The organism is Cohaesibacter intestini (assembly GCF_003324485.1).
GTDB classification, from domain to species: Bacteria; Pseudomonadota; Alphaproteobacteria; order Rhizobiales; family Cohaesibacteraceae; genus Cohaesibacter; species Cohaesibacter intestini.
The window spans coordinates 115,343-172,680 of sequence record NZ_QODK01000003.1; the positions used below are offsets into that span (position 1 = coordinate 115,343).

Sequence of the window (57,338 nt, forward strand, 5' to 3'; positions counted from 1 at the left end):
GACTTCTGCAGTTCGATCATCACCACCAGTGCCATTTCGAAATGCTTCGCCCGGCACGAGTTGGCTGAGGAACTGGGCATCAGGCATCTGGTTGGCGTGTCGCTCAAGGATATGCAGAAGGAATGCGTTGGCTTTGCGCTTCTGGCTGATGATCACGAACCGGGCAATGTTCATGAGACCGTAACCTTGTTGCGCGAAGTGCGAGCTCTGTATGGCCCCTTCTTTCAGGCTGACAATGCCCAGTTGGAGGCGCGGGTTGCGGTCGCTGAAGCCAATACCGATGCCCTGACAGGCAAAGGCAACCGCCGGGCCTGTGAAGCCTATTTGCAGGAATGCCTTGATGACATGGCTTTCGAAACCAAGGATTCACCGGTTCTTGCGATGTTCGATCCCAATGCCATGCGCAATGCCATCGTGATGTTGGTCGATGTTGATGGCTTCAAACGGATCAATGATAGTCTGGGGCACGAAGAAGGCGACCGTGCCCTGCGCCTTGTGGCGCAGCATTTGTCCGAAATCGACCCTGATAGCCGGGTCTTCCGTTTGGGCGGCGATGAATTCGTGCAGATTTTCCCGCGTGCCGGGGCGCTCGAGGCCGAGGACCTGCGCACAAAGATCAACGAAGTCGAGCAATCGCTGGCCGAGAAGGGGTTCGAGTCCTTCGGCCTGAGCATGGGGGTGGTCCACTTCTTCGAAGGCGATGGCTCCATGTCTTCGCTGACGACCCTTGCCGATGCCCGCATGTATCATGACAAGCGCCTGCGTTCGGTTTCCTTCATCGAACTCGATATCTGATCCCACTCAACCGGTTTGACTGTTCCATGCTGCGGCTGGACCGTAGCTTTGATGCCTATGCGTCGGTCCGTGAGATCGGATGCGGGCGTTTTTTTTGAAACCGTCGCAAAAAAAGGGCTTCCCGAAGGAAGCCCAGTTTACAGATCCAATGTGGATCTCTCTCTCAACTTTTTTGACTTTATAAATGCTATTGAAGGGGCGGTTTTAAATGACCACCACTTTGGTGCCGACACCGACCCGTTCATAAAGGTCCTGAACATCCTGATTGCGCATCCGGATACAGCCGGAGCTGACCGCCTGGCCGATGGACCAGGGCTCGTTGGAGCCGTGAATTCGGTACAGGGTGGACCCCAGATAGAGGGCGCGGGCACCAAGTGGATTGCGTGGACCGCCTTCCATGAATTCAGGCAGACCCGGCTGACGGGCGCGCATTTCTGCCGGTGGCCGCCAGCTTGGCCATTCGGCCTTGCGGGTGATTTTGTGGGCGCCCGCCCATTCGAAGCCGGGACGTCCGACACCAACGCCATAGCGGCGGGCTGTGCCGTCCCGTTCAATCAGATAGAGATAGCGCTCATTGGTATTGACGATCACGGTCCCCGGCTTGTGCGGGCCTTGATAATCGACCACTGTGGGCAAGAAACGTGGATCAATGGTGGGAGCGCGGCGTTTGGTCTTTTTCGCCGACAGCGCCTGTGTCCGACCTTGACGCGGTACGGAGGCATAATGCTTGCGATTGACCTTTGGCCGCACCTCTGTTGGAACGGCGCGGACCTGACCGGGACGCAACTGCATGATCCATGGATCGATCCGGTCAGCGCTCAGCATCACCGGCGGTGGCGGTGCATAGCGCAGGGAAGTGGCATCAGCGGGCGTGGAAATCACACCGCCGCTGCTCAGTGCAACAGCACAAAGAGAATAAACAAGACGCTTCATCGACAGACTCACAACACATTATCGACGTCATCCGGCGACTGAGCGGCCGGGGCGAATAGCTGACTTATGGAGCAAAATTCAAAAAATGCTCCCGAATTATGGATCTCAGTGTAGGCTTGAAACCAAACAAAAAGGTAAACAAAAGCTTGCTTGGATGCCTGAATGGAGTCAGCGTAAAGAAAGTGTAAAAAAAGGAAAAATTTACCAATATTCTTTACCAATCCGGCGCGCGTGATCCAGACTGAGCGGAGCAAAACACTCTGTCAGGATGAGGCGACTTTGCAGGTCAGAGGGCTTAGCGCGCGCCAACGATCCGTTTGGCTTCTTTAAGCAGGCGAGGGGTCATTGGACGCACCTGCCTCAAGGTCATGCCCGGTTTAACATCCGGATTATATAGCATATTCATGATCAGCCGGTCGTAACGGGTAAAGTGATCAAACGTGCTGGTATCATTGAAAACGGAGTGGATGAGGCTTGCATCGTCGTTCAGGGGCCCCAGTCCTTGCAGGATTTCTTCCACCATGCAGCGGCGAAACAGGGAAAGGCCCTGATCCGATACGATCACCGCGTCCGAACGCAAGATGCCCGATCTGCGGGACAGAACCCGCACAATGCACTGCCCCGGCACCTCCATGTTGGCCTGGCCAAACACCTCATACCGCACCGTTTCCTCGTAATCTTTGGCATCGACTATATAAATACGGAAATTTGCATCCTTAGGAGTCCGGGCAAAGCGAACCTTCAGTCCGGGAATTTGTCTGGGCAGATTGCGCACAAACTGCCTGACTGTCTTCAGTCGATTGAGCCGGGCGCGATTGTCGATCCAGATCTTTACCGGTGTGACATATTTCTTGACCCGGTTCGTCTGGCTTCCCCAGCTAAGGGACCGGATTTCTGCCCCGAACACCGTCTTGTAAAATCCGTCGGCGATATCGGTGTCGGCAAAATTCGCAGCGTGCAAAACAGACCCTTGAACCGACAGGGTCAGGCAGGCAGCAGCCAGCATGATGCATGCCATCCGCTTGGCACCAATCACAAGCATGGCAAAAGGGAACGGCAATCTGTCGAACAATCGGAGCATCTGGGCATGTCTTACTGAATATCGGTCGCATTTGGACGGACTTTGCAACCCATCCAGGGAGGGCTGTCTGTCTGACTGGAAAAGACACTATCCAACAGACCGAAAAAAAGCCAGTCACCAGCCCAATCAAAAATCCGACAGGGGTCGGTCCGGTTTCTTCTCTTTGCTTGTTAGTCTTGCAGAAAGCAAACAGCACATATGGCACCACAGTGACAATCTTTGCGTCGATGGCAAGGAGTGAGAAAAGCAGCAAGATTTCTACAACGAATACAGGTAGATAAAAATTTCATTTTTCAGTTTCCAAAAACCCTATCTTAACGAAAGCCAAGATAGACTTCTGCAACGCAAGGATTACCCTTGATGAAAATAGTGCGGCCGCTCACTAAGTTTTTCTACTTATTAATAGGGCGGAGCGCATCCGAAGTATGATCTGTGGGAGTAAAGTGGAAATGGCGTTGGCTACGAAACCATTTCGAATCGAACAAATTCTGGGCGATGCCTTGCCACAAAAAACCTCAGCAGCCAATTCGGCGATGACGGGTGAGCAGCACAACCAGATCATGGCAGAGCTGGCAGCTCTTCGCTCCCTGATCGAGCCGGCTCAGGAACTCAACACCAATCTGGTGGAGACCTACCGCACCGAGATGAATGAAGCGCTGAAATTGAAAAAGGAGATGGACGAAATCTATGAAGCCATCGCCGAAACCAAGCGCGAAATTGCCACCCTGCATGTGAATGGCCTGCATTCCGCAGAGATGAACAGGGTCACCGACGAACTTGACGCCATTGTGCAGGGCACCGAGCAGGCGACCGAGCAGATTTTGGCCGCAGCCGAGACGATCGATGACAATGCCAACAAATTGTCCAAGGTTCTGACCGGTGAAGAAGACCAATGGACTCATGAAATTCAGGATAGCGTTGTCTTGATGTTCGAGGCCTGTAACTTTCAGGATCTCACCGGCCAGCGCATCACCAAGGTGGTCAACGTTCTGCGCTTCATCGAAGAGCGCATCGTCAGCATGATGGAAATCTGGGGCGGCATCGACCACTTCCAGGAAATCGAAGTGGACAATCCGTTGGCCAAGACCGGCGACGACGCACTGCTCAACGGCCCGGCTCTGGGGGGCGAAGAAGGTGTGGCCAGCCAGGACGACATCGACGCCCTGTTCGACTAAGTTCACAATCTGCAAAAAATGGTCTAAAAGCCCTAGGGACTATACCCTTGGGCTTTTTTTGTTGTTTGTTCCGTCTCGGAAGAAGCAGAAAGAAACAAGCTTCCTCTTGCCCAGACAAGACCATACTGGTCGTGCCCGGACGTGCTGTTTGACCACCGGAGACTGACATGCCGCCTTTTGCCAAGCGTTTGGTATCGCTTCTTCCCCGCTTTCTTTTGTCCCTCATCCTGATCATTTATATGGCCAACATTGCCTGGCCATATCTCTATCGGGAATCGGATCAGGACGCGTGCAGTTTTGGCCCGGTCACCAATGAACAATATCGAGCCTATCTGGCAGACGTGAAACAGCGAGCAAAAGACTATTGGCCTCCGCTTCCTGACGGGTCTCACCCATGGCCGGTCGATGATGTGATGCACAAGTCGCTGGCCTACCGCTTGAATGATGCGGTTGAGGGCCTTGATGGCTTCTATCACCGCCTTGCCATGTCGCATGCCGTTCTGCGGGCCGTGGGCATGCGTGTGCGGGAAAAGCAGAGCGACGCCAACAACAGGGCCACCCTCGACGATGCTGGCAATGCCAACAGCCTGCGCTATGTTTACGCCTTCACCTCTCCCAACTATACGCTCATTCCGATGCGCATGTTCCGTTTTGATGGCAAGGGAACCTTGTCCTTCATTGGCGGGCAGGAAACGGGGCAATCACTCAAGAAAGCGGTGACTGCCAAGACCGATGATGGTCGGATCGCCTTCACCTTCGAGGAGATGGGCTTCCTCAAAAGCGATCCAACCGATAGATCGGATCTGACCTTCTTGCCGCGCCTGGTCGACTATGACAAGACCTATCGTCCATGTCCCAAGATGCCGGATGAAGCATGGGTCGCTGCCTATGAGGCAATGCGATCCGTAGCCAATGAGGCGGCGCCCATCAACGTCCCGCAAGCCCCCTCGGAATAGCACCAAGTGCATCAACGGTCCGCCCTGCGTCGATCTCGTTCGGTCCGCGCGTGCGCCTGATTGACTCCATAGCGGAATCACAATAAGAACAAAGACGGAACGTGTGCGCTGATTGAGCGGGGGAAGCACAATGGCAGATCAACAGGCAGACAACGGACTGATCATCGGTGAAGATGGCAAGGCGCGATGCTGGTGGCACGGTGGTAAGCCCGATTATCAGGCCTATCATGACGACGAATGGGGCCACCCGGTTGCCGATGACCGGACTCTTTTCGAGAAGATCTGCCTTGAAGGCTTTCAGTCAGGGCTGAGCTGGTACACGATCCTCAAGAAGCGCGAGAATTTTCGCGCCGCCTTTGCCAATTTCGACATGGACAAGGTGGCAGCCTTCTCCGAGGCCGACATTGAGCGCTGTCTTGCCGATGCGGGCATCGTCCGTCACCGCAAAAAGATTGAAAGCACCATCAACAATGCCAAACGGGCGCAGGAATTGCGCCGCGAGTTCGGCTCGCTGGCAGCCTATTTCTGGGCCCATGAACCCGGTGCCTCAGATCGTCCAGACCGCCCGATCTATGAAGAACTGGTCAAGCTCAGCCAAACCGACATTTCGAAAGCCATTTCCAAAGATCTGAAAAAGCGTGGATGGTCCTTTGTCGGCCCGACCACCATTTATGCCTTCATGCAGGCCATGGGACTGGTCAATGATCATGTTGAAGGCTGCTATTGTCGTGACGTGATCGAGGGTGAACGCGACAGCTTCACACGGCCCAATGCGGCCTGATCACCCAAAGCCGGTTTTGAGGCCTGTGGCAATGCAACCATTTGCTTTGCTCTGTATTTGATATAAGACTGTAGGTAAATCTACTTTGCTGTTGCGATCGACAACTCCCTCTGTTCACTGATCGGATCAGCAAGGTAACACATCGTTCAAACCAGAAGCAGTTTTAGCATGAATGAGTTGATCAACGAACTGGGGGCCTATGCACCCCTTATTATCAATGTCGTCAAGGCCTTCACCTTCCTGATCATTGGCTATCTGGTGGCTGGAATGGCCGGACGGATTGTCCGCAATCGCCTTTCGCGCATACGCCGCTTTGATCAGACCCTTGTCAGTTTCGCCTCGTCTATGGTTCGTTGGCTCATTCTGGCCTTTGTCGGCATCGCGGTCCTTCAGCTTTTCGGGTTTCAGGCAACCAGCCTTGTCGCGGTCTTGGGTGCAGCGTCTCTGGCCATTGGTCTTGCCTTGCAGGGCACCTTGAGCGATGTGGCATCTGGCGTTATGCTGATCATCTTTCGCCATTACAAAATGGGCGACTATGTCGACATTGGCGGCACGGCCGGCACGATCAAGGATATCAATCTGTTCGTGACCGAGATGGCGACGCCGGACAATGTGCAGATCATCATGCCCAATTCCAAAGCATGGGGATCGATTGTCACCAATTATTCCGCTCATCCGGTCCGCCGCTGTGATTTAGTCTTCGGCATCGATTATGACGACGATATGGACAAGGCCATGCAAGTCCTTCTCGATCTGGCCAATGCGGATGAGCGCGTCCATCAGGAGCCTGCCCCATGGGTGCGGGTGACCAATCTGGGGGATTCCTCGGTCGATCTGACGGTCCGCCTCTGGTGCGCGGCGGCTGATTATTGGGAACTGAAATTCGCCTTCATCAAGGCCACCAAGGAAGCCTTTGATGCCAATAATATTTCCATTCCCTATCCCCATCAGGTTGAAGTCCTTAAAGAGGCCAAAGGCGAAGCACAGCAAGGCTGACCGGCCCGAGAGCCTTTCACCGACTTCTCGAATTGCGAAGGCAGCGCCTTGAGGCGCTGCCTTTGTCATGTCTGCGCAACCTTTTGCTGATACGGCAAAGTGATGATGCTTGTCGACAAGCGAGAGAAAAACGGGTCTTTGCGCCAATTGTTTCTGGCTAAAACCTTGTCGCGCCTTGAGTGATGGGCTAGGGAAGAGACCGAACAGGGTGCATTTGTGGATCTGGCAAGTTTTCGCCGCTCCAACAAAGGCAGCCTGAACCTCTTTCAACCCGAACGAAGTGACGTCCAATCATGGCCCAGAACAAGGCAAACAAGAAAAAGCCCAACAAGCTCAAGGCCCGCCTGCCGCGCGGATTTGTGGATCGGACTGCCGAAGACATTCGCGCAACCGAAGACATGCTCGCAAAGATCAAGGCCGTCTATGAGCATCATGGCTTTGACCCGATTGAGACGCCTACCTTCGAATATACCGATTGTCTGGGCAAATTCCTGCCCGACACCGATCGCCCCAATGCCGGTGTCTTCTCCGTGCAGGATGATGACGAGCAATGGATGAGCCTGCGTTATGATCTGACCGCGCCAATGGCCCGTCACGTCGCGGAAAATATCAACGAAATCCAGCTGCCATACCGCACATATCGCGTCGGTTATGTCTATCGCAACGAAAAGCCGGGGCCGGGCCGCTTCCGCCAATTCATGCAGTTCGATGCCGATACCGTCGGCGCGCCGGGCGTCCAGACCGATGCCGAAGCCTGCATGATGATGGCCGACACGATGGAAGCCTTGGGCATAGAACGCGGCAACTATGTCATCCGCGTCAACAACCGCAAGGTGCTTGATGGCGTGATGGACGAAATCGGCTTTGGTGGCGATGAGCATGTCGAAGCCCGCCTGATGGTGCTGCGGGCGGTTGACAAGCTCGACAAATTCGGCCCCGAAGGGGTTCGCCTTTTGCTTGGCGAAGGCCGCAAGGATGAGTCCGGCGACTTCACCAAGGGCGCAGGCCTTAGCGCCGAGAATGTCGAGAAAGTGATTGCTTTCACTGAAGGCACGCTGGAAATGGACAATGACGGCACCCGCGAACTCGAAGTCATGCAGCAAATTTTCGATGCCTGCGGCTATGGCAAGGACCGCATCCTGATTGATCCATCTGTCGTCCGTGGCCTCGAATATTATACCGGCCCGGTCTATGAGGCCGAATTGCTGTTTGATGTGACCAACGAAAAGGGCGAAGTGGTTCAGTTTGGCTCTGTCGGCGGCGGCGGTCGCTATGATGGCCTCGTCAAGCGCTTCGTTGGCCGCGATGTGCCAGCAACCGGCTTCTCCATCGGCGTTTCCCGCCTGATGACCGCGCTGAAAAATCTCGGCAAACTCGGCAATGACCCAATGGTTGCCCCGGTTCTGGTCACCGTCATGGATGGCGACGTGGAAAGCCTCGGCCATTACATGAAAATGGTGCAGGACCTGCGTGCCGCAGGCATCCGGGCAGAGCTTTATCAGGGCAACTGGAAGAAATTCGGCAATCAGCTGAAATATGCCGACAAGCGCGATTGTCCGCTGGCCATCATTCAAGGATCAGATGAGAAAGAAAAAGGCATCGTTCAGATCAAGGATCTTGAAGAGGGCAAGCGCCTGTCCGCCGAGATCGAGGACAATGCCACCTGGCGCGAAAGCCGCCCGGCACAGGTCGAAGTGGCCACTGCCGATCTGGTGGATACCGTCAGGAAGATGCTGGCCGACCAAGCCGCCGACCGCGCTGCAGCCAACGCTGCCGGGTGAATTCGGCTCAGCGGCTACAGGGGCCGCCAAGATCCCCGGGCAACCGGGTAAGGAGATGACATGACCTATATGACCGATGCCATGCGGGCCGAGCTGACCGAGCAATTTGCAGCCGTAGGTGCCACCGCAATCGATCTGCCGGTGCTGTTTCATGCCGATGTCTTTGTCGATCTGATCGGAGAAGACATCCGTCGCAGGCTCTATGTGGCCCCCGGTGCCAATGGCGAAGCCATGGCGCTGCGGCCCGAATTCACCATTCCGGCCTGCCTGCACCATCTCTCCTCGGCCCCGATTGATCAAGTTGCCAATTATGCCTGTGTTGGTCCGGTCTTCCGCCAGCGTGGTGACGATCTGCCCGGCGAAAGCTGGCAGGCGGGCCTTGAACAGTTCGACCCTGAAGGTGGTGTTAGCTTTGACGCCAACAGCCTCACCGGGGCCTTGAAGCTTGTCGAAAGCCTGTCGAACCGCACCCCGATTGTCACCATTGGCGACAATGCGCTCTTCTCGGCCTTGTTGACGGCGCTGGAAACGCCAACCGTCTGGCAGCGTCGCCTTGAAGGGGCGTTCGGCGACCGGGCATTGCTCGACAAGATGCTCAAGCGTCTGGCTCAGGGTGGGGCGGATGATCAGGAAGCCTCTGCCGGTCTTGCCCGTATTCTTGAAGGCAAGGATCCTGCCGCCGTGCGCGACGCGGTCGAGGAAATGCTCGACATTGCCGGTCTTGCCGCGGTTGGCGGACGCTCTGTCGGCGACATTGCAGAGCGTTACATGGAAAAGGCCGAGCTGGCAGCCAATGCAGGCTGGGACGCTGGGAAAATCGACACCATCTCTCGCTATCTCGCCATTTCCGGTTCGCTTGATGACAGCCTGTCTCAGTTGCAAGCCTTTGATGCGGCTGAAGGCAATCCGTTGGGAGACGCCTTGAGCCAGTTTGCAGAGCGCGTTGAAGCGATCAAGGCGTCTGTTGCTTCCGACGCACCCATCTGCTTCAAGGCCGATTTCGGCCGCCGCCTCGATTACTATTCCGGCTTCAATTACGAGCTGAATTTTGAAGACGAAGCCAGCCCGGTTGCCGGTGGCGGTCGCTATGATCGCCTGCTGGGCCTGTTGGCCCCGCGCGTTGATGCAAACCTTTCGCTCGAGGCCCTGCCTGCCATCGGGTTTGTGATCTGGCTGGATCGTTTGAACAAAGCTGAGGGCTAGGGAAGATTATCATGAGCAAGTCACCTCTCATCATCGCCGTGCCCTCCAAAGGCCGCCTGCAAGAAAACGCCAACGCCTTCTTCGCCCGTGCTGGGCTGAAAGTCGCCCGTCCCGGCGGAGCACGCAATTATCGCGGTCACCTCAAAGGCATCGACAATGTCGAAATCGCCTTCCTGTCAGCCTCTGAAATTGCCAAGGAACTGAAGGCCGGTTCCGTCCATCTTGGGGTGACGGGCGAGGATCTGATCCGCGAGCATCTGACCACGCCGGAGCGCTATGTCGATCTGTTGATCAAGCTCGGTTTTGGTCATGCCAATGTGGTGATAGCCCTGCCCAAGGCCTGGATTGATGTCCGCACCATGGAAGATTTGGGCGACGTCGCCATCGACATGCCCGCCCGCTATGGTCACCGCCTGCGGGTCGCGACCAAATATATCAACCTGACCCGCAGCTTCTTTGCCAGCCACGGGATCGTCGATTACAAGATCGTCGAGAGCCTTGGCGCGACCGAAGGGGCGCCGGCGGCAGGCTCCGCAGACGTGATTGTCGACATCACCTCGACCGGTTCTACCCTTGAAGCCAACAATCTCAAGATCTTGGATGATGGTGTCATCTTGCGCTCCGAGGCCAATCTGGTCGCCTCCCTCACAACGGACTGGTCGGAAGAGGCCCGCCTTGCCTTGAGCGAAATTCTTGATCGGATACAGGCCGAGGAAGCTGCCCGCACCCGGCGCGAAATCACCGCCGCCCATTTTGATGCCGCCTCTGTCAGTCAGCAGATTTGTGATGAATTTGCCGACGCCAATGCCTATGCGCCGCTCGGCCATGGGGAAGGGTTCGTCACATTGCATGCGCCCGAAGGTTCGGTCTATCCGATCGCCGCACGCCTCAGGGCTTTGGGGGCGACGGAAGTGTCGGTCAAAAGCCTCGATTATATTTTCGAAGCCTCCAATCCGCTGTTTGATCACCTGATCGCGCGCCTCGACGACTAGGCTTTTTGCCGAGGCCTTGATTTCGACTCAAAGCTCTGGCTTCAAGGGAAGCGAAATCGGCTCGTCAGAATCATGCAGGCACGCCTGTGCCTTGGTTTTGACGCGTCCAAGCGGATCCATCGGGCACAAACAGCGGACCTATCCATGCAGCAGCCTTTCTTGCTTTCTCGTCGTCGGGCCTTGCAACTGGCTGCCGGTTCTCTTGCTGCGCCTGCCTTGATCAAGGCCGACATCGTCAATGCCGCTGATCTGGATCGGGCGATTGGGCGTCTGATCATGATCGGCTTTTCCGGCAAGAGCGCCAAGGGTCGTTTTGCCCGCTCCATTGCCAATCATGTGGCAAAGGGCAGGGCCTCTTCAGTCGTCTATCTCTCGGGCAATATTGGCTCGGGTCGTGATGTGCAGGGGCTGAACAACCTGTTTCACAATGCCAAGGTCACCCATATTGCCGTTGATCATGAAGGTGGGGCTGTTCAGCGCCTGCGCGAGAAGCAGGGCTTCACGCGTCTACCGTCTGCCTTGCGTGTCGCCCAGACAAGAGATGTGGCGGGTGCAGAAAAACTTTATGGAGTGGCGGCCCGCGAACTGGCCAAAATGGGCTTCACGCTCAATCTGGGCCCCGTTGCAGATCTTCATCGCGCCTACAATCCTGTCATAGGCCGCAACCTGCGCGCCTATGGCGCTGATGCTGATACGGTTGTCGCCTATGCGGCTGCCTTCATCCGCGCCCATCGCCGCTATGGCATCAACACGTCCCTGAAGCACTTTCCCGGCCACGGTCTGTCCAACAAGGACAGCCATAACGGCTTTGTCGACATTCGCGACAGTTGGGATCCGGAGGAGTTGAAACCTTTCTCCTTGCTGGTCCGACAGGGGCTGGCCGACATGATCATGACCGGCCATCTCTATGTACGGATTTCCCAGCAGGACAATGGTGAATTGACCACCTTTTCAAGGACCCTGATCCGGGATGTGCTACAGCGGGGCCTGCAATTCAAGGGTTTGACCATGACTGACGACCTCGATATGGGAGCAGTGCGCAAGGTCGCCAAACCCCGTGAAGCGGTGCTCAGAGCAGTGGAAGCGGGTTATGACTTGCTGCTTTTATCCAACAGTCTCAAGCCCGACCCGGATCACCCGTCCGAAGCGGTCGATTGGATCCGCTCGGCCATCCGCGAGGGGCGCATTCAGGAAGGTCGGATTTTCCAGTCGGCAGACAAGATCCAGCGCTCCCGCTCAACCTGATGAAGGCTGACCAAGCCGAGGGTGCGTTGAGACCCGTGCGCACAGTTGGATCATCGGGGCTGACGGGCAATATCGCGCGCAAGCGGAGCATAATGAAAAACCAAAGCCGCAAACAGGGTTTCGTCAATCGCACAACCCAGACCGGCATCAATCAACCGGACGCATTGGCTGACGCGCTCCCGCAGCGCTTCGAGGGACAGATTGTTCTGTGCGCCCAGATCATAGGCAGATCGCCAGGACAAAACCCGTGCCTTGAACCCAGCCTCGAGAATGGTGCGTACCGCCCGTTCATAGGCAATCGCATCGACGGGTGCTTTCAGGGGAGATGAAATCCGTTTTCCATGTCCTTGTGCCAGAATGGAATCGGACTCTGCAGAATGGTGACGATCGAAATCGGCTGCTTCAAACATTTTTGTTCCTTCCTTGCATGTCAAAGCGCCTGGTGCACCTGACACGGTTTGGAAGACTGGCGACGATATGGGAATATCCGCGTGTTTGCGCCATCTTCGCGGTTTGCAAAGATGCCGCCACATCCCGTAATAGGTGCCACCTTGCCGCGGTTGGCAGGTTGGCGAGGGCGCCAGCCCTTCTCATGATGATGGCCAAACCATACGGCGACATTGCGGCCAGATCAAGGTGGTTTAATGAAGAAGCGGTTGTTCAGACTGTTGGCGTGGCGCAAGGGCAACAGTTAACAAAAAGAGGCCGTCGTTGCCGACGACCTCTCGTGACGGTTAGATGTGGGGACCGTCTTGGGAGAAACCGCGCTCCTATACGGCATCGATTTGGGGGACAAATGCCGGTCGGGCAGTCTTAGTTTCTCCGTGTTTCAGTATATTTTACAGGAGATCACTTTTCCATAGTAAAAGTGGTTATACGGGGAAATTCTTGAAAAAGGCCAGATTTTTTCCTTATAAAGTTAGGAGAAAAGTGTATTAAATAGTCAATAAAAAGAATATCTAGAAAAATTCAGGAAAATAATTTTATGATATTTATAAATTGACAGTATTGTGATTTGATAAAAACATATTTTAATTTTGTTCAGTGATGTATGGCTGTAATTATGACTTTAGTTATTGTTAAATGATTTTTTTTAAACTGAAAATTTAATTGATAGGCTGAAATTGGGCTGTGCATTGGAATGCTGAGAGTTAAGGTGGGGTTTAGTCCTGAATTTACTATTGTTTTTATTTACACGAACAATTGGGCGCGCGGAAAAATAACCTCATATATGAGAAGGCGAAGATTTGAGTATGACGTAAGTGGATTGGAATTTAAATACCAATTTCTCCACTCAAATCTCAGGACCCATGGTCGCATGCAGGTTTCCTGCCGAAATATTGAGACCATCCTGCATTTGGAATGGTCTGTCTTGTAAGCCCAATTTGTTGACCAGACCCGATCGCCTTGCCCAGTTGTCAAAAGGTGTTTTTAACAGTTCTGAACCCGCCGCTTCGGAAATAAGTCGATATCGCCTTGTACGCACGAAGAAAAATAGGTCTCGCGTTGAGGTCAACGAATCATTCCGGCCCGAAAACACATATTGCACAGGTTCGATCAAGAGCCTATTGATGCTGCGGAATAGAGGCGCCAACTGACCATCAGTATGAAACGGTTGATGTCTGGAGATGGGTCGAGTTGCGCTGGCATGGTGCCTGAACCGGCTGAAGAATGAAAAGGACTCGCCTTGCTCTGTGTTCTGGACTATGCGATGACCGATGGCATCAACAAGGCCGTTTTGCAGCTCGTGCGGCATCAGGTTCTCGGAGCGGTTGCCTGTCTGCCTGTGTCGGACCTTTGGCCCCAGAGTGCTCGGCTCTTGCGCGAGGAGGTGGTCGAAAATCCGGCTCTGTCAACTGTCATCGGAATGCATCTGAGCCTGACAGGCGCATTCTCTCCTTTGAGCAGTGGCTTTGCTCCGGCCAACCGTCTTTCTGAGGGATCTCTGCCGCGTCGGCAGGATCTGATTGCAGCGGCGCGGTTTGGTGGGTTGGATGCGCGCATTTTGGAAGGGGAGTTCCGTACCCAGATCAAGCGCTTCATTGCGCATATGGGCAGGTCGCCGGCTTTCATTCTGTTGGAAGAGGCCATCATAATGTTTGCACCGGCAGTGTTGGGAGCGACTGCCAGTCTCGGGCATTTCAATCTCGGATCCATTGCCATGGTTGTGCCCACCCTGTCACGGCCCGGTGGTTTGCGTGAAAGAATGGCACGCCGTTTCGTTTGGCATAGCGATCTGCATCAGGCCCAGAGCTGGAACCGCCGGATGCTGGTGGAAGTCAAACAGTTCAAACGACTGCCTCAGAAATCCAGCTGGCGACAAGACACCCAGATATGGTACGCAGTGCGCCCCTCTCTTGACGAGGAACGCGACAGGGCTCGGCTCGAGCGCTTTGACAATGACCCGGGAAGGCGTTTTGATCAAATGGATTGGTTCAACACCTAGAATACTGGCTTGCGGGAAAGAAAGTGATATGCAGCAGGAAGACGACAACGATCTCGGCATGGGCCCCCACACGGCTACCAGCGAAGAGTTGGTCGGGCGTCCTCTGGTGAGAAAGCAACGTACCGGCAAACCGCTCCACGCATCCATCACCGAGCAGCAGGTCTCGGATCTGGTCGACACATTTTACGGCAAGGTCCGCCAGCATCCCCGGCTGGCCATGTTGTTTGCCGGTGGCCTGAGCATGGAGTGGCCTGAGCATCTGGACCGGATGAAGGCATTCTGGCGCTCTATGTTGATGCAGACGCGGGAATATGGCGGCAAGCCTGTTCCTGCCCATCTCAAGCTCGAGGGGCTCGATCCGGAAGACTTCGCCGACTGGTTGACCCTGTTCCGCCAAACCGCGCGTGATCTGTGTCCCGAGGCGGCGGCGGATCTCTATATCAGCCGGGCGGAGACCATCGCCAAGACCTTGCAAATGGCAGTGTTTATGCAAGGTCGGATCGCGCCACCCGATGCCTTTGATCACGGTGTCATGTCGAAGGACTTCCTCGCTTTCGTCCGGCGCAAGGATCAACAGGACGAGTCCTGATCGGCAGTCAGGAACAGCTCATAACGCCCCAGTCCAAAGGCTAGATCCTGGCCGCAATGAAGCTGTGAGCCAATCTGCAGCAGCCGCAACAGAGCCGGATCCGGCGCCGGTCCCAACTGCAACTGCAACAGCCCTGTATGTCCCCGCATGGGAATACGGGCCGTACCGCTCTGGCTGATAGCCCGGTTCCATTCGCTTACATCAAGTGCGTCCATCGTCATCTGAACCGATGCAACGGCATCATCCAGCATCTGACGGTCCACTGCCAGCGAAAGGCCATGCCAGCGTGCAATATCCTCTGCCCGCGAAAGCAGGCTGCTCAGGAACTGCGACCCGACGGTCGCCCGATCAGAAGGGCTATCCATCAACTCTTCTGTCGATGCTGCCCCATGGAAGGGCGTGGTGAAGTGCACCAGTGCCCTGTTGGCCTTCGGGACCGGGTCTTGCAAGGGAGACCAGAGACGATCCACCGAACGGATCAGCACCCCTTGGCATGCCGATTTCACCCCCGCCAGATTGATGCCCCGCTCCAGTGCCCGATGGGCTGCTTCCCCCAAACTGTTGCACCAAAGCTGCCCCAGCCCGAACAATCGCAAGGTGACGCGCATGCTGTTCGCGCCAGTGCTGTCTGTCCGCACTAGCCAAGGGCAGGCCAGTCCGGCCATCTGCTTGTTGCTTTGACCATTGAAAAAGACATGCAGGCCGCAGGCCGGGCCCCAGGGGCAGGGCAGTCCCGCCAGTGCCTCACGCGAGGCTGTCGACATCAGTTCCGACCCGATCACCTGACGCACGGCTGCGGGAAAGGCGGGATGTTGAGCCAGCTGTCCGTCTCCTTCGCATTCAAAGGCCAGGTCCTGCATGCTGATTGCAGCCGCAAGGCCCTCCAGATCACACTGACCTTGCGGATGGGCCAGCAAATGCGTCAGTTCGACACCTGATGGTGCAATTGCAGGAGGCGTTAAATGGGTGACAGGGCCTTCCTTATGGCTTTGGTGATGGGCATGGGGTGCATCGAATGGCATTTCGCATCTCCTTTGCGCAGGCGCACATCGGTTCACCGGTGCGCGGCGTCTGATGCACCAGACATGGCAAGGAAAGGGGTCTGCCGTCGCTAAAAAAACGCTACGGGTTTTTAAGCTGGCGTGAACAATCATCTGGAGGGGAGGGCAACTATCGCCCGGCAATGAAAGTGCGCAAGGAGATCAGGCTGCGCTCTGCATCCTCGATTTCCTTGACGATGGAAGCCGTATCGCGATGGTCGATCCGGTGATCTCTAAGCGCAACATCAATTTCGCGCAACACATCGGATGCCTCCAGAACCACCCGATGAGCGGCCTGGTAAAGGGTGTCCTCGGGGTCGCCTTCCGTTTCTCCAATCCGCTCGGCGGCGACATAGGCCGTGCCGCGCAGCAAATAGCTGACGATGGAAGGGTCGGGAAAGACGGCAATCAGACGACGGATTTCGTCCGCAGCAAAAGGGGTGGACCCATTCAGTCGCTGATAGAAGGCCTGATAGCTCAGTCCCATGCGCTTGGCGATGGTTTTGATATCATACCTCTCGCTGCGCGAGATGGCTTGACGCACCAGAAAGGAAAACTGCGCCCCGCGATCCTTGACATGCACATCATCCAGCATTCGCCCCTCCCCAAAAAGACGAGTGCCAGAATAGACAGTGCAACTTTTAATATCAAGTCGGGTGTAGGGCTTCTAACACTTTCAGCTCGGATCAGTCCGCAGCGAGAGAAACAGGGGCCGATTGCGAAAGTTCATCGGCTTTTCCCGGCGTGCCGCGACCGGTTTCACAGCCACACATCACCAGATTGGGTGTGTTTTTGGAGCGTTCAAGGATGTCCGCTAGGCTGTTTTCATTGAGGCTGGCAACAAACTGCTTGACCGCCTTGGACATAAGACGGCTCATTTCGCAGCCGCCAAACATCGGACAGTCTGGTTGGGGGGCATCCTCACAACGAGGGCAAAGGCATTCGACAAAGCCGAAATCCGCCTCCATCACCTTGGCCACATCGCCCATACGGATTTCGGCAGGCTCCTTGCCCAGCTCCAATCCGCCACCGCGCCCGCGCATGGTTTTCAGAAAACCATTGTTCGACAGCTTCGCGATGATTTTCATGCAATGGGTGCGCGACAGATGCAAAGCGCTCGCAACGCTCTCAACCGTCAGATTGCGATCATCATTCATCGCCACCAACATCAGGATGCGGTAGGCATAATCAGTGCCTTTGGCCAGTCTCATCGTTGTTTCCTCAAGCTTGACGCCCCACATTTCTGCGGAAGTTGGCGCATTTTTCCTTGCGCTGCGTCAATTCATGAAAAAAAGGGGAACTTTTAGGGTGTTCCTTTGTCCTGTTGTCGCATCCATGGGACGAGGGGCGGGAGAACGTAACCCGGAGAAGGCTCTCGACAAAGCAACGCGCGCGCGATATCCCATGAACCAGCAAACAAGCCAGAACGAGGAAAGCGGAATGTCAAACCCATTGGAAGAGCGCGTCGTCGATCTCGAAATCCAGCTCGCCCATCAAACCAAGACGGTCGAGGACTTGTCCGATATGGTCTCTCGCCAGTGGGACATGATTGATCGCCTGACCCGCAAGATGAAGTTCCTCCAAGAGGCTGTCGTCGAACTGGAAGACAATGTCGGCCCACCTGCCAACCAGAAGCCACCGCATTACTGAGCTTTACTGAGGGCTGAGCCGCCTTGGGAAATGGACAAACAAAAAGGCCGCCTTCCAATGAGGCGGCCTTTTGTTGCAATTATGCGTGACGGTCAAGCCAGTTTTTTGGAAGCCGCTCGAACTTTGATGGTGGAATCCTGCATCTGTGCCGTCGCCTTGGAAATGGTCTCGATATTCTCGGAGATGGTCGCAACGCCCGTCGACGCCATTTGCATATTGTCGGAAATGTCGCGGGTGACAGCAGCCTGTTCCTCGACAGCTGCGGCGATGTTCTCCGAGATGGCGTTGACTTGTTGGATAACGGATTTGATTTGCTGAATGGCGGAGACGGCGTTGCCCGTTGAGGACTGAACCGAACTGATTTGCGCTGAAATCCGTTCCGTTGCCTTGGTGGTCTGAGATGCCAGTTCCTTGACTTCGGAGGCCACGACGGCAAAGCCTTTTCCAGCTTCACCCGCACGGGCAGCCTCGATGGTGGCGTTGAGGGCCAGCAGATTGGTCTGGGAGGCGATATTCTCGATCAGCTCGATGACCTCACCAATACTCTGAGCATCTTCGGACAGGCCTGCCATGATGCCTTCTGACTGGTTGGCCTCCTGCACGGCTTGACCCGAAACCGAACTGGCCTGCGCAACCTGACGGCTGATTTCCTCGATCGATGCGACCAGTTCCTCAGAGGCCGCTGCCACAGTCTGAACGCTCGAGGAAGCCTGTGTCGCGGCGCTGGCGGCGCTTGCTGCCTGTTGGTTGGTGCCAGTGACGGCATCTGCGACCAGATCAAGATCAGCATCAATGTCTTTCTGGATCGTCATTCGGCGCAGGCGGTTTTCAACGACATCCGTGATGTCTGTGGCAAACTTCACAACCCGTATTGGCTTGCCTGTGTCATCGAGGATTGGATTGTAGGTGGCCAGTATCCAGACCTCTTTGCCACCCTTGCCAATTCGTTTGAATTCCCCGGAATGGTATTGTCCGGAACGCAGGTGGTTCCAGAAGTTGCCATAGTCCGGGCTGTTGACCTGTGAGGGATCGATAAAGACCCTGTGGTTCTGGCCCTTAATTTCCGACAATGCATAGCCGAGTGCATTGCAGAAATTTTCGTTGGCATCAATGATCGTGCCATCCAACTCAAACTCGATCACCGCCTGTGACCGCTGGATGGCTGCAATCTGACCGGCAGAGCGTAGATTTTCCAGTTTCTTCTGTGTGATATCTGCTGCAATCTTGATCACGCGGTATGGGTTGCCGGAACCATCCTTGAGGACGCTGTAGCTGGCCTCAATCCAAATGGTCTCGCCATCCTTTCGAATGCGTGGAAACTCGCCCGTTTGCGCTTTGCCGCAGGCAAGGGCCTTCCAGAACTCAACGTAAGATGAGCTGCTGGCCAGATCATCCTTGACGAAGATACTGTGATGCTTCCCCAAGATCTCATTTAATGAATAGCCCAGCGCGTTGCAGAAATTGTCATTGGCCGTGAGAATGGTGCCGTCGAGATCGAACTCGATCACGGCCCAAGACTCACCAATTGCATTCAGACGTGCCTTATCGAGATTTCCTGAAAGTTTAAACATAGAGTGACCCCACAAGATCAAAGATTTTCCATGACTCTGACTGTATCCAGTAAAATTATCATTAAATCTGACAGTGTTTGATCTAAGGAGAAGAACTAATGTCGAAATACTGATGGTTATAGGTAGTAAAATTAGAAACTGGTTTAAAAACAAATGCGGAATAAATGGATATGGCGATTAGTTATTTACCGATAATTTAGCAAGATCGGCGCGATTTGATTTTACACGCTCCGGTTTAGGTGGGTACAAGTAAGCAATTATACGAACATTAGGTTGTGAACTGGCAATTTGTGTCGATAATCTGTAAGTGCAGTCAATATTTGCGAAGCAACCAATGGTTGATCTAAGAATTGGTTCCAGTTCCATATATGCAGATTTCAATAGCAGCACCTTCGTGACTGCCTACAATCTCAGTCAGATGTTGACCGGTTGTGCTGGCATCACGTCGCCTCCGTGTGCAGGCGGCGCATAAATGCAGGGTTGCATGGGTGCAAAAAAAGGGCAGCCCCGTCGGGACTGCCCTCAATTTCAGCTAGGTACTGAACGGTGATGCTTATTACATCATGCCGCCCATGCCACCCATGCCGCCCATGCCGCCCATATCAGGCATGCCGCCACCAGCGCCTTCTTTGGCAGGTGCGTCAGCAACCATGGCTTCGGTGGTGATCATCAGGCCAGCAACGGAAGCGGCGTCCTGCAGAGCAGTGCGAACCACTTTGGTTGGGTCGATGATGCCAGCTTCGATCATGTCGACATATTTTTCGTTCTGAGCGTCAAAGCCGAGGGTGTCGTTGCCTTCGAGGACTTTGTTGACCACGATGGACCCTTCAACACCAGCATTCTCGGCGATCTGACGGATCGGAGCCTGCAGGGCACGCAGAACGATTTTGATGCCAGCAGTGATGTCAGGATTTTCAGAAGACAACTCAGCAACTTTTTTGGAAGCACGCAGCAGTGCGGTACCACCACCGGTCACGATGCCAGCTTCAACGGCAGCGCGGGTTGCGTTCAGAGCATCGTCAACACGATCTTTGCGCTCTTTCACTTCCACTTCGGTCGAACCGCCAACGCGGATAACAGCAACACCGCCAGCCAGTTTAGCCAGACGCTCCTGCAGTTTCTCACGATCATAGTCAGAAGAGGTTTCTTCGATCTGAGCTTTGATCTGAGCAACGCGGCCTTCGATGCCGTCTTTGTCGCCAGCGCCATCAACGATGGTGGTGGTTTCTTTGGTGATGTTGACTTTCTTGGCGGTGCCGAGCATGTCGAGAGTGACAGACTCAAGCTTGATGCCAACATCTTCAGAAATCACGGTGCCACCGGTCAGGATCGCGATGTCTTCGAGCATTGCTTTACGACGATCGCCGAAGCCAGGCGCTTTAACAGCAGCAATTTTCAGGCCGCCGCGCAGCTTGTTGACAACCAGAGTTGCCAGTGCTTCGCCTTCAATGTCTTCTGCAATGATCAGCAGCGGACGGGAAGACTGAACAACGCTTTCCAGAATTGGAAGCATTGGCTGCAGGTTGGAGAGTTTTTTCTCGTGCAGCAGGATAAACGGATCTTCCAGATCAGCAATCATCTTTTCGGTGTTGGTCACGAAGTAAGGAGACAGGTAACCACGGTCGAACTGCATGCCTTCAACGACTTCCAGCTCGGTTTCTGCGGTTTTGGCTTCCTCGACGGTGATCACACCTTCGTTGCCGACTTTCTGCATGGCATCGGCGATCATTTTGCCGATTTCAGCTTCGCCGTTTGCAGAGATGGTGCCAACCTGAGCGACTTCGTCAGAATTGTTGATTGGCTGGGAAGCAGCTTCCAGAGCTTTATGCGCTTCAGCAACGGCCAGATCGATGCCGCGCTTCAGGTCCATTGGGTTCATGCCTGCAGCAACAGACTTGTGCCCTTCACGAACGATGGCCTGTGCCAGAACGGTTGCCGTGGTGGTGCCATCGCCAGCGATATCGTTGGTTTTGGAAGCCACTTCACGCACCATCTGTGCGCCCATATTCTCGAACTTATCTTCCAGCTCGATTTCCTTGGCAACGGTCACACCATCTTTGGTGATGCGTGGAGCGCCGAAGGATTTGTCGATAACCACGTTGCGGCCTTTAGGGCCCAGGGTGGTTTTTACAGCGTTGGCAAGAATGTCTACACCACGCAGCATTTTTTCGCGTGCATCAGCACCGAACTTGACTTCTTTAGCAGCCATTTGAGCTCTTCCTGAAATCTATAAACTTGGAATGTGAGGCGATACGACGTCGGATCCGGCCTTAGCCCATGATGCCGAGAATGTCGTTCTCTTTCATGATCAGCAGATCTTCACCGTCGATCTTGACTTCGGTGCCAGCCCATTTGCTAAACAGCACACGGTCACCAGCCTGCACGTCAAGTGCAACCAGTTTGCCAGCTTCGTCACGAACGCCGCTGCCTACAGCAACAACTTCGCCTTCAGACGGCTTTTCTTTGGCGGTATCAGGAATGATGATGCCACCGGCGGTTTTCTCTTCGGATTCCAAACGGCGTACAACGACGCGGTCATGCAGAGGACGGAATTTCATCTCTGAAACGTTCCCTAATCTGTTATGCAGTCCCCGGACCCTGGTTGGGCATGCTATGCCCCTACCATTTATAGCGGCATCCGAGCGATCTGCTCCTCGTTCAACAAGTGTATTAGCACTCCTAATAGGCGAGTGCTAACGACGGTCTCTCATTTAGGCAAGGCATAGGGAGAAGTCAACAATTGAGACAAATTTTTTTGCCATCTGGCGCCTCGCTGACAGACAAAAACCATAGGGCTTGGTCTCCAAACGGTTTCCAGAGGCTGTGTGCCAAAGGGGGGAGGGCTGGAAATCTCAAGGCGCGGTCCAAAGGACCTTATCTGTTTGCATGATGGCGTACCAGATGGGCAAGCACGCTGCTCAGCCGTTCATCCAGAGAGCCAGAGACGCAAATAAAATCATGGCCCATGGCTTCCAGCTCGGTTTTGAAGCGTTTGAGAAACAGCCCGCGTAGGTCCGGCGCATCACGCTGGCCATCGTCAACCCAAGGCCAGTCCACATCGCACAATATATAGAGACGGGGCGTATAGGGGGGCTTGGCGAGGCGCTTCTTGTGGCGCTCCGACCATTGCTCCCACAAGGCCCAGAGCGGGGTGTTGATCTCATCTTCGTAATAATGACAGCTATAGACGAGGGAAGAGACGAGATCGGTGTCACAAACCAGCAGCCGGTTCTGCTCGCTGGCCTGTTCGGCACCGCGTTCTTCATTCACCCACTGGCCCTGTGCAATCGGGATGGCATCTTCTAGTGTCAGGCTGCCTTCTACTTGGAAATAGTCTCGCAGATATTCCGGTACCAGAACACCATCCAGATGCTCGGCCAAGGCTTTGGCAAGGGTTGTCTTGCCAGTGCTTTCAGGCCCGGTCAGGACAAGGCGGGGCAAACGTGAAACAGCCATTGATACTCACCGTTCCGGCATGTGCCAGTCACTTTCGACAGATTTGCGGCGCGAGAGACGAATGGCAAGGCCAACCGAAACCCCGACACCGATCGCGACGGTTAAATCCACTAGGACTGTCAGAATAAGCGTAAGCAGCAGCAGCGCAAGCTCGGTTCTGTCTCCACGCAGATATTCTCCCCACTTGTGGACTTCGCACATATTCCATGCGGTCAACATCAACAGGGCGGCAAGCGCTGGCATCGCCAATCCAGCCGCCAGCGGGGCGGCAAACAGCATGGCCAGCAGGATCACGATCGAATGAACAATCCCCGCAACCGGGGTCTTGCCACCTGCTTTCACATTGGTTGCCGTGCGGGCAATGGCTCCGGTGGCTGGCATGCCGCCAAACAGGGACGAGGCCACATTGGCAGCCCCCTGAGCCAACAGCTCCGCATTCGGGCGATGATTGCCATCAATCATCCGGTCCGCCACCATGGCTGACAACAGGGATTCGACCCCAGCCAGAAAGCAGATGATCAGCGCGGAAGGAAACAGCTCAATGACCCGCCCAATCGACAGATCCGGGAATGCCGGGACCGGCAATTTACTTGGCAGCGCCCCAAAGCGTCCACCCAGCGTATCCACGGGCAATTGCAGCAGGGCCACCATCACCGATCCGACCGCAACCGCAATGATCAGGCCGGGAAAGCGTGGTAAGGCATGGCGCAAGCCGACAATCAACAACAGCGTGCCCAAAGCTATGATGAAGGCGGCCAGATTGAAGCTGTCGAGGCCATTCCACAGGACGGGCAGTTTTTCAAGGAAATCCGCTGGAACCGACGCAAGATCCAGCCCCATGAAATCCTTGATCTGGCTGGAGCCGATAATGATGCCGATGCCGATGGTAAAACCATTGACCACCGCATCGGGGATATAGGCGATCAAGCGTCCGACCCGGAAAAACCCCGCCACCAGCAAAATCAACCCGGCCATGAAACTCGCCAAAACCAGACCATCATAGCCATGGGTGGCAATCACGTCATAGACAACAACGATGAAGGCCCCGGTTGGACCGCCAATCTGGACCCGGCTGCCGCCCAGCAGCGAAATGAAGAAACCGGCAACAATCGCCGTGATCAATCCATTGCCCGGATCAGCCCCCGACGCAATGGCGATCGCCAGACTAAGCGGGATCGCCACCATCGCCACCGTGATCCCCGCCATGCAGTCGGCTGCAAAGGCGCGGCGATTATACGTGCGAAGGGTGGTCAGTAGCTTTGGTTGGCGCATGGATCAGCCTGTCCTGACAAAAGGCGTGCGACGGGCGCTCTGCCCCTGCACGCGGGGGGCAGGCCATCCTAGACACGAATAGGTGTTTTCGAGAGGGTACGGCAAAAGGCTGGCCTGATAGATTACGACCTGCTTAAGGCTTTTGCTCTCACGGCTCAAGCCCTGCCTTCGACTGAAAGAGGCGGGCATTGCTGCAATGCATGGATGGGATAGCTGGAAGGGCGAAACAGGCCCTGATGCCATGCAAAGTCAGCACAGCTGACGATCATGCTCAAACTCTGGATCGACCTGCAAGTCGCTATGGGCGATCTCTTTTTCGAAATGCACCCGCAGAATGTCATCGCGGCCATGGCTGGGCAGGGCGCGCTTGGTTTCCCTGAAACCGAGATGCTCATAGAAACCAAGAAGCTCGTCCATGACTTCCGGCGTGTGCAGCCGCAAATGTGGGCATCCACGAGACTCGGCAATCATTTCGGCATCCTGCAGCAGCATCGTGCCCAGTCCACGTCCCTGATGATCAGGATGGATCGCCACCGTATCGACATGAATATGGTCCTTGCCTTCTCTCAAGCAAAGGACACCGAGGATGGCATCACCGTCCTCGTCTTTCAGAATATAGAGATTGCGCTGATCGACATAGTCGCCAAGATCGGACCAGGCATCGTCCGGGATCGTCTTCTTCATGCGAGCGGCAACGGGGGAGAAGGCGGAGAAAATGAGTGGCCGGATATGAGCAATCTGCTCGGCCTTGGCGAGACGCAATTGTGCTGTCATCGGATTATCCTTATATCAACCGGCCTGACATGGGCCTCGCCCGAATGGCGATGGCGACCGACTTTGAACGGGTTCTTTGGTTCTTGCCGGTTATGCACTGAAACAGATGACAATAATGTGACGCCGTGCCCAACCTTCGCGCTTCTCGACACATCTGTCAGCGTGGCAGCTGAATGGTTGCTTTCAGCCCGCCGCCAGAACGATTGGTCAGTGTGATGTCACCCCCATGGCTGCGGATGATTGTGCGCGTGATCGACAATCCAAGCCCGACGCCTCCTGTTTCCAGATTGCGCGATCCCTCCACCCGGAAGAAAGGCGAGAAGACCTCTTCAAGCTTATCCTCGGGAATGCCCGGTCCACGGTCACAGACATCGATCCGTAGCCCGGTTGCTGTTTTGGCGAGTTGAACCGTCGCATCCCCAGCATAGCGCAAGGCATTTTCAGTGAGGTTGCGCATGGCCCGTTTCAGGCTCACCGCCCGGCACAGCTGGATCAGACTGTCGGGCCCTTCGAAGCGCACATCCTTGCCCATTTCCTGATAGTCATCCACCATCGACGACAGCATTGCGGCAATATCCACCTCGCGGGTTTCCTCACTTGTCGCATCCTCGCGGGCAAAGGCCAGCACAGCCTCGGTCATCGCTTGCATTTCTTCGAGCGTCTCAAGAACCTTGCCGCGCATTTCCTCATCATCAATAAACTCGGCCCTGAGGCGCAGGGTGGTGATGGGGGTGCGCAAGTCATGGCTGACCGCTGCCAACATCCGGGTTCGGTCCTGAACAAAGCGCATCAAGCGTTCCTGCATCGCATTGAAGGCGATGATGGTGCCGCGCACCTCCTTCGGCCCTTTCTCGGCCAATGGCTCGATGGTTTCACCCCGTCCCAGCTTGCGGGAGGCATTTTCCAGATCGCGCAACGGTGCCGTCAAACGGCGAACGGTGAAGATGACCACCAGAAAGATGAAACTCGCTGTTGTCACCAGCGAAATCAGAAAAGGCCGGCCCCACTTTTCGGGCGGTTTGGGCAAACCAGTGCGCACCTGCAGCCATTTTCCACTATTCAGGGGCACAGCAAGGGTCATGTCCAGAGCAGCAAGCTTGGGGCGTCGATCCCGCCAGTTGCGATCACGCATCCGGTCGTCATGACGCTGTTTCCAGGCCTCAAAGCCTCTTTTGCGGGCTTCGTCCCTCTCTTCTTTCCATTTCCGCCAGCGGTCATCCGTTTGCACAGCATCGTCATTGCGCGACTGGGGATCGGATTTGTTGAAGGTCAACTTGCGCGGAAGATCACTGATCCGCACAGTGCCCTCTTCGAGGCCTGCGCGGCGTTCCAGACGACGGACAAGAAAGGATTCCTTGGTTCCTGAACGCGGCACCAAAAGGCTGGTCTTGTCACGCAGGGTGAACAGGATGTCCGGCCCTTCTGCCGCTCGGATCACCCGTTGATGCAGGCTTTCGTCTGTTTCATTCAACAACCGGACAACAGAGGCCGTTCTGTCCAGCACCTGTCCGCGGGTCGTCGTTACCGCGATGTTCGAGCGTTCATAGGCAAACAGCAGGATGGTCACCGCCTGGGCCACCACCAATGCAATCATCAAGGCAGCCACCAGCTGTCCGGCCAATGAACTTGGCCAGAGCCGGAAGGAGCGCGCAGGGGAAGGGCGCTTCTTGTCGTCAGACTTGGTTGTGGGCTGCTTTTTATTGATCAAAGGCCGGTCTCCTCATCCATGTCAGGCAGGTCGGCATCAGAGACTTTGCCAGTCACCTTGCCGGTGAAGACATAGCCGCCTCCGCGGACGGTCTTGATCAGTTTGGGCACTTTGGGGTCTTCTTCGATCTTCTTGCGCAAGCGGGAGACCTGATTGTCGATGGAACGATCAAAGATCTGGGCTGTCCGACCAGAGGTCAGGTCAAGCAACTGATCGCGTGACAGCACCATGGTGGGGCGTTTGAGAAAGGTGACCAGCAGCCGATAGTCTGCCGCGCTCAGGGGAACCGTGACCCCTTTCGGGCTGACCAACTCGCGTTGATGCACATGCAGCACCCAGTCATCAAATCGAAGCCGCTCGGGCTCTTCGGAACGCTGGGCTTCAGGTGGCATCGACTGGCTGCGGCGCAAAACCGACTTGATGCGCGCCAGCAATTCGCGCGGGCTGAAGGGTTTGGACACATAATCATCCGCACCGATTTCCAGCCCGACGATCCTGTCGGTTTCCTCCCCCAGAGCCGTCAGCAGAATAACCGGGATATTCTCATTCCCGCGCACATGACGGCACAGCGTCAGCCCATCTTCGCCCGGCATCATCACATCGAGCACAATGAGGTCGATGGCGGCGGTCTTCAGCACCTGCCGCATTTTCACCCCCCCATCGGCATCCGAGACGCGAAAACCATTCTTGGAAAGATACTTTGACAACAGCTCACGAATGTCGCGGTGATCGTCAACCACCAGAATATGTGCTGATTGCTCCATGTGTCTCTCCTTGTGGTCTCGTCGTCTGTGTGATGCACGCGCCACTTCACAGAAGCTGTCTGTGCGGGTTGGCGTGGGTCATGCTTCTTCAAATAGCATGATTTCCTTATCAACAAAGCCAGAATAGCGGGTTTTTTCAACGCAAAGTCCGGTAATTTGTATCGCTCTGTAACGGTTTGGGATGCGGTTACAGAGCGCGACAATTCTGCCGCTTTGCGAGATAGTTCTGCGACAAATCCTTCCTAACTTCAGTGCATCGGCAGAACGGCCAAACCAAGACCAACTGGCCAGCATCCACGCCGACCATCACCCGGCCAGCCCAATCAACAAATGGGCGGGTCATCACGCGCAAACCGGCCTGTGAGACGGCCCCAAGGCCAATGAGGAATTGGCCCCTTGAACAAAGGAATAGATCAATGAAAAACTTTAGCAAAATCGCACTGGCAGTCGCTTTGATCGGCGGTGTATCAGCAACCGCACTGTCCCTTGATACGGCATCTGCACGCGGTTGGAACGACCGTGGCCCGCAACAGGGTCAGAATTTCATGGGCCCTCGTGGTGGCTTCAAGGGTGGACCGCGCGGAATGGGGCCAGAACAGCGCATCCAGCAGTTTGACATCAACAAGGACGGTGTGCTGACCAAGGAAGAACTGGCGACCGCGCTGGAGCAGAAAATCACCGACAATGACACCGACGGTGACAAGGCGATCACGCTTGAAGAATTCAAAACCGAATGGGCCAAGCAGACCGAACGGATGATGGTCCGTGCCTACCAGCGCCTTGATCCCAACGGGGATGGCAAGGTGACGCTGGAAGAATTGCAACAGCAGTCCAGTTTCATGTTTGACCGCATGGATCGCAATGATGACGGAAAAATCGACAAGGACGACCGCCCGCAACAGCGCATGGGCAAACGCGGTGGACGCTGGGGTGACGACGATGGCCGTCGCGGTGGACGCCATGGTGGCCGCTGGCAGCAAGGCAATATGCAGCAGGGCCCCAATGGTCCTCAGTTCGGCCAGCAGAATGGACGCTTCGGACCACAAAACGGCCAGTTTGGACAACAAAACAGCCAGTTCGGCCCCAAAGGCTTTGGTCCGGGTTTCGGTCCACAGGCCCCGCAGGGACCTCAGACACCACAGGCCCAGCAGGCCCCTCAGCCGCCTCTGCCCCCTTTGGCGCAGGTCAACTAAGCCTGTAGATCTCACTCTGATCTGACATCACGCCCCTGTCACCGTCATCGGTGGCGGGGCTTCTTTTTTGGGGTGCCTGCAGTCGGGCTTGATGCCGAGACATATGGGCCATGAAAGGCGTCTCCAGCCGATGGTTGGGAAATTTGTAACCGAATGTATCAAGCCGCAAGATGGTTACAGAGCGCGACAAAATGGCGCAATTTCAGCATTTTTTCGCGGCAATTGCCCCCTATCTGTTGGATGTGGCGCAAGGGAAGAGGTGCTGAAAGGCCCGCCCGAGCGCAATAAGTTTCTGACTTTGAATGCGACATTGAGCAACCAAATCGCCCTGAAAACGCCAACCGAACTGGCGCCATACATTGAGAGGAAATGATATGAAAAACGCATCGAAAATCGCTTTGGCTGTTGCCCTGATGACTGGCCTGTCTGCAACCACTCTGGTTTCCGCCGATCCGGCTTCCGCCCGGGGATGGGGCAATGACTATGGCCAAAAAGGCCATCACGGCTGGCACAAGAAAGGCATGCGCGGCGGCATGAAAGGTCCCATGCAGCTGTTCAAGGAGTTTGATACCGACAGCGACCGCGCCCTGACCAAGGAAGAGCTGGATGCCGGCCTGACCAAAAAGATCAAGGACAATGACGCCAACGGCGACGGTGCCGTTGATCTTGAGGAATTCAAGGCTGAATGGATGCGCATGACGCAGGATCGTATGGTGCGGGCTTTCCAGCGCATGGATCGCGACGGCAGCGGCAAGGTGACCCTTGAAGAAATCAGCGAACCGGCGGGCTTTATGTTCGAGCGCATGGACCGCAATGATGACGGCAAAATCGACAAATCCGACCGCCGCGGCGGCAAATGGGGCCGCTCCATGCAGAAGCAGCCAGCCCCGCAAGACGCGCCAAAATCCTGATCAGATGACCCGCTTATCCATCACCGACATTTGACACGATTGCCTGCTCCGCCATTCGCAAGGATGGCGGAGTTTTTGCGTTCTTCCTCGGGGGGCAGCAGTTCGGGCTGCTAATGCCCATTGCGAAAATGCTTCGGATAGACCCCGAAATGACGGTGAAACTGGTTTGAAAACTCATATTGCGAAGCATAGCCCAACTGGTCGGCAATCTGGGAGATCCGCAAGGAGCTTGAACGCAACTGGCGGCAGGCATGATCCATCCGTCGTCGGATCAGATAGTCTCGCGGTGCAATGCCCGTATGCTGTTTGAAAACCTTGCGGAAATGCTCATAGGACCAGCCCTTGTCCATGCAATAGGCCCTGAGATCGAGCCGACCAGCATAGATCTGGTCAAAATCCTCACAGGCTTGGGTGATCCGCCTGTGCATCTGGCTTTCCTTGCTGCCAGCTTCTTGTGGCCGGGTAAGGGAAACCAGCAAGGACAGGAAGTGAATCTGGATCTCTGCCAGATCGCTCTCCACCCCATGCTTGAGGCTCGAAAGCATGTCTTCCAGCCGCCCCATCAGGCGATCAGAAGGGGATTGTTGCAACACTGGTAGCTTGGCGGACAACAGTCCCTGCCGTATCAGTTGCTCATAGAGAGCCTGATCGCAGTCGAGATAATATTCGCGCCATTTGGCGACATCATCGACCGTGCTGGAATGGACCATACCGGGAAGACGCATGAACACCGACCCTGCCGACAATGGAAAGACATTGCCATCCTGATCGATATAACTGCCCGTGCCGGAGGCCACATAAACGAGGGAGAAATAGGGGAACTTGATATTGTAATAATTGCCGTCCGAATGAACCTGCGCAATGAAGCCGCAGCCGATCCAGTTGCCATCTGTGCCCAGACTGCGGGAGTAATTCAGGTTGCCGCTTTCCCCCGACGGATGATTGCAGGGTGGAAAGCTGTCGGTGCGCAGCAGATATTTATGACCATTTTCCATGCGTCCGGCCTCTTGGTTTCTGTCTCATGCAAAGACTACCATTGAGCATATCATATTGGCCAGTGCGATCATTCTCTTTTCATGCATCAAACCATAAAATACAGCCTGTAAACGCAAAAATACGGGATTTTGAGACGGAAGCAGCCCTAGCCTCAGACAGGCGCGGGTGAGAGATTTTGCTCGTCCAGAATGCCGGGAAATGGAAGCCAGACATGAGTATCCTGGACCATTGGACTCAAATGCCGCAGCTGGAATCGCAACGATCGAAGCGATCTGGATTGTCCCTGCCAGACTTGCCGCAAAGCCCCATTTGGTGGCCGATCCTGCTGCATATCGTGGTTTGCAGCCTTGCCCTTTGGGCGCTGAGCTGAGGGCAAATGATCGTAAGGCCTTGCAAAAAAGGGCGCTTCCGGATGGGAGCGCCCTTTTCTATGTCCAATCGTCAACGGAACTAGCCGTCATGGGCGTCCAGCCGGTAGCAATATTCCCATGTGTCAGACGCATCATTGAGATAGCGCGTGACCGGAACCCGCTCGAAGCCAACCTTTTCATAGAATTGATGGCCTTCGACAAAGCGTGTGTCCGTCCATAATTTGAGAGTATGGCCTTCACGGCTATCCACCAGATCGGTGGCCAGATTATACATCGACCAGGCCAGACCCTGACCACGCGCCTTCCGGGCCACATAAACCTTGAACAATTCGAACACGCCCGGCGTCAGGCTCTCGCCGACTGCCAGTGAGCCAACCAGCGCACCGTCCGATTCCGCCACCCACATCTGGCCACCCAGTGCCACATAATAGCTGGCGGGGTGGGCCAGTTCGGGAAATTCCTCATCTACGAAGTGACAATTGTCATAATCGGCAAAAATCTCGGTGATCAGAAGCTTGAGTGCCGGGCCATCCTCATCGGTGGCAGGGCGAATGAACGTATAGCTCATGACTGGCTCTTTCGTTGCAGGCAGAGGGAAGCGGGTCGGAACTCAGCGATAGATCGCGAGTCCAAGGCCGTTTCTGCGGGCTTCGTCCACGATTTTGGCCAGTGCCGGATCGCGCGTCTCGCCACGCACTTCCAGAATGCGGGTCACGGTGATGAAGCTGCAATCGATCGCTTCGAGCGCCTTCTCAGCCTCTTCCTGCGCGGTACGCGGATGGTCACTATCAATGCAGACCACGAAGTTGCGACGCTGTGCTTTGGTTTGGGGTGGTTTTGGGGCCTCGCTGGCCCGCCCCTGAATACAGAAAATCATGCCATCTCTCTTCAAGACATTGGATCTGCCCACTCATAGTCGGCAGAAACGCGTCTGTCGAGAGGCTATCTTTGTCCAGGAGCAACTGGACGGCTCCAAGGATGCGCGAAAAAGCCTAGCAGACTTCCTTCTGCGCCCAGCTCATACGCTTGCGATAGATCGTTGAAGGGCTGATCTCCAGAGCAGCAGCCGCGCGTGAGATGTTGCCGTTAAAATGACTGAGAGCCCCTTCGATAATCTGCTTTTCCTGCATCCAGAAGGGCTCGATACTCTCCGCCATCACCGATCCGATATCGCGCAGGTTGGAAATGGCGTGATCCAGATCGCTTTCATAATGCTCGTCGCTATGCATCAGATCAGGCAGGAAGTCGGCTTCGACAATCATCCCGTCATACATCACTGTCAGTCGGCGAATGATATTCTGCAACTGTCGCACATTGCCCGGCCAGCGATAGGCCTTGAGCATATGTTCAGCCTCGGTGCTGAACAGAGCAAAGGCCTTGCCTTCCTCTTGCGCATACTGCGTCAGGAAGGATTGGGCCAGCGGCATAATGTCCCCGCTGCGTTCGCGCAAAGGCGGCAAATGGATCGGCAAGACATGCATCCGGTAGAACAGATCTTCGCGGAACCGACCCGCACGCACTTCCTCGACCGGATCCCGGTTGGTGGCAGCGACAAAGCGGATATCGAGGGAGATTTCCTCATGCCCTCCGACCCGGCGCAGGGTGCCTGTCTGGATCAGGCGTAGCAACTTGGCTTGCAGATCATGGGGCATTTCGCCGATTTCATCCAGAAACAGCGTGCCGCCATCGGCCAGTTCAGCAGCCCCCTTGCGGTCTTCGGTGGCGCCTGTGAATGAGCCGCGCATATGTCCGAACAATTCCGATTCCATTAGATCGGACGGAATGGCTGAGCAATTGATGGCGATGAAAGGGCCTTCGCCACGGCTGGAGCGCGTATGCAGCGCTTGCGCACAGACTTCCTTGCCCGTGCCGGATTCACCTGTGATGAAGACCGGCGCTTTGGAGGCGGCAATCCGCAGGATCTGGTCATAAACTCCCTGCATGGCGGGAGACTTGCCGATAAAGCCTTCAAAATCGCGCATCGCTTCCGAGTTGTCCTGCACGGAAATCGGTTGCCCATTGGAGACATGCAAAGCGGTCTCTGCTGTTGCAGGCGCCTCTATGCGTGTTGGATGGGGCGCTGGGCGGTGTTGGGCCAGCAATTCGGTCAGCCGGCTCGCCAAGGCGGCGGCGCTCACTGGGCGGGCGACGAAATCATGGGCACCAGCTTGCATCGAGGCAACCGCGCGTGACACCGAACCATTCTCGCTCAAGGCCAGCAGCAGCATGTTGGGATGACGGCTTGCAAGGCGCGACAGGCTTTTGAGGTCTTCCTCGTCATCGAACGTGACAAGGGCGCAGCTCGGCTCCATGAGGAAGGTCGCCGGGGCCTTGTCGTCGAAGATCTGAAAATCACAGGGCTGCATCAACCGCTCTTCCAGCATGCTCGACAATCGCTCGTTGATCATGCGGCGGAAGGCGGGGTCAGAACTGACAACGGCAATGCGGACGGAATTGGCATCCGCGTGTCCTGATAACATGATGGTGGCGCCTTTCTAAAAACTACTTACGACGCCATGTTGCTCAAACAGGGTAAACAAAGTCTTTGCAAATCGAAATCTTTACCAAAGAAGCCTCGAAACCAATGCAGAATGCGAGGGTTTTACGCTGTTTTTGTCCAAAAACAGCAAAGACGCTTCCCGTGGGAAACGCCTTTGCATAAGTTCGCCACCTAACATGCCCTAACGGCATTAGGCCAATTGTGCGGGGAAACCGGCTTCCTCGATTGCGGCGCGGATGGCTTCCGGTTCCGCAGAGCTGGTGACTTCCACGGTGCCTGATTCCAGATCGGCATTGACGTTAACTGATCCGTCAAGCGCGGTCAGCGCTTCCTTGATGGATTTAACGCAACCGCCGCAAGCCATTTCCTGTACTGTCAATTTGATCATGCTCTTTGTCCCTGACATCTGGGTGCTTCGATGAACGCTCACTATAGGCCCGGCGTGCCCGATTTGACAATCAGGGCTGTGCCCAACCCACCGGCCGCAGCAATGGCTGCCAGACCGACACCATTCTGCCTTTGCAAGTGATGAAACAGGCGCACAGCCAAAACCGCGCCTGATGCACCAATGGGATGGCCGCGCGCCAGCGACCCGCCAAATGGATTGACGATGGCCGGATCGATACCGGCTTCACGCTGGCAGGCAATCGCCTGTACGGCAAAGGCCTCCATAATTTCGGCAATCGTCAGATCGCCGGTCGATAACCCCGCCTTGGCAAGGCTTTCCCGGATGGCAGGCACAGGGCCAAGGCCTGGCATGTCAGGCTCTCCGCCCACTGTCGCTCCCGCCAGCAATTCGGGCAAAGGGTGAGGGGCCTTTTTCGCCACCCGCTCGGAAACCAGCACGACGAAGGCCGCCGCATCGGCTGCCACACACATATTGGCGCTGGTGATACTACCGGCGATCACCGGGGAGCGGTCACATAGCCGCTGGCTCAGTTTGCGGCCAAACGGATCATGGGCAAGCTCAGCGATCGGAACGATCTCGCAAGCGGCTTTGTCTTGTGAAGCCAGTGCCTTGGCATGGCTGTGGATAGCCCAATCATCCTGTTCAGCGCGGGAAATGGAGAGCCGCTGAGCCAGCTGATCAGCAGCAACCGCCATATTGGGGTCCCGTTCTGGCCATGGGGTGAAGGGGGCCTGATCATAGGGCCGAGGCTCGGAACCATCGGCAAAGGTGTGGGAGCGAAGTGGACGGCGGGAATAACTCTCCACGCCCCCGGCCACCACCACATCATGCTGGCCTGAGCGTATCATCGCGTCCGCCAGCAGCAGGGCATCCAGACCACCACAGCATTGCCGATCAATGCTCAGGCCGCCGATCCGTTCCGGCAGGTCGCTGGCCAGGGCCACCAATCGCGCCGGGTTGCCCCCAGCCCCCAGTGCATTGGAGACAATGATCTCACCCACGTCCGAAGTGTCCAGCCCTGCATCGGCCAGCACCGCCTTGACCACAGGCACGGCCAATTGATGCGGCAACAGATCGGCAAAAGCGCCATGGCGCGGCGACACGGCACTGCGTCTGGCGGCCATCAAGTAGCTCTTGCTCATGGTCGCTCCTTCGCCAAAATACCCTCAAGCCATTCAGACAAGGCGAGAAGATCCGGCTTGCCTGCTGGCAGCAGGGGGAGATGATCGATGAAATGAACCGCTTTGGGCGTTGCCAGAGGTCCCAAAACCGCACGACATTGCGCTTGCAAGTGAGTGGCTAACGGATCGACATGCGTGCCAGCATCCTCGCCATCGCTGGCCGCGCTCGGTGTGCGTTCGACAATCGCCATCACCACGTGACCGCGATGCTTGTCCGGCACCGCGAGGGCCGCACAGATCCGAACCGACGGATTCGATTGCAACACCGCTTCGACATCTTCCAGAAAGACATTTTGATCGGCCACCGTTACCATGCGGCTTTTCCGGCCTTTCAGGAACAGGAAGCCATTGGCATCAAGCGATCCCATCTCGCCGACGGTCAAATATCCATCCCGCCAGAGCGTGTCGCGGCTAGACCCCGCCTCATAGCCATCAAACAGATAGGGGCTCTTGATCCATATCTCGCCGATCTGGTCGGGCGCTGAAAGCACGGCCCCGTCAGCATCCCGTATCTGAACATCAACACCGGGATAGGCCTTGCCGACCGAGCCAACCGGTGTTTCCTTGTTCGACAGGGTGATCAGGCTGGTTTCCGATGCGCCATAAAATTCCAAAATTTGCCCATTGGGGCAGAGTGCCTCCAAACCGGTTCGGCAATCCGGGTCCAGCTTGCCGCCGCCGCTCCAGATCAGTTTCATTGCGGGCAGGGTGATCTGTGCGATCTTTGCCCCTTCCAATAGCAACCGCAATTGCGAAGGGGTCGCATACAGCACCGCGCTTTGCGCTTGTGCCAGAGCCACTGCCTGATGGCGCGGCGTGAGGCCGGTGAGCACATCGACACCGCCGCCCACCTCCAGTCCTTCAAGGATGCCATAGAGTGTGAGGGAGTGGCTAAGAGCGCCTAGAACCGCATAGGGGTCCTGCGCGGAGAGATGAAACAACGAGCGGGTCTTGCGAAAGGTTCGGATCCAGGACGCAGCCGTCCGACGGATCGTCTTGGCCTTGTCGCTTGAGCCCGAGCTCTGGCAATAGAGCATTTGACCACCGCCTGCTTTGCTCTTGCCCCAATCTTCATAGCCTGCATGACCAGCAAGGATTGAATGCCCATCCTCAAGGCACTGCCGCAGCAGGGCAATGTCGCGTTCAACATCAGCCCGCCCACTGGCAAGCCGGATCATGCCGTCATCAGCGCGTTGAAAAGTCTCGTTACTCAAGGGGGCTCCTGTCACAAGGCAATTGCCATAAAGCAAGTGCAATCGAACCCTATCGGGGGGATTGCTGCCAAGTCAATTCTGCCTAAATGATAAGTCTGCGCCCCAATGGGGTGAGCTATGCCAGTTTTGCGGTGCTGATGGAACAAAGCTTGGTTGCTGTTCAGGTGAAAAAAGGCGCATATTGGCCCTCAATCAACATCAAGACGGAAAGACTGAAGCTATGAGCGACAAGACGGTAGCCATTGCATTTGGCGGCGGCGGGGCGCGCGGCCTGTCCCATATCTGGGTGATGGAAGCGTTCGATGAACTGGGCGTGACGCCCGTCGCCGTGTCCGGCACCTCGATCGGTGCCATTGCCGCGGCCTGTTATGCGTCCGGTATCAGCGGGGCAGAGTTGCATGACTTCAGTTTGCGGGTCTTTGCCAACAGGACAGAAGTCCTGTCTCGCGTCTGGCAGAATCGCCCCAAAAGCTTTTCCGATTTCTGGTCAAACTCCTCGCCGGTCGGTGCGTGGGTGCAGTTCGATCCGGAATGGATTGCCGAAGCTTTCTTTCCCAAAGAGATCAAACGGCGTTTTGAAGACATGCTGTTCCCAGCGAGCCTGTCGGCAACCGATTATTTTTCCGGTGAGGAAGTGGTGTTGAAGGAAGGTGCGGTGCTGCCTTCGCTTGCCGCCTCCATGGCCATTCCCGCCATTTTTCGACCCGTTACCCTGAATGGAAAGCTTCTGGTCGATGGTGGCTGCGTCAATCCCATGCCCGTCGATCACGTTCGCGCCTTGGCCGATATCGTGGTGGCGGTGGATGTGGTTGGCCTGCCCAAGACCCCGGATGAGGGCAAGTTGGGGGCGTTTGAGATGGGGTTCGGAGCGTCACAGATCCTGATGCAGACCATTCAACGCGAAAAAATGCGCCATGACCGGGTTGATCTGCTGGTTCATCCGCGTATTGGCGCCTTTCGGCCCCTTGATTTTCTTAAGGCAGACGAAATCCTCAAGGCGAGCGAACAAACCAAGGAGGATGTCAAACACGCCCTTGACGCCATGCTGAGCCATTAACGCTTTCTGCAGGCAAATCACCGCTAAGGAATCGATAACACTTCCGCGAGGCGTCGTTGCTTTTGCTCATTCTGTGATATGGTGTGGTGATCCGTATAATCACATAAAGTGGGCATAATGTTGAAACGAGACAGACGACTGGCAGGACTGCTGGCCATTGCGACCATGGCGGCCAGCTCGTTGCCGGCCGTGGCCAGTACGAACAAACCGACTCATCAACATACGTCGACCTATGCAGGGCAGGAAAACCGCGCCATTAAAAGCCTGTCAGAAGAGGATATTGCCCAGTTGCAGCGTGGTGCCGGCTGGGGATTGGCAAAGGCCGCGGAGCTGAATGGTGTTCCCGGTCCTGCTCATCTGCTGGAAATGCAGAAAGACATCACGCTGACGCCCGAACAGATCGCGGCTCTTCAGCGCCTGTTTGACGAGATGAACGAAAAGGCAAGGCTGCAGGGCGCGACCTTGATTGATCTGGAACGGGAACTGGAAACGCATTTTCGGTCCGGCAACATCACAGATGCCATACTCAAGGACAGTCTGCATCGGATCGCAGAAGCGCGTGAGAGCCTGCGATACATTCATCTCTCAGCCCATTTGAAGACACCCGCCATCCTGACAAAACAGCAGATCGCGCTTTACAATACGCTGCGTGGATATGCCAAGGATGATCCATGCAGCTCCGTTCCAAAAGGCCATGATCCGGCCATGTGGAAGAAGCACAATGGTTGCCAATAGGCCAGCATAGAGATGATGCTGATGCTCATGCTATTGCAAAGGGGCAAAGGGGCAAAGGGGCAAAGGGGCAAAGGGAATGAGGGGAAAGCGCCAGACTAGTCGCGGGCGATGATCTCGCGGCCCTTGAGGGCGGGCATCTGACCGGCAAGGCCGGTTTTGCGGCGGGCCAGAAAGCGTGGGCGGCGGGCAGAAAACTGCGCATGTGGCCGCCTTGGCTGCTGTTTGGCCACGGACAGCCCGGAGAGGGATGTATCATTGGATTCTGCGGCAACATAGTCACCAGAACCAAGCGGCTGATGCAGCATGGTCAGATCATACCGGCGCGACCAGCTCTGCCAGTCAATGGCAATATCCTCAAGGTCGGTCGACACCGCCACCGGAACCGAAAGGCTTGGATCCTTATGCACCAGTTCAAGGATGCAAACCAGCGGATTGCCCTCGCGATTGCCCACGACGAAGCGCGCACCAATGCCTTGATAATAGCCCATCGGCACTCGCACGATTAGCGGCAGACCACAGGTCAGCGCGCATTCCACAAGGGCGTGGTCGCTTTTGATCTGCACCATACCGGAGCGGCTCTCACCAAACAGGATGGCTTGCGGCAAGCCGGTCAGCGTGGCTGCCTTCTTGCGGATCTCTGATGTCTGGAAAAATTTCTTGAGATTGTGGGGGTCGATCCGGGCCGACCCCTCAACCTGATAGGAAATGGCTTGTGTGTATTTATGATTGTCTTGACGCCTCACGTGCCTTCTCCTGCGAGCCCCATTTTCGGGTGCTTCTTTCTGTATGCGCTCACTCTAACAGGCAGGCTTCGCTATTCTCTTAAGCGGCAGGGTTAAAAAATCGTGATATATTATAGGGTTAGAGATTGGTTACCAGATGTTGGCCTTCATCTTTTGCTAACCACGCCCTCATTGCCCACAAGCAGAGGCTTCATGCCTTTTTGCTTGCCCCCATGGGCAACAGGACCTAAGTGTTAGGGATGTGAATGATGCAGCATGGAGCCAGCTATCCGGGTCAAGTCGGGACAGTCTGGGGCCGAACTGACCATGCAAGCAGCCGAGCCGGAAGAGATGGCGCACGATCTGTGCCGCCTCCGGCCTGACCCAGTTTATGATTGTTAGAAGCGATATGTCCGATTTACTTGATCAATCCATCATCCTCGACCGGGCTCAACATCTGGTGGAAGCCGCGCTCAAGGCGGGCGCAGATTCTGCTGATGCTGTGGCCGCACGGTCAGCCTCCAGCTCCGTTGGTTATCGGGATGGCAAGTTGGAAGAGAATGAGCATTCCGAAAATGACTCCATGGCCCTGCGCGTCTTCATCGACGGTTGCAAGGCATCGATCTCGACCAACACGACCTCGGATCCGGACATCCTGAAAAACCTTGCCGAACGGGCCGTCGCCATGGCGCGCCTGTCGCCACCTGATCCATTTGCCCGTTTGGCCGCCCGAGACATCCTGCTCTCGCCGGAACTGATCGCTGACAGACTGGACCGACTGGATCCGGTCGATCTGACCATTCCCAGCACTGAAGAGTTGGCTGCCATGGCGCAAGGTGCCGAAGAAGCCGCCTTGGCAGAGCATGGTGTCAGCAAATCCGGAGGCGCCAGTGCCGGGCATTTTCTCGGTGGCATGGTGTTGGCGACATCGCACGGTTTTGTGGGCTCCTATATGTCTTCGCGCATTTCCTTCTCCACCACCGCCATTGCGGGTACGGGTACGCAAATGGAGCGAGACTATTCCTTCTCCACCGCCGTGCATCGCGAAGATCTCAAGTCGCCTGCCCATGTCGGTCGCCGTGCAGGGGAGAGGACGGTTGCCCGTCTCAACCCCGCCAAGGTCGAAACCGGCACCTATGATGTGATTTTCGAGCCGCGCGTTGCGGGCACCTTGCTTGGTCATCTGGCCGGAGCCATCAATGGCTCGGCGGTGGCCCGTCACACCTCGTTCCTCAAAGACAAGCTCGGCCGCCGAATTTTCCCAAAAGGGCTCAACATCACCGACGATCCGACCATGGTGCGGGGACTGGGCTCGCGCCCCTTTGATGGCGAAGGGGCCGATTGCCTGCCGCTTGATCTGGTGGCCGATGGCTATCTCAACCAGTGGATCCTCGACAGCGCCACGGCAGCCGAGTTGGGCATGAAAACCAACGGCAGGGCTGCGCGATCCGGAGCCAATCCCTACCCCTCGACCACCAACCTGACCCTCCAGCCGGGAAGCCAGAGCCAGGAAGACCTCATAGCAGGCGTCAAGAATGGCGTCTTCATCACCGATTTGATTGGCCACGGGGTCAATGGTGTCACCGGCGACTATTCCCGCGGGGCGTCGGGCTTCCGGATCCGTGACGGGCAACTGGCCGAATCCATTTCCGAAATCACCATCGCGGGCAATCTGATTGACATGTTTGGTCGGATGGTGCCTGCCGACGATTTGAAATTTGAAAGCGCCGTCAGCGCCCCATCTGTTCTGATCGAGGGCATGACGATTGCGGGCCGCTAAGGCCAAATAGTCTTTGGGAAAGGTGTCACAAGTGACCATCAAGCCAACCAGTGAAGATCGGGACGATCTCGCTCTGCTCGAAACAGCCGCAAGAGAGGCCGGTGCGATCGCGCTTGGCTATTTCAAGGCCGATCCACAAGTCTGGACCAAAGGCAACAGCAGCCCTGTGACCGAAGCCGACCTTGCCGTCGACAAATATCTCCACAAAACCCTGATGGCGCGCCGCCCCGACTATGGCTGGTTGTCCGAAGAGAGCGAGGACGACAAGAGCCGCTTGCAAAAAGATCGGGTCTTTGTCATCGATCCGATTGACGGCACCCGCGCCTTCATTGATGCCGGCACCGAATGGACCATCTCGCTGGCTGTGGTCGAGCGGGGGCGTCCGGTGGCTGCCGCTCTGTTTGCCCCGGTGCGCGATGAAATGTATTGCGCCCACTTGAATGGTGGGGCGACGCTGAATGGGGAGACACTGGTCTGCCCGGACCGCAAAAAGCTGCTGGGTGCCCGCGCAGCAGGTCCCGGCAGTGCCATCCGCAAGGGGCCTTTGGCCCGTGCAGGCGTCGAGTGCCACGACTATATTCGGTCGCTCGCCTACCGCATTGTCATGATCACCACCGGAGCCCTTGATCTGGCGCTTGCCCGTGAACATGCCAATGACTGGGATCTTGCCGCCGCCGACCTGATCGTCGAAGAGGCCAAAGGCCAGCTGCGCGACAAGAATGGCAGCCATTTGCTGTATAATCAGCCCCAGACGCGCCATGCCAGCCTTTATGCGGCCAATGCCCATTTGGGCGAACTGGTTCAGCCAATGATGGCGCGCCTGTCCTTCCCTGTGCGCCGATAACGCCCTGAAATGGCACAACAAGGGTCTACTTTCGACGGAGAAACAGCCTTTGTGCTGAAAATCCCGTTCTCTGCACTGGTTCTTGCGGCATTTTGCCGTTACAGAACAGGAATTCTGAGGATCATCAACTTTAGCGGAGAGAGACGATGGCGCAAGAACAGCAGAAGCAACTCCTGCATCTCGTATTTGGTGGTGAATTGAGCAGCCTTGATGGATTGGACTTCAAGGACTTGGACAATCTCGATATTGTTGGCATCTACCCAAACTATGCCACCGCCTATGACGTCTGGAAATCCAAAGCCCAAAGCACGGTAGACAATGCGCATATGCGGTACTTTGTCGTCCATATGCACCGCTTGATGGATCCTGAAGAGCCCAAATAAGGCCAACGGACCACAAGGGCCCGGAATCCCGGCAAGCAAGGCAAGAGCTGGCGAGACAAGAGCATGCAAGATTGCCACCACGCCTGTGTATCGGGATAGCCCCACCTTTGGGTAGCCCTTTCATTTATGGACAAATGGTTCTATATGGAAGCTGCATCCATAAGCAAGCGCCACTCAGTCGCAAGACCTTGAAGGTCTCTGCGGCTGTTGTCCCCTTGGGAGACAAACCAAACCGTGTCCGGACTGAAGAAATTAACCCGTTCCAAGACCGTCCTGACGATTGGCGGGTTGGCGATTGCCTATTGGCTCCGTTTTGTCCATGCCACGACGCGCATGGCTGAGGATCCGGCACGACAATATGATGGCATCAAGGACGAGTTTCCTGTCATTGTCGCGCTCTGGCACGGTCAGCATCTGATGGTGCCTTTCATGAGACGCGAAGACTTTCATGTCCGCGCTCTGATTTCCCGCTCTGGCGATGGCCATCTGAATTCCATTGCAGCCCAAAGCCTTGGTGTCGAGGTGGTGCGTGGCTCCGGTGGGCGCAACCGGGCCAAGACCCTTTCCAAAGGCGGAATCCAGGCTCTCAAGAGCCTGATTTCCACACTTGCAGAAGGTCTGAGTGTGGTGATGACGGTCAATGTCCCCAAAACGGGCGCTCGTGAATGCGGCATGGGTGTGATCACTCTGGCAAAAATGTCTGGACGACCGATCGTTCCGGTTGCCTATGCTTCCTCCCGATATATCGAGCTGAACAGCTGGGATCGTGCCGTCATCAATCTGCCTTTCAGTCGCGCCGCGTTGAAGGTGGGGCAGCCGATCTATGTTCCTCGTGATGCAGACGATGCCGAAATGGAGCGATTGCGCAAAGCGGTTGAAGCTGGGTTGAATGGGGTCACTGAGGAGGCTTACGCCATCAGTGGTACCGCCAAGGGTTGAATATCCTTGCATTTACTGTGGCCTGCATAGGATAGTAGTCGCACATATGGGACATGATGCCCCTGCGACAGGCAGTCGGACATAGCGATACAAACGGGACGAAGAGCCGCTGACTGTGGAAATATCCGCCGAAAAGAGGCTATCAATATATTCCTATCAGCCAAGTCCATTTGAAAGATCCGATTTTTGTGCAAAATTGTACTATATTTGTTGCTGGCCTGAACAAGCGGTGCAAAAGCGGTTTTCCTTCTTGCACGGCAAAGCGTCTTCCAGCAATTGCCATGTTTGATCTTTAACACGGTCCAGAACGACACGAATCGCAGAGTAGAGAACGGACACTTGATGGATTGGTCAGGACGCATTGCCCTTTCAGCATACCGCGCAGCAGGTTATGCCGTCACGCCTTTGACGCCTTTGCTGGTTGCCATCCGCAGTGCCCGCGGCAAGGAAGTCCGGGCTCGGCGTGGTGAGCGTTATGGCAAGTCCAAATTGAAGCGGCCACTGGGACCACTTGTTTGGGTTCATGCAGCTTCGGTTGGTGAAACCAACGCGGTCATGCCGTTGCTCGAACAGATCGTCGAAATGGGCACCAATGTCCTTTTGACCACCACGACAGTGACGTCGGCTCAAGTGGCCGAGCAAAGACTGCCAAAAGGGGCCTTTCATCAGTTCGTGCCTTTTGACACGATGCCTTTCGTGCGCCGTTTCCTTGATCATTGGATGCCGGATCTTGCCTTGTTTGTTGAATCGGAAATGTGGCCCAACATCATGTCCGAGCTCAATCATCGCGATGTCCCACTGATCGTGGTCAATGGCCGTATGTCGGAACGCTCTTTCGAGCGCTGGTCGCGCTTTCCCTTTGCCGTGCGGGAAATGTTTGGCAATGTGCCATTATGCCTGACCCAGAGCGAGGAAGACGGTCAACGCTATGCCCAGCTTGGCGTGTCTCATGTGGAAGTGACCGGCAACCTCAAGTTCGACGTGCCGCCGCCCGCCGCCGATGAAGCCGAACTGACCGCCTTGCGCGCAGCCATTGGCGCACGCCCGGTCTGGATTGCCGCCAGCACCCATCCGGGCGAAGAGCGTGTGCTGGCTCAGGCGCACCGGCGCATGGCTGCCCTCTTGCCCAATATTCTGACGATCATGGTGCCACGCCATCCCGAACGGGGAGAAGAGTTGGAAAAAGAACTGTCCGGCATTGTCAAACGCGTTCAGCGCCGCTCGCAGGACCCCGCCTTGAAGCCGGATACCTCGATTTATCTGTGCGACACGCTTGGTGAGCTGGGCTTGCTCTATCGACTCTCACGAATTGCTTTCCTTGGAGGGTCGCTCATTCCCCATGGCGGTCAGAACCCGATTGAACCGGCCCGCCTTGGCTGCACCATTCTGCATGGCCCCAACACTCAGAATTTTGCCGACATCTATAATGCACTCGATGCTGCTGGTGGGGCCGAGTGTCTGTATGCGGAGCGCGATCTTATTCAGGCACTGTCACGCATGTTTGCTTCCCCGGCAGACGTTCATCGCCGGTCTGAGCTGGCGCGCCATGCCCTGCATCCTTTTGCAGGTGCACTGGATCGCACCGTCATGGCCTTGACGCCGTTCCTCAATCCGCTCAAAATCAACGCAGAATTGCAGCGCTCGGGCAACGGCGCGGACAATGGGCATTGATATAAAGTTAGAGAAGAGGACCCGGCTTTGAAAGCGCCCCGTTTCTGGAACGAGCGCGGCCTGCTCGCATGGCTGCTGTATCCCGCCAGCCTGATTTATGGCCGGCTTTCCCTGTCCCGTTTCAAAAAACCGGCCCGGTACAAAGCCCGTTTGCCGGTTATCTGCATTGGCAATCTGGTTGCCGGTGGAGCGGGCAAGACACCAATGGCGCTGGCGCTTGGAGAAACGGCTGTTTCCATTGGTCTATCGCCGATCTTCCTGACCCGTGGTTTTGGTGGGGCACAGGAAGGACCTTTGCTGGTGGACCCGACCAAACATGTCTCGGCAGACGTGGGCGACGAAGCCCTGTTGCTGGCCCGCATTGCGCCGACCATCGTGGCCCAAGACCGGGTTGAAGGCGCACGTCAGGCTGAAGAGCTGGCCAAAACCCGTGAAGGGGCCATTGTCATCATGGATGATGGCTTTCAAAATCCCTATCTGTTCAAAGATCTCAATCTGGTTGTGGTGGATGCTCAGCAGAGCATCGGCAACGGTTTTGTCATGCCGGCAGGCCCCTTGCGGGCACCCTTGGTGCCGCAGGTCCGGCGGGCCGATCAGTTCGTGGTTGTGGGGAAAGGGGATCGCGGTCCCCGTCTGCGGCAATTGGCAGCCCAATTGGGCAAGGCGTCAAACCATGCCTATATCAAGCCCGCCCGCTGTCATCTGATTGGTGGCACACGGGTCTTTGCCTTTTGCGGCATCGGTCAGCCAGCAAAGTTCTACCGCACTGTGGAGGCTTTGGAACTCGACATTGTCGACAGCCGCGACTTTGCTGACCACCATCCCTACACCAACGGGGAAGCGCACGAAATTCTCGCAAAGGCCGAAGAGCAGAATCTCACCATCGTCACCACCGCCAAGGACCATGTCCGACTGATTGGCATTGGTGAGGCCGCAGCGACCCTGGCGCGCAAGACCCATATCATTGATGTGAAGATGCAGTTCGATGATGCGACCTTCCCGCGCCGGGTGCTGGAACAGGCCCAACGAAAATATTCCCGGCGCTAGAAGGCCATCAGATGGCTTTCAAGGAGCAGACAAATGCGCCCGAGAGCCGATCAGACCGTCTCTGAACGCTTTTCAGCTTCAAGGGAAGCCGCAGCATCGACATAGGCTTCCTGCCGTTTGACGGACCAGTATTTCAGATCTTCCAGCGCAATGGCACGTCCGGTGACGGCACATTTTACGAATGTGCCACCTGCCAGCACCTGATAGTCGCCGTCGAGATAGCGGATTTGGGCTTCTTTGCCTGCGCCGGTAAGGGAAATCATGATCTGTCACGTCCTGTCGAATTTGTATATTTCTGACCTGGGGATGCCCAAAGGCCCCAAGGGCTTTTGTCAAGACCTGCTCTAGCGAGTGGCGTCGCACTTGGCAAGGGTTGGAGCAGGGCTTTGGGCATGAATTTCAAGCCTACATGTTTGCCTTGCCCGATGACAATCCCGAAAGGGCACGGCGCCAGATCGCAGCATCGCTGCCTGTGGCATCGCCTGCTTGTGGAGCCTGTTCCTCGCGGCGATGGATCACTCGGAAGCAGGTGACAATCGCAAGAGTGCCGAACACCAGCGCGCCTACAGCCTGACCCAGTATGGCCCCTTCTGCGCCTGCCAGATAGGTGCCCAACATCACCGGCGGTATGGTCCCCACCGTTGCCTTGCCCCAGTTGTAGAAGGTCGAATAGGTTGGATAGCCCAGATTGTTGAACGCTGCATTGGAAACAAACAGGAAGCCCATAAAGATCCCGCTTGCCGCAACCCAGTTACAGAAGAAGCGGACAAAATTCTCTGTCTCCCCTTGCGCATTGAACCATATGACGATCAAATCCTGCGCCAGAAACAGAACCAGCCAGATGCTGACAGAATAGATCAGGATGAAGGTCATGCTGTCCTTGAGCGTCGCTCTTACGCGATCAAACCGCTCGGCTCCGAGATTCTGACTGAAGATCGGTCCGACCGATCCCGACAGGGCGAACAGGGCGGTATAGGCAATCGGAATGATGCGTCCGACGATCGCCCAGCCTGCCACTGCAGCATCCCCGTAACGGGCAATCGCTATGGTGACATAGGCATTGCCGACGGGTGTCGCCACATTGGTGGCAATGGCCGGAATAGCGATCGGGAACAAGACGCGCCAATGGCTGACCAGTTCAGCGACATTTTTCGGCATATGCACCAGTTTCTGCTTGAGGAAAGTGCGTTGCACTCCGGCAGCAATCATCACCATCCGCGACAAAACTGAAGCGACCGCAGCGCCTGTCACCCCCATATTGAGGCCGAAAATGAAGATCGGATCCAGAATCGCTGAAGCAAAGCCCCCGGCGAGTGTCACCATCATCGACCCTTTGGCGTCGCCGTTGGCACGCAGGATCCCGCCCAGCATCATTGCAATGCCGAGCAAGGGCAGGGAAGGGATCACAATCGACAGAAAGTCGACCGCGACCGTATGGGCTTCACCTGTGGCTCCAAGCAGGGTCAGGAGGTGTGGGATGAAGGAATAGACCGTAGCAGCTATCACACTCATCACTAGGGCAACGGTGACCAAGGCACTGCCTGCGCGCCGACCTGCCAGATCCTTGTCTCCCGCCCCAATTGCGCGTGCAACAATCGCCGAGCCGCTGATCGCCAGACCAATGCCGACCGATGTGTTGAAGAACATCAACGTCGCAGAATAGCCAATCGCCGCCGCCAGCTCCGTATGTCCAAGCAGGGAGATATAGAAAAGATTGGCAAAATCAACCGCGAACACGGCCATCAAGCCGACAGACCCCGCCCCGGTCATTGTCACCACGTGGCGGAAGATCGAGCCGGTGACGAACTTGCCGACATCTTTCTTGCTGGATTGCTGTGCGCCGTTGCCATCGGAGGTTTGCTCGTCTGACTGCGCTTTTTGATCCGTCATGCTAACTCCGCTGGGACTCAAAGGAGGGAGCCCTCAAGATAGGGATTGCGGCGGGTCAGGAAAAGAGCGAGCCGCACAAAAGGAGGAACTTTAGGGAAGCGGGTTTGCCATGGTTCTTTGCTATGGCCCAAAACAAGGACGGCAGAACAGGGAAATCCCTGTCCTGCCGTTTGATCTCACTGGACTGGCTTTACAGCTCAGTCGCGCGCTTTGCTGCGGGGTTTGCCGCCAAAGGTCTTCTTGCCTTTATAGTCCCCATGCTGCTTGCGTCCGCCCCGGCCTTCGGGACGTTTGCCGCGCTTGAAGCGATCCGGACCTTGACTGTCACCCCGTTTGCCGCGACCACCCTTGCCGCGAGGGCCTTCGTCATTTCTGCCAATGCTCGCGGGGCGATCCCCGATTTTCTCAATCCGAAGGCTTTTTTCGCCGGTCCCTTCGGTCTGGGCAGTCTCAAAGAAAGTGTCCGCTACGTCAGGGGACAGTTCGAACACGGTTTCGGCTTCCAGAATGCGAATGAAACCGACTTTCTTCTTCGAGAATCCGCCAATACGGCAAATCATCGGCAACAGCCAGCGTGGCTCGGCGCGATGCTTACGGCCCGCATTGACCCGGAACCAGACACCATCGTCGAAATCGGCCCGGTCGCGGGACTGACTGCGCTCTTCAAAGCGATCCGCAATCTCGATGATTTCCTCAGGTGCCGGATAATTGGACTGTTGCGTGGCCAGAAAGGCGGCTGCCACCTGTTCAGGACCATAGATGGCCAACAGGCTCTGGGCATTTTCCAGCTGGTCACCGGTCGGCACATCCTGAAGCATGGGATTGGCAAAAATCCGCTCCTGATCGCGCTTGAGGATGGCATCAATGCCCGGAATCTGCGACCAGGTTGCTCGCAGATTGGCGAATTTCAGCAGGCGATTGACCTGATGACGCTTATTTTGCGGCACGATGATCGCGCAATTGCCCTGACGTCCCGCGCGACCCGTCCGGCCCGAACGGTGCAATAGGGTCTCGGAATTGTTTGGCAGATCGGCATGAATCACCAGATCGAGATTGGGCAAGTCAATGCCGCGGGCGGCGACGTCCGTTGCCACACAGACCCGTGCACGGCCATCGCGCATTGCCTGCAGTGCATGATTGCGCTCTGCCTGACTCAACTCGCCAGACAGTGCCACGACTGCAAAACCGCGATTGGACAGGCGGGCAGACAAATGACGGACCATCTCGCGGGTTGAGCAGAAAATCATCGTGCTCGTCGCTTCATGATAGCGCAGCACATTGATGACTGCCTTTTCCTTGTCCTTGGGCGCGATCAGGTGGGCGTGATAATCAATATCCGCATGCTGCTTGCGCTCTTCGGCCGTGGTGATCCTGAGAGCATCCCGCTGATAGGTCTTTGCGAGTTCCGCAATCGGCTTGGGTACGGTGGCCGAGAAAAGGAAGGTTTGACGGTCTTGCGGAGCATTGGACAGGATGAATTCCAGATCCTCGCGAAAGCCCAGATCGAGCATCTCGTCAGCTTCATCAAGCACGACCGTTTTCAGCCAGGTCAGATCCAGCGATCCGCGTTCGATGTGATCGCGCAGGCGCCCCGGCGTTCCCACCAGAATGTGGCAGCCATGCGCCAGATCACGGCGTTCGCGGCGGATGTCCATGCCACCAACGCAAGAGGCGATAATGGTGCCGCATTTGGCATAGAGCCAGGTCAGCTCTGCCTTGACCTGCTGGGCCAACTCGCGGGTCGGTGCGATCACAAGGGCCAGCGGTTCGGCGGCGCGCCCAAAGCGTTCAGCATCTCCAAGCAGGGTTTCTGCCATGGCCATACCGAAGGCGACAGTCTTGCCCGATCCGGTTTGTGCAGAAACCAGCAGATCGCGATTCTTGGCTTCGGGTTCGATTACAGCGGTCTGAACGCTCGTCAGAGTTTCATAGCCGCGCGCATCCAGTGCAGTCCCCAGCGCGGGATGCACATTTTCATATTGTGTCATGAGTATTTGGCTTTCCGGGAAATCCCTGTCAGCACAAGGCTGACTTACCAGTCAAATTTTCCCGCGGTCTCAAGCCCAAACCCCTGTCGGATGGATCTCGTTTGTCGTCCATCGTCAAATAGGCCACTTTGCACGGGGTGAGCGGCTCTTGTACTGGAGGGAAGGCGAAAGGTCAAATCCTCCCGAAGAGAAAGCGTGACATTTCGCAACAAACGGTAAAAAGACCGAGCCGTAAAACGATTTCTTTGTTTGGGAGAAAACCATGGTCGCCTCCTGGCAGACCTGTGCCCGTCTGCAGGCTGATACCGCTGGTAGCTGGATTTCCTGCAATGACAATCAGTTGAGCTGTGCGGCCTTTCCGCCTGCGTGAACTCAGATCGCGGCGCCCAACGCCATGAGAAACCCGGCTCTGCAGGCTCTTTTTATTCAGGTGTATTATGGGTGCGGCAAACTGACGCGCGCCATTGTGGGTAGAACTGCGCTGTCATCTGCTTACTCCTTAGGCAGATTTGAGACGTAACCCTGCGACATTATGGACATAACTCGCCATCTAGCGACGATTTGAGCTTCCGTGTTGTGCCAGCGAGATATGCAATAAGAAATTAACATATAACGGCAAAGGCTGCGGATTTCAGCCAGTTCCTAGCCTTATGGATATAAGTTTTTCCAATGGTTAAACGGTTTTGAAACAAATTGCCTAGATTCTTGACATAGATCTAGAAGCGTGGGGTGCAGAGGAACTTGATGGCATCTCTTGCTAGAAGTCTCTGCAATTGGAGCCAGTGGGATGTTTAAGCTTTTTCGTTCGCTATCAAGCAAGCTGTATGCGCTTGTAGCCTTTTTTACCTTGTCTTTTGTCGTGATGCTTGTCTATCAGCTGCAAACGCTGGGTTGGAACCTCGATTCCTTCAAGCGCAATGAAATCAAGAGCGTGGTTGAAGTCGCGCACAATGTGATCGCCAAACATCATGCGATGTTCAAGGACGGCACCTTGAGCGAGGACGAAGCCAAAGTCCGTGCCAAGACTTCCCTGCGCAGCATGCGGTATCAGGGCAAGGATTACGTGTTTGTTTTTGACTATAAAGGCAACACGGTTGTTCATCCGGTCAAACCGGATACCGAGGGCACCAACAAGATCAAGTCGACCGATGGTGATGGCAAGTTCCACGTCAAGGAATTTGTGGATTTGGCACAACGCGACGGTTCTGGCTATGTCGACTATGTCTGGAAAGATCCCAAGGGCAAGAGCCGGGATAAACTCAGCTATGTCAAAGCGTTCCAGCCTTGGGGTTGGGTGATCGGTTCAGGCGTGCTGATGTCGGCAGTGGAAGAAGCCTTCTGGAAAGCGGCCCTGACCAGCGCAGGCATTGCAGGTTTGCTGATCCTGGTTGCTGTCGGTTTTGGTTTCATGCTCGCACGGTCGATTGCGCGTCCGGTTTCCACGCTCAACCAGAATATTCTGGCGATTGCACAAAACAAACTTGATGAGCCGGTATCCGGCACCCACCGCACCGACGAAATCGGTGATATGAGCCGTGCCGTTGAAACCTTCCGCGTCAATGCGATTGAACGTCTTCGTCTCGAAGAACAGGAAAAAGAGCATGACAACAAGCGGATGGCGGAAGCCCAACGCACCCGGAGACTGATCGAAAGCTTCGAAAAGCAGGTCTCGGAAAATATCGGCATCGTCAATGGACGCACCATTGAGATGGAACAGGCAGCCCTTCAGTTGAAGGAAATCGCCATTGAGACCGAAGGCAGCTCGCGCGAGGCATCCAACTCGTCGACCAATGCTTCGAACAATGTGCAGACCGTTGCGTCTGCGGCAGAAGAGCTGACGGCTTCAATCAATGAAATCATGCAGCAGGCGGTGCGCAGCAAGGAAGTGGTCGCCATTGCAACCGAAGACGCGCGCATTTCCAATGAGAAGGTGGCGCAGCTCGATGAATCCTCGCGTAAGATTGGCGAAGTCGTCAGCCTCATCCAGGCCATTGCCGAGCAGACCAACCTGCTGGCGCTGAATGCGACCATCGAAGCGGCACGTGCCGGTGAAGCCGGCAAAGGTTTTGCCGTGGTGGCCTCCGAAGTCAAGGAACTGGCCAATCAGACCTCAAAGGCGACCGAAGAGATCAGCATGTTGATTACCGCGATCCAGTCTTCCAGCCGGGAGTCGGTGGAATCCATTGCCAAGATTGCCAGCGTCATGAGTGAAGTTGACGGTTACACGACAGCCATTGCCTCAGCTGTCGATCAGCAGGGCGCAGCAACCGGTGAGATCGCTAACAATGTGCAGGAAGCTGCTGCCAGCACCCAAAGCGCTTCTGGCAATATGCGAGACGTGATGGACCGGGCGCAGGTGACCACCCAGTCGGCAGAAACCGTCAAAGACGCAACCGATCAGCTCAAGGACAGCACCGATATCCTGCGCTCTCAGATTGAAACCTTCCTCAGGGAAGTGGCTGCCTGATTGCAGAAGCAGTTTTTGCTTTGGCCCAGGACAAACGAAAGGCGACCGTGCGGTCGCCTTTTTCGTCTCTGGCTTATGCTCGCTCAGATCAGGCTGCGCAGCAGCAGATTCAAGTTTTTGGGATTTTCACCAATCCGCCGGATCGCATAGGGCCACCAATCCGCGCCGAAGGGAAGATAGAGACGGACCCGCTCCCCATGGGCAGACAGCTCCTCGGCAACATCATCGCGTGCCCCATAGAGCATTTCGATTTCATAACTGCATTGCGGCCAGCCATTGGCGCGTGCTGTCTCGATGGCATAGCCGTGAATTTCATGATCATGGGTCGCGAAGATTGGATAGAAGCCATATTCCAGCGCTTCCTTCGACAACATCCTGTCGACGAGGCGATAGTAATTGGCCTTCACGGCGGCGTTGCCCACATGGGCTATGTCTGATCCGGCCACAAAGGCACCTTTGACCAGCCGTACCTTGCCGCCTTGTCTGATGACCTTTTCAAGATCACCTTCCGTGTGCTTCAGATAAGCCTGCAGCGTTAGTGCAACCGGATAACCATCCGCATGCAAGGCATGATAGAGCGCTACGGTTCTCTCGACGACACTGTCATCTTCCATATCGATCATCAGGCAATGCACGCCGTCTCGCTCGCCAACCGCTTTCTTCAGCGCTTCGGCGATCGGCCAGAAGGCTGCTGCACCTTTGTCCCAGTCAATCGAACACCCCACCTGAGTGGGATCGACGGAAAGATGCCCGTCCAATTCGGACAAGCTGATCATGTCAATGGCACGGTTGATCGATGTGATGTTGCGATCAACCAACTCATGGGTGTCGACATACTCGCCCAGATAGAACAGGGAGCTGCGGATGTTGCTGCGAGAAAGGCGGTTTGCACAATCCAATGCCTCGACAACATTGTCGCCGCCCACATAGCGGGTGGCGAGCTTGGAGGCTCCGCGATTGGATTGCATGAAGTGTTTCAGGCGGGAAGAGCGCGCAAGCGCAATCATCCCCTTTTGCCAAAATCGGCGCATGACTCTGTTTCCCCAAAAACATGAATCTGTGAAGAATGGAATGCCAGACTAGGATGTATAATTTTAAGGAACAAGCAAACGTTTCAGTGCCCCACTGCTAAGCTGCCGCAGGCAGTATCCGTGTACACCACAGGCGAACACCATGCTCCTGAAATGGACATGTTGGGGCTATTATGAATCAAAAAGGACATCACTTTCATGCGCAAGTGTGGCAAGGCGTGGAGCTGCGGCCCATCAGCCGGTTGCTGTACCGCCCACAGTGATGCCATCGATTCGCAAGGTTGGTTGTCCAACGCCGACCGGCACGCCTTGTCCTTGCTTGCCGCAAGTGCCGATGCCGGTATCGAGCGCCATGTCATTGCCGATCATCGAAATACGCTTCATCGCTGCAGGGCCGTTGCCGATCAGGGTCGCTCCCTTGACCGGCGCACCAATCTTGCCATCCTCGATCCGATAGGCCTCGGTGCAGGAAAAGACGAATTTGCCCGAGGTGATATCAACCTGACCGCCGCCGAAATTGACTGCATAGAGCCCATTCTTGACGGACTTCAGAATCTCTTCGGGCGCATGCTCTCCGGGTTCCATGATCGTGTTGGTCATCCGTGGCATAGGCAGATGGGCATAGGATTGGCGACGCCCGTTGCCGGTCGACTGGCCGCCCATCAGGCGACCATTTTGCCGATCCTGCATATAGCCAACCAGAATGCCGTCTTCGATCAGTGGGGTGCGTTGTGTCGGTGTGCCCTCATCATCGATCGTCAATGAACCACGCTTGCCGCCAAGCGTGCCATCATCCACCACGGTTACGCCTTTGGCTGCGACCTGCTGGCCCATCAATTCGGAAAAAGCCGAGCTCTTGCGTCGGTTGAAGTCGCCCTCAAGGCCGTGGCCCACCGCTTCATGCAGCAATACCCCCGGCCAGCCCGGCCCCAGCACGACATCCAGCTCTCCGGCTGGCGCATCCACGGCGTCAAGATTGACCAGCGCCTGACGGACGGCTTCATCCACCGCATTCTGCCAGCCACCCTCAAGGCCGTTTTCTTCCAGATAGAAGTCATAGGCATTCCGACCGCCAAATCCGTGGCTGCCTGCTTCCTGTCGGGACCCTTCGCCCACAACCACGCCGACATTGATCCGCACCAAGGGGCGAATGTCTTCCACGAAGGAGCCGTCTGCCCGCAAAATGGCAATCCGCCGCCAGCTGCCGGACAGCGAGGCGGTAACCTGCCGGACCCGTTGATCCTTGTCCCGCGCATAGGCATTGATGTCTTCCAGCAGCGCGATTTTCGCGCCCAAAGCCATCGAATCCACCGGATTGAGGCTGTCATAGAGATTGCGATTGATCTTGTTGGGGGCCAGCGCCAGAACGCCACCATAGCCCTGACCGACACTGCGCACCGCATCAGCAGCCCGCTTGAGACTGCCCATGTCGATTTCGCCGGAATGCGAATAGCCTGCCATCTCGCCGGCAATCGCTCGCATGCCAAATCCCTGGCCGGTGTCAAAGGTGGAGCTTTTCAGGCGACCATTGTCAAAGACCAGACTTTCCGACTGGGTTTGTTCAAGGAACAGTTCGCCATCATCCGCACCGTCAAGGGTGTCAGCCAACAGCCGACACACGGTCTCGCGGTCCAGTCCGTAACTTTCCAGCAAATCCTTGCCTTCCCCCGGAATGAGACTTGCGGCAGGGGTGATGTCCTGAAGGGAGGCTGGCAGAGTGGCATTTGTATACAGCATTGGAACCCGTATCGGTTGGCATTCAAAAGTGTTTCACCTAGACATAAGGGGATTGACCGCGAATATCCAGAAGAGAATAAAGTCTTGATCGCAATTGGCCGCACCTTACGTTACGTCCTGTGACCGACAGAGTGGGGCTTTGTGATGCATAAGAAACAAGGATCACCCTATGGACCAGCGCCTTGCGTCTCCGAACGCCGACGCTTTGCTTGCATGGTATGACCGCCATCACCGCACCTTGCCATGGCGTGTCTCGCCGGAGGATGCCGCGCTTGGTGTCGTGCCCGACCCCTATCATGTCTGGCTGTCGGAAATCATGCTGCAACAGACCACGGTCGGTGCGGTCAAAAGCTATTTCACCGCCTTTGTCGCCGAATGGCCCGCAGTGACTGATCTGGCCGCCGCCGAAGAAGACGATATCCTCAAGGCATGGGCCGGGCTTGGCTATTATTCCCGTGCCCGCAATCTGCACAAATGTGCGCGGCAGGTGGTCGAAGACCATGCAGGTCGCTTCCCATCCAGCGCAGCAGAGCTCAAGACTTTGCCCGGCATTGGCGATTATACAGCGGCGGCCATAGGGGCGATCGCCTTTGACGAAGCTGTTGCGGTGGTCGATGGCAATATCGAGCGGATCATCGCCCGGCTTTATCACATCACCGAGGCCCTGCCTGCAGCCAAAAGGCCGATCAAGGAAAAGATGGCTGTGCTGACACCGACCCAGCGCCCCGGAGACTTTGCTCAGGCCATGATGGATCTGGGGGCGAGCCTCTGCAGCCCGAAAAAGCCCGCCTGCGGCCTGTGCCCCTTCTCAGGCGCTTGTGAAGCGCAACGGGCGGGCGACATGGAGCGATATCCGGTGAAAGCGCCAAAAAAAGAAAAGCCGACCCGACGCGGCGCTGCCTTTCTGATCGAACGGTCAGATGGCGCATTGTGGCTCGGCAAACGCCCCGCCAAGGGGTTGCTTGCCTCGATGGCGCAGGTGCCAACCACCAACTGGTTCGACAAAAGGGAAGGGGAGGCGTTTGACCTTGCCACCGCCCTTGATTACGCACCCGAAAGCTTGATATTCACCAAGAAGGTCGGGCAGGTGACCCACACTTTCACCCACTTCCACCTCCAACTCGATGTCTATCACGCCAACACCGATCAACCCGCCCCGACTCCTGAGGGCTGGTGGTCAGAACCTCACGCCATCAGCGGTGAAGCTCTCCCGACGGTCTTTCGCAAGGTGGTAGACTTTTCCGAGAAAACAGATGATTAAACCCAGACGCATCAGAGCAGGCGATCCGAGCCTTCATGACATTCTTTCCCTCATTCAGCGCAATTTCGCCTACATGGAGAGCCGCATTGATCCGCCCAGCTCGATGCATCGCTTGAGTGTTGAAGCCATTGAAACACAATGCGAAGACGGCGAGGTCTGGACCATTGGCTCGCCGCCTGTTGCCTGCATCTTCATGACTTTGAAGCCAGATTGCCTTTATCTGGGCAAGGTAACGGTGGACGAGCCAACGCGCGGGCAGGGGTTGGCTTCTCGGATGATGCAGCTGGCTGAGGAAAGAGCCCACATCCATGGCTATGACTGGCTGGAACTACAAAGCCGGATCGAGTTGGTGGAAAATCACCGCACCTTTGGCGCGTTCGGTTTCATCAAGACTGGCGAAGATGCCCATGAAGGCTATGACCGGCCAACCTCGATCACCATGCGCAAGAGGCTTTCCAAAACCAAACCGTCGTCTCCATAAAATTAGGGCGCTTTGCGGCTCAGCAGAGACACAAAACGCCCTAGGTAGGTGAAGTTTGATGTCGCAAATACCAATCGACCGATGCTCAGTTACGCAGCACAATCGGCTGAGCATATCCGGCCAGAACTGGACTTCACCAAGGTTTGGAACTCAGAACTCTTCCTTTTGCCTTAAACTTTTCTGGGCGGGCCGTGGCCCGCAGTGTGTGGAACCTTGCGTTGTTACGCTGCGTCCCGAATGATTTGGCGCAGCGCATCAATGGGTTCGCGCGTGCCCTGATTGTCATAGTGCCAATAGGTCCAGCCGTTGCAGGCATCCAGACCCTGCACCAAAGCACCAACCTTGTGAATTGATCCAGTATGCGCGCCGGAAATCAGCGAGCCATCGGCCCGAACCATGGCAAAAATCTTGCCTTTCTTGTCGGTCAGCACCGTGCCCGGCTGTAACAGATCATTTTCCAACAGGCGGCCAAACGGAATGCGCGGTTCGGCTCGCTTGCCTTGGGTCACTTTCAAAGCGCCCAGATCAACCGGCTCAATGGCCTCAATCCGCGCGTTTGCGGCTGCGATATAGTCGCGATCCCGCTCAACGCCGACGAAATTGCGGCCAAGCTTTTTGGCGACCGCTCCGGTGGTGCCGGTGCCAAAGAACGGATCCAGCACGACATCGCCCGGATTGGTCGAGGACAGCAGCACCCGGTAAAGCAGGCTTTCAGGCTTCTGGGTCGGATGGATTTTCTTGCCATCTTCGCCTTTTAGCCGCTCGCCACCCGTGCAAATTGGCAGGGTCCAGTCCGAGCGCATCTGCACATCGTCATTGAAGGTCTTCAGCGCTTCATAATTGAAGGTGCATTTCGAAGCTTTGTCCTTGCCAGCCCAGATCATGGTTTCATGAGCATTGGTAAAGCGCTTGCCGCGGAAGTTCGGCATCGGGTTGGTTTTCAGCCACACCACATCATTCAGCAGCCAGAAATTCAGGTCCTGCATGATTGCGCCGACACGGAAGATATTGTGATAGGAGCCGATCACCCAGATCGACCCGTTGGGCTTGAGCACCCGGCGACAGGCAAGCAACCATGCACGGGTAAAGGCGTCATAGGCCTCAAAGCTCTCGAACTGGTCCCAGTCGTTGGTCACACCATCGACTTCGGACTGATCCGGGCGGGTCAAGCCGCCGCCAAGCTGAAGATTGTAGGGCGGGTCAGCAAAGATCGCGTCGACCGAATGCTTTGGCAGCTTTTCCAGCTGCGAAATGCAATCGCCCTTGAGAATGGTGTTCAGCCAATCAGGTTGGTGGGCTACTGACTGATCGTGGACCGACAA

At 56.0% G+C, this 57,338-nt stretch carries 54 protein-coding genes and 1 riboswitch (2 of these 55 running past the window's edge); of the genes, 26 read left to right on the forward strand and 28 right to left on the reverse strand.

The features are described from left to right. Positions 1-795 carry the 3' portion of a GGDEF domain-containing protein gene (locus DSD30_RS21880; protein ID WP_157967657.1) on the forward strand. The gene continues 522 nt to the left of window position 1, outside the view, so 795 of the gene's 1,317 nt are visible here — the last part of the coding sequence; its start codon lies off the left edge, out of view; the stop codon is at positions 793-795. Between the two features lie 204 nt (positions 796-999). Here DSD30_RS21880 and DSD30_RS11245 read toward each other — a convergent pair whose 3' ends face one another. Beyond that, a complete protein-coding gene (locus tag DSD30_RS11245) occupies positions 1,000-1,728 on the reverse strand; it encodes a L,D-transpeptidase (protein ID WP_114009800.1) in 729 nt (242 codons plus the stop codon). A 295-nt stretch (positions 1,729-2,023) separates the two neighbouring features. Then, a complete protein-coding gene (locus DSD30_RS11255) occupies positions 2,024-2,809 on the reverse strand; it encodes a DUF2927 domain-containing protein (protein WP_114009802.1) in 786 nt (261 codons plus the stop codon). A gap of 449 nt (positions 2,810-3,258) precedes the next feature. Between DSD30_RS11255 and DSD30_RS11260 the strand changes: the two genes are divergently transcribed. From DSD30_RS11260 to DSD30_RS11295, 8 genes are all read left to right on the forward strand, one after another. Next, a complete protein-coding gene (locus DSD30_RS11260; protein WP_114009803.1) occupies positions 3,259-3,984 on the forward strand; it encodes a protein phosphatase CheZ in 726 nt (241 codons plus the stop codon). Between the two features lie 167 nt (positions 3,985-4,151). Beyond that, the gene (locus DSD30_RS11265; protein WP_114009804.1) at positions 4,152-4,940 is read left to right on the forward strand and encodes a hypothetical protein; all 789 of its coding nucleotides are present in this window, start codon (positions 4,152-4,154) and stop codon (positions 4,938-4,940) included. Positions 4,941-5,070: 130 nt separating this feature from the next. Next, complete coding sequence (locus DSD30_RS11270) at positions 5,071-5,721, forward strand: DNA-3-methyladenine glycosylase I (protein WP_114009805.1); 651 nt, start codon at positions 5,071-5,073, stop codon at positions 5,719-5,721. A 168-nt stretch (positions 5,722-5,889) separates the two neighbouring features. After that, positions 5,890-6,717 carry a mechanosensitive ion channel family protein gene (locus DSD30_RS11275; RefSeq protein ID WP_114009806.1) on the forward strand — a complete coding sequence of 276 codons (828 nt, stop codon included), beginning with the start codon at positions 5,890-5,892 and terminating at the stop codon, positions 6,715-6,717. Positions 6,718-7,010: 293 nt separating this feature from the next. Continuing rightward, entirely contained in the window at positions 7,011-8,498 is a 1,488-nt protein-coding gene (gene hisS / locus DSD30_RS11280) for a histidine--tRNA ligase (RefSeq protein WP_114009807.1), read from the forward strand. A 60-nt stretch (positions 8,499-8,558) separates the two neighbouring features. Further along, entirely contained in the window at positions 8,559-9,701 is a 1,143-nt protein-coding gene (locus DSD30_RS11285) for an ATP phosphoribosyltransferase regulatory subunit (RefSeq protein ID WP_114009808.1), read from the forward strand. A gap of 11 nt (positions 9,702-9,712) precedes the next feature. Further along, on the forward strand, positions 9,713-10,693 hold the full coding sequence (hisG, locus tag DSD30_RS11290; RefSeq protein ID WP_114009809.1) for an ATP phosphoribosyltransferase: 981 nt from the start codon (positions 9,713-9,715) through the stop codon (positions 10,691-10,693). A 144-nt stretch (positions 10,694-10,837) separates the two neighbouring features. Next, positions 10,838-11,938 (forward strand): glycoside hydrolase family 3 N-terminal domain-containing protein, encoded by a 1,101-nt coding sequence (locus tag DSD30_RS11295; protein ID WP_157967658.1) that lies wholly within the window; start codon positions 10,838-10,840, stop codon positions 11,936-11,938. Between the two features lie 50 nt (positions 11,939-11,988). Here the strand turns inward: DSD30_RS11295 and DSD30_RS11300 are convergent, their stop codons facing one another. After that, positions 11,989-12,348 carry a hypothetical protein gene (locus tag DSD30_RS11300; RefSeq protein WP_114009811.1) on the reverse strand — a complete coding sequence of 120 codons (360 nt, stop codon included), beginning with the start codon at positions 12,346-12,348 and terminating at the stop codon, positions 11,989-11,991. A gap of 89 nt (positions 12,349-12,437) precedes the next feature. Then, a riboswitch (SAM-I-IV-variant riboswitch) is annotated at positions 12,438-12,542 on the reverse strand. Between the two features lie 1,083 nt (positions 12,543-13,625). Here DSD30_RS11300 and DSD30_RS11305 point away from each other — a divergent pair. Beyond that, entirely contained in the window at positions 13,626-14,384 is a 759-nt protein-coding gene (locus DSD30_RS11305) for a ChbG/HpnK family deacetylase (RefSeq protein WP_114009812.1), read from the forward strand. Positions 14,385-14,412: 28 nt separating this feature from the next. Further along, entirely contained in the window at positions 14,413-14,973 is a 561-nt protein-coding gene (locus DSD30_RS11310) for a group III truncated hemoglobin (protein ID WP_114009813.1), read from the forward strand. On the opposite strand, the gene DSD30_RS11315 is transcribed toward DSD30_RS11310, so the two are convergent. The 3 genes from DSD30_RS11315 to DSD30_RS11325 form a co-directional block, all read right to left on the reverse strand. Further along, positions 14,955-15,995: a hypothetical protein gene (locus DSD30_RS11315; RefSeq protein WP_114009814.1), complete on the reverse strand. Its 1,041-nt coding sequence runs from the start codon at positions 15,993-15,995 to the stop codon at positions 14,955-14,957. The genes DSD30_RS11310 and DSD30_RS11315 overlap by 19 nt on opposite strands. Before the next feature lie 148 nt (positions 15,996-16,143). Then, the gene (locus tag DSD30_RS11320; protein WP_114009815.1) at positions 16,144-16,608 is read right to left on the reverse strand and encodes a phage regulatory CII family protein; all 465 of its coding nucleotides are present in this window, start codon (positions 16,606-16,608) and stop codon (positions 16,144-16,146) included. A gap of 91 nt (positions 16,609-16,699) precedes the next feature. Beyond that, entirely contained in the window at positions 16,700-17,224 is a 525-nt protein-coding gene (locus tag DSD30_RS11325; RefSeq protein ID WP_157967660.1) for an RrF2 family transcriptional regulator, read from the reverse strand. A gap of 229 nt (positions 17,225-17,453) precedes the next feature. On the opposite strand from DSD30_RS11325, the gene DSD30_RS21535 reads away from it, so the two are divergent. Further along, entirely contained in the window at positions 17,454-17,663 is a 210-nt protein-coding gene (locus DSD30_RS21535; RefSeq protein ID WP_157967661.1) for a SlyX family protein, read from the forward strand. 92 nt (positions 17,664-17,755) lie between these two features. Here the strand turns inward: DSD30_RS21535 and DSD30_RS11335 are convergent, their stop codons facing one another. The 8 genes from DSD30_RS11335 to DSD30_RS11370 all read right to left on the reverse strand — a co-directional run bounded on the left by DSD30_RS11335 (position 17,756) and on the right by DSD30_RS11370 (position 27,208). Further along, the gene (locus DSD30_RS11335; RefSeq protein ID WP_114009818.1) at positions 17,756-19,234 is read right to left on the reverse strand and encodes a methyl-accepting chemotaxis protein; all 1,479 of its coding nucleotides are present in this window, start codon (positions 19,232-19,234) and stop codon (positions 17,756-17,758) included. 556 nt (positions 19,235-19,790) lie between these two features. Then, positions 19,791-21,443 (reverse strand): chaperonin GroEL, encoded by a 1,653-nt coding sequence (gene groL, locus DSD30_RS11340; RefSeq protein ID WP_114009819.1) that lies wholly within the window; start codon positions 21,441-21,443, stop codon positions 19,791-19,793. Between the two features lie 61 nt (positions 21,444-21,504). After that, positions 21,505-21,792, reverse strand: a complete 288-nt coding sequence (gene groES / locus DSD30_RS11345; protein ID WP_114009820.1) for a co-chaperone GroES — start codon at positions 21,790-21,792, stop codon at positions 21,505-21,507. A gap of 316 nt (positions 21,793-22,108) precedes the next feature. Continuing rightward, positions 22,109-22,690, reverse strand: a complete 582-nt coding sequence (locus DSD30_RS11350) for an AAA family ATPase (RefSeq protein WP_114009821.1) — start codon at positions 22,688-22,690, stop codon at positions 22,109-22,111. A 6-nt stretch (positions 22,691-22,696) separates the two neighbouring features. After that, entirely contained in the window at positions 22,697-23,962 is a 1,266-nt protein-coding gene (locus DSD30_RS11355) for a SulP family inorganic anion transporter (protein WP_114009822.1), read from the reverse strand. 249 nt (positions 23,963-24,211) lie between these two features. Then, the gene (locus DSD30_RS11360; protein ID WP_114009823.1) at positions 24,212-24,736 is read right to left on the reverse strand and encodes a GNAT family N-acetyltransferase; all 525 of its coding nucleotides are present in this window, start codon (positions 24,734-24,736) and stop codon (positions 24,212-24,214) included. Positions 24,737-24,893: 157 nt separating this feature from the next. Next, complete coding sequence (locus DSD30_RS11365) at positions 24,894-26,444, reverse strand: ATP-binding protein (protein ID WP_114009824.1); 1,551 nt, start codon at positions 26,442-26,444, stop codon at positions 24,894-24,896. Next, positions 26,441-27,208 (reverse strand): response regulator, encoded by a 768-nt coding sequence (locus tag DSD30_RS11370; protein WP_114009825.1) that lies wholly within the window; start codon positions 27,206-27,208, stop codon positions 26,441-26,443. The genes DSD30_RS11365 and DSD30_RS11370 overlap by 4 nt, the downstream gene beginning before the upstream one ends. A gap of 416 nt (positions 27,209-27,624) precedes the next feature. On the opposite strand from DSD30_RS11370, the gene DSD30_RS11375 reads away from it, so the two are divergent. Next, on the forward strand, positions 27,625-28,401 hold the full coding sequence (locus tag DSD30_RS11375; RefSeq protein ID WP_198662922.1) for an EF-hand domain-containing protein: 777 nt from the start codon (positions 27,625-27,627) through the stop codon (positions 28,399-28,401). Positions 28,402-28,775: 374 nt separating this feature from the next. Then, positions 28,776-29,312: an EF-hand domain-containing protein gene (locus DSD30_RS11385; protein WP_114009828.1), complete on the forward strand. Its 537-nt coding sequence runs from the start codon at positions 28,776-28,778 to the stop codon at positions 29,310-29,312. 110 nt (positions 29,313-29,422) lie between these two features. Here the strand turns inward: DSD30_RS11385 and DSD30_RS11390 are convergent, their stop codons facing one another. After that, positions 29,423-30,307, reverse strand: a complete 885-nt coding sequence (locus DSD30_RS11390) for an AraC family transcriptional regulator (protein ID WP_114009829.1) — start codon at positions 30,305-30,307, stop codon at positions 29,423-29,425. A 212-nt stretch (positions 30,308-30,519) separates the two neighbouring features. Here DSD30_RS11390 and DSD30_RS21735 point away from each other — a divergent pair, with 212 nt between their 5' ends. Then, complete coding sequence (locus tag DSD30_RS21735; RefSeq protein WP_198662923.1) at positions 30,520-30,678, forward strand: hypothetical protein; 159 nt, start codon at positions 30,520-30,522, stop codon at positions 30,676-30,678. 80 nt (positions 30,679-30,758) lie between these two features. On the opposite strand, the gene DSD30_RS11395 is transcribed toward DSD30_RS21735, so the two are convergent. The 6 genes from DSD30_RS11395 to DSD30_RS11420 all read right to left on the reverse strand — a co-directional run bounded on the left by DSD30_RS11395 (position 30,759) and on the right by DSD30_RS11420 (position 35,983). After that, a complete protein-coding gene (locus tag DSD30_RS11395; RefSeq protein WP_114009830.1) occupies positions 30,759-31,247 on the reverse strand; it encodes a GNAT family N-acetyltransferase in 489 nt (162 codons plus the stop codon). Positions 31,248-31,289: 42 nt separating this feature from the next. After that, the gene (locus DSD30_RS11400) at positions 31,290-31,556 is read right to left on the reverse strand and encodes a hypothetical protein (RefSeq protein WP_114009831.1); all 267 of its coding nucleotides are present in this window, start codon (positions 31,554-31,556) and stop codon (positions 31,290-31,292) included. A gap of 115 nt (positions 31,557-31,671) precedes the next feature. Further along, the gene (locus tag DSD30_RS11405) at positions 31,672-33,159 is read right to left on the reverse strand and encodes a sigma-54-dependent transcriptional regulator (protein WP_245418448.1); all 1,488 of its coding nucleotides are present in this window, start codon (positions 33,157-33,159) and stop codon (positions 31,672-31,674) included. 210 nt (positions 33,160-33,369) lie between these two features. Next, complete coding sequence (locus tag DSD30_RS11410; protein ID WP_114010399.1) at positions 33,370-33,567, reverse strand: heavy-metal-associated domain-containing protein; 198 nt, start codon at positions 33,565-33,567, stop codon at positions 33,370-33,372. Between the two features lie 41 nt (positions 33,568-33,608). Beyond that, positions 33,609-34,730 carry a thiolase family protein gene (locus DSD30_RS11415; RefSeq protein ID WP_114009832.1) on the reverse strand — a complete coding sequence of 374 codons (1,122 nt, stop codon included), beginning with the start codon at positions 34,728-34,730 and terminating at the stop codon, positions 33,609-33,611. Next, complete coding sequence (locus tag DSD30_RS11420) at positions 34,727-35,983, reverse strand: AMP-binding protein (protein WP_157967663.1); 1,257 nt, start codon at positions 35,981-35,983, stop codon at positions 34,727-34,729. The genes DSD30_RS11415 and DSD30_RS11420 overlap by 4 nt, the downstream gene beginning before the upstream one ends. Before the next feature lie 220 nt (positions 35,984-36,203). Between DSD30_RS11420 and DSD30_RS11425 the strand changes: the two genes are divergently transcribed. Both DSD30_RS11425 and DSD30_RS11430 read left to right on the forward strand, forming a co-directional pair. Continuing rightward, positions 36,204-37,040 (forward strand): patatin-like phospholipase family protein, encoded by an 837-nt coding sequence (locus DSD30_RS11425; RefSeq protein WP_114009834.1) that lies wholly within the window; start codon positions 36,204-36,206, stop codon positions 37,038-37,040. 117 nt (positions 37,041-37,157) lie between these two features. Then, complete coding sequence (locus tag DSD30_RS11430; protein WP_198662924.1) at positions 37,158-37,775, forward strand: hypothetical protein; 618 nt, start codon at positions 37,158-37,160, stop codon at positions 37,773-37,775. Positions 37,776-37,870: 95 nt separating this feature from the next. Here DSD30_RS11430 and DSD30_RS11435 read toward each other — a convergent pair whose 3' ends face one another. Continuing rightward, positions 37,871-38,518: a DUF6101 family protein gene (locus DSD30_RS11435; protein ID WP_114009835.1), complete on the reverse strand. Its 648-nt coding sequence runs from the start codon at positions 38,516-38,518 to the stop codon at positions 37,871-37,873. Positions 38,519-38,906: 388 nt separating this feature from the next. Here DSD30_RS11435 and DSD30_RS11440 point away from each other — a divergent pair, with 388 nt between their 5' ends. The 6 genes from DSD30_RS11440 (at position 38,907) to lpxK (ending at position 45,161) form a co-directional block, all read left to right on the forward strand. Then, positions 38,907-40,277: a TldD/PmbA family protein gene (locus DSD30_RS11440; RefSeq protein ID WP_114009836.1), complete on the forward strand. Its 1,371-nt coding sequence runs from the start codon at positions 38,907-38,909 to the stop codon at positions 40,275-40,277. 31 nt (positions 40,278-40,308) lie between these two features. Next, positions 40,309-41,121: a 3'(2'),5'-bisphosphate nucleotidase CysQ gene (locus DSD30_RS11445; RefSeq protein ID WP_245418449.1), complete on the forward strand. Its 813-nt coding sequence runs from the start codon at positions 40,309-40,311 to the stop codon at positions 41,119-41,121. Positions 41,122-41,267: 146 nt separating this feature from the next. Continuing rightward, the gene (locus DSD30_RS11450) at positions 41,268-41,504 is read left to right on the forward strand and encodes a DUF4170 domain-containing protein (protein WP_114009838.1); all 237 of its coding nucleotides are present in this window, start codon (positions 41,268-41,270) and stop codon (positions 41,502-41,504) included. 234 nt (positions 41,505-41,738) lie between these two features. Next, positions 41,739-42,443 (forward strand): lysophospholipid acyltransferase family protein, encoded by a 705-nt coding sequence (locus DSD30_RS11455; RefSeq protein WP_157967664.1) that lies wholly within the window; start codon positions 41,739-41,741, stop codon positions 42,441-42,443. Between the two features lie 342 nt (positions 42,444-42,785). Continuing rightward, positions 42,786-44,114, forward strand: coding sequence for a 3-deoxy-D-manno-octulosonic acid transferase (locus tag DSD30_RS11460; RefSeq protein ID WP_114009840.1), 1,329 nt, complete (start codon positions 42,786-42,788; stop codon positions 44,112-44,114). A 27-nt stretch (positions 44,115-44,141) separates the two neighbouring features. Beyond that, the gene (gene lpxK / locus DSD30_RS11465; RefSeq protein ID WP_114009841.1) at positions 44,142-45,161 is read left to right on the forward strand and encodes a tetraacyldisaccharide 4'-kinase; all 1,020 of its coding nucleotides are present in this window, start codon (positions 44,142-44,144) and stop codon (positions 45,159-45,161) included. 50 nt (positions 45,162-45,211) lie between these two features. Here lpxK and DSD30_RS11470 read toward each other — a convergent pair whose 3' ends face one another. The 3 genes from DSD30_RS11470 to DSD30_RS11480 form a co-directional block, all read right to left on the reverse strand. Continuing rightward, positions 45,212-45,424 (reverse strand): DUF2093 domain-containing protein, encoded by a 213-nt coding sequence (locus DSD30_RS11470; protein ID WP_114009842.1) that lies wholly within the window; start codon positions 45,422-45,424, stop codon positions 45,212-45,214. Positions 45,425-45,566: 142 nt separating this feature from the next. Continuing rightward, positions 45,567-47,051, reverse strand: coding sequence for an MATE family efflux transporter (locus tag DSD30_RS11475; RefSeq protein ID WP_114009843.1), 1,485 nt, complete (start codon positions 47,049-47,051; stop codon positions 45,567-45,569). A gap of 197 nt (positions 47,052-47,248) precedes the next feature. Continuing rightward, positions 47,249-49,039, reverse strand: a complete 1,791-nt coding sequence (locus DSD30_RS11480) for a DEAD/DEAH box helicase (protein ID WP_114009844.1) — start codon at positions 49,037-49,039, stop codon at positions 47,249-47,251. Positions 49,040-49,826: 787 nt separating this feature from the next. Here DSD30_RS11480 and DSD30_RS11485 point away from each other — a divergent pair. Further along, positions 49,827-51,506 carry a methyl-accepting chemotaxis protein gene (locus tag DSD30_RS11485; RefSeq protein WP_114009845.1) on the forward strand — a complete coding sequence of 560 codons (1,680 nt, stop codon included), beginning with the start codon at positions 49,827-49,829 and terminating at the stop codon, positions 51,504-51,506. Positions 51,507-51,589: 83 nt separating this feature from the next. On the opposite strand, the gene DSD30_RS11490 is transcribed toward DSD30_RS11485, so the two are convergent. Next, positions 51,590-52,537, reverse strand: a complete 948-nt coding sequence (locus DSD30_RS11490) for a proline dehydrogenase family protein (RefSeq protein WP_114009846.1) — start codon at positions 52,535-52,537, stop codon at positions 51,590-51,592. A gap of 234 nt (positions 52,538-52,771) precedes the next feature. Continuing rightward, positions 52,772-54,274 (reverse strand): metalloprotease TldD, encoded by a 1,503-nt coding sequence (gene tldD / locus DSD30_RS11495; RefSeq protein WP_114009847.1) that lies wholly within the window; start codon positions 54,272-54,274, stop codon positions 52,772-52,774. 169 nt (positions 54,275-54,443) lie between these two features. Between tldD and mutY the strand changes: the two genes are divergently transcribed. Next, the gene (gene mutY / locus DSD30_RS11500; protein ID WP_114009848.1) at positions 54,444-55,535 is read left to right on the forward strand and encodes an A/G-specific adenine glycosylase; all 1,092 of its coding nucleotides are present in this window, start codon (positions 54,444-54,446) and stop codon (positions 55,533-55,535) included. Next, entirely contained in the window at positions 55,528-56,016 is a 489-nt protein-coding gene (locus DSD30_RS11505; protein WP_114009849.1) for a GNAT family N-acetyltransferase, read from the forward strand. The genes mutY and DSD30_RS11505 overlap by 8 nt, the downstream gene beginning before the upstream one ends. A gap of 221 nt (positions 56,017-56,237) precedes the next feature. Here the strand turns inward: DSD30_RS11505 and DSD30_RS11510 are convergent, their stop codons facing one another. Continuing rightward, positions 56,238-57,338 carry the 3' portion of a site-specific DNA-methyltransferase gene (locus DSD30_RS11510; protein ID WP_114009850.1) on the reverse strand. The gene runs 21 nt beyond the window's last position, so only the last 1,101 of its 1,122 coding nucleotides appear in the window; its start codon lies beyond the right edge, outside the window; it ends in the stop codon at positions 56,238-56,240.

Excerpts from the sequence above, each read along its gene's own strand:
- DSD30_RS11245 (WP_114009800.1), bottom strand. The coding sequence starts at position 1,728 with ATGAAGCGTCTTGTTTATTCTCTTTGTGCTGTTGCACTGAGCAGCGGC.
- DSD30_RS11255 (WP_114009802.1), bottom strand. The coding sequence starts at position 2,809 with ATGCTCCGATTGTTCGACAGATTGCCGTTCCCTTTTGCCATGCTTGTG.
- DSD30_RS11260 (WP_114009803.1), top strand. The coding sequence starts at position 3,259 with ATGGCGTTGGCTACGAAACCATTTCGAATCGAACAAATTCTGGGCGAT.
- DSD30_RS11265 (WP_114009804.1), top strand. The coding sequence starts at position 4,152 with ATGCCGCCTTTTGCCAAGCGTTTGGTATCGCTTCTTCCCCGCTTTCTT.
- DSD30_RS11270 (WP_114009805.1), top strand. The coding sequence starts at position 5,071 with ATGGCAGATCAACAGGCAGACAACGGACTGATCATCGGTGAAGATGGC.
- DSD30_RS11275 (WP_114009806.1), top strand. The coding sequence starts at position 5,890 with ATGAATGAGTTGATCAACGAACTGGGGGCCTATGCACCCCTTATTATC.
- hisS (WP_114009807.1), top strand. The coding sequence starts at position 7,011 with ATGGCCCAGAACAAGGCAAACAAGAAAAAGCCCAACAAGCTCAAGGCC.
- DSD30_RS11285 (WP_114009808.1), top strand. The coding sequence starts at position 8,559 with ATGACCTATATGACCGATGCCATGCGGGCCGAGCTGACCGAGCAATTT.
- hisG (WP_114009809.1), top strand. The coding sequence starts at position 9,713 with ATGAGCAAGTCACCTCTCATCATCGCCGTGCCCTCCAAAGGCCGCCTG.
- DSD30_RS11295 (WP_157967658.1), top strand. The coding sequence starts at position 10,838 with ATGCAGCAGCCTTTCTTGCTTTCTCGTCGTCGGGCCTTGCAACTGGCT.
- DSD30_RS11300 (WP_114009811.1), bottom strand. The coding sequence starts at position 12,348 with ATGTTTGAAGCAGCCGATTTCGATCGTCACCATTCTGCAGAGTCCGAT.
- DSD30_RS11310 (WP_114009813.1), top strand. The coding sequence starts at position 14,413 with ATGCAGCAGGAAGACGACAACGATCTCGGCATGGGCCCCCACACGGCT.
- DSD30_RS11315 (WP_114009814.1), bottom strand. The coding sequence starts at position 15,995 with ATGCCATTCGATGCACCCCATGCCCATCACCAAAGCCATAAGGAAGGC.
- DSD30_RS11320 (WP_114009815.1), bottom strand. The coding sequence starts at position 16,608 with ATGCTGGATGATGTGCATGTCAAGGATCGCGGGGCGCAGTTTTCCTTT.
- DSD30_RS11325 (WP_157967660.1), bottom strand. The coding sequence starts at position 17,224 with ATGAGACTGGCCAAAGGCACTGATTATGCCTACCGCATCCTGATGTTG.
- DSD30_RS21535 (WP_157967661.1), top strand. The coding sequence starts at position 17,454 with ATGTCAAACCCATTGGAAGAGCGCGTCGTCGATCTCGAAATCCAGCTC.
- DSD30_RS11335 (WP_114009818.1), bottom strand. The coding sequence starts at position 19,234 with ATGTTTAAACTTTCAGGAAATCTCGATAAGGCACGTCTGAATGCAATT.
- groL (WP_114009819.1), bottom strand. The coding sequence starts at position 21,443 with ATGGCTGCTAAAGAAGTCAAGTTCGGTGCTGATGCACGCGAAAAAATG.
- groES (WP_114009820.1), bottom strand. The coding sequence starts at position 21,792 with ATGAAATTCCGTCCTCTGCATGACCGCGTCGTTGTACGCCGTTTGGAA.
- DSD30_RS11350 (WP_114009821.1), bottom strand. The coding sequence starts at position 22,690 with ATGGCTGTTTCACGTTTGCCCCGCCTTGTCCTGACCGGGCCTGAAAGC.
- DSD30_RS11355 (WP_114009822.1), bottom strand. The coding sequence starts at position 23,962 with ATGCGCCAACCAAAGCTACTGACCACCCTTCGCACGTATAATCGCCGC.
- DSD30_RS11360 (WP_114009823.1), bottom strand. The coding sequence starts at position 24,736 with ATGACAGCACAATTGCGTCTCGCCAAGGCCGAGCAGATTGCTCATATC.
- DSD30_RS11370 (WP_114009825.1), bottom strand. The coding sequence starts at position 27,208 with ATGGAGCAATCAGCACATATTCTGGTGGTTGACGATCACCGCGACATT.
- DSD30_RS11375 (WP_198662922.1), top strand. The coding sequence starts at position 27,625 with ATGAAAAACTTTAGCAAAATCGCACTGGCAGTCGCTTTGATCGGCGGT.
- DSD30_RS11385 (WP_114009828.1), top strand. The coding sequence starts at position 28,776 with ATGAAAAACGCATCGAAAATCGCTTTGGCTGTTGCCCTGATGACTGGC.
- DSD30_RS11390 (WP_114009829.1), bottom strand. The coding sequence starts at position 30,307 with ATGGAAAATGGTCATAAATATCTGCTGCGCACCGACAGCTTTCCACCC.
- DSD30_RS21735 (WP_198662923.1), top strand. The coding sequence starts at position 30,520 with ATGAGTATCCTGGACCATTGGACTCAAATGCCGCAGCTGGAATCGCAA.
- DSD30_RS11395 (WP_114009830.1), bottom strand. The coding sequence starts at position 31,247 with ATGAGCTATACGTTCATTCGCCCTGCCACCGATGAGGATGGCCCGGCA.
- DSD30_RS11400 (WP_114009831.1), bottom strand. The coding sequence starts at position 31,556 with ATGATTTTCTGTATTCAGGGGCGGGCCAGCGAGGCCCCAAAACCACCC.
- DSD30_RS11405 (WP_245418448.1), bottom strand. The coding sequence starts at position 33,159 with ATGTTATCAGGACACGCGGATGCCAATTCCGTCCGCATTGCCGTTGTC.
- DSD30_RS11410 (WP_114010399.1), bottom strand. The coding sequence starts at position 33,567 with ATGATCAAATTGACAGTACAGGAAATGGCTTGCGGCGGTTGCGTTAAA.
- DSD30_RS11415 (WP_114009832.1), bottom strand. The coding sequence starts at position 34,730 with ATGAGCAAGAGCTACTTGATGGCCGCCAGACGCAGTGCCGTGTCGCCG.
- DSD30_RS11425 (WP_114009834.1), top strand. The coding sequence starts at position 36,204 with ATGAGCGACAAGACGGTAGCCATTGCATTTGGCGGCGGCGGGGCGCGC.
- DSD30_RS11430 (WP_198662924.1), top strand. The coding sequence starts at position 37,158 with ATGTTGAAACGAGACAGACGACTGGCAGGACTGCTGGCCATTGCGACC.
- DSD30_RS11440 (WP_114009836.1), top strand. The coding sequence starts at position 38,907 with ATGTCCGATTTACTTGATCAATCCATCATCCTCGACCGGGCTCAACAT.
- DSD30_RS11450 (WP_114009838.1), top strand. The coding sequence starts at position 41,268 with ATGGCGCAAGAACAGCAGAAGCAACTCCTGCATCTCGTATTTGGTGGT.
- DSD30_RS11460 (WP_114009840.1), top strand. The coding sequence starts at position 42,786 with ATGGATTGGTCAGGACGCATTGCCCTTTCAGCATACCGCGCAGCAGGT.
- DSD30_RS11470 (WP_114009842.1), bottom strand. The coding sequence starts at position 45,424 with ATGATTTCCCTTACCGGCGCAGGCAAAGAAGCCCAAATCCGCTATCTC.
- DSD30_RS11475 (WP_114009843.1), bottom strand. The coding sequence starts at position 47,051 with ATGACGGATCAAAAAGCGCAGTCAGACGAGCAAACCTCCGATGGCAAC.
- DSD30_RS11480 (WP_114009844.1), bottom strand. The coding sequence starts at position 49,039 with ATGACACAATATGAAAATGTGCATCCCGCGCTGGGGACTGCACTGGAT.
- DSD30_RS11485 (WP_114009845.1), top strand. The coding sequence starts at position 49,827 with ATGTTTAAGCTTTTTCGTTCGCTATCAAGCAAGCTGTATGCGCTTGTA.
- DSD30_RS11490 (WP_114009846.1), bottom strand. The coding sequence starts at position 52,537 with ATGCGCCGATTTTGGCAAAAGGGGATGATTGCGCTTGCGCGCTCTTCC.
- tldD (WP_114009847.1), bottom strand. The coding sequence starts at position 54,274 with ATGCTGTATACAAATGCCACTCTGCCAGCCTCCCTTCAGGACATCACC.
- mutY (WP_114009848.1), top strand. The coding sequence starts at position 54,444 with ATGGACCAGCGCCTTGCGTCTCCGAACGCCGACGCTTTGCTTGCATGG.
- DSD30_RS11505 (WP_114009849.1), top strand. The coding sequence starts at position 55,528 with ATGATTAAACCCAGACGCATCAGAGCAGGCGATCCGAGCCTTCATGAC.